We start from the raw sequence: 56896 nt of genomic DNA on the forward strand, positions 1-56896 counted from the left end.
ATTCGCTCCAAGCGGTCGCAGGCTTTGTGGGAGGGCATTCTGTCAGGGCCGCTCGACGGCAAACCGGTCTCGCGTGTTGTACTGACACATCACCATCCGGATCATATCGGTATGGCTGGCATGCTGATGGAGCGGTTCGGGGCCGAACTTGTCATGACTCGCACGGCCTATCTGATGGCGCGCATGCTGATTCTGGATGTTGAGGAACGCCCGACGCCGCAGGCGCTACAATTCTGGCGGCGCTCCGGGATGGACCCGGAAATCTATGAGGCGCGCAAGAATGACAGGCCGTATAATTTTGGCGATATCTGTGCACCTCTTCCGGTGGGGTATACGCGCGTCACACAGGGCGATGTCCTTCGTATGGGCGGACGCGGCTGGGAGGTGCATATCGGCAATGGGCATGCGCCCGAGCATCTAACGCTCTGGAGCCGTGATGATCATCTAGTGGTAGCCGGAGATCAGATCATTTCCTCGATAAGCCCCAATATCGGCGTCTATCCGACCGAGCCGGACGCAGATCCGGTGGCGGATTGGCTTGAGGCTTGCGGGCGGCTGGCGGCGCTCGCGCGAGAGGATCATGTGGTTTTGTCGGGGCATAAACTGCCTTTCACCGGCCTGCCCACGCGGATGCGCCAGTTGATCGACAACCATCACGGCGCGCTTGATCGTCTGAGAACACATCTGGACACGCCAAAGACCGCCGCTGAATGCTTTGCGCCCTTGTTCAAACGAAAAATTGATCCTGGCACTTATGGATTGGCCCTTGTCGAAGCGGTTGCGCATCTCAATCATCTGCATCAGGCTGGAGACATAAGCCGCCACCTGCGAGAGGATGGCGCGTGGATTTGGCACAGTGAGGGGTGAGCATTATGGACGATAAAATCGAAACATCCGCAGAAGCAGCCGAGGCTGCGGCTTTGCCGCGGTGTCATGAGGTTCATACGGACCCAAGCAAGCCGCACACGGATGTGCCCGACGCCGTTGCCAAAAGCCCCGTGGAACAAAAAAGCCCGGCACAATGGGCCTATGAGCGGTTGATCCTCTACATCCAGAATTTTGAGAAAACGCTCGACAATGAGCATGAGATTGCGATGGGTTTCACCGGCGGTCAGGCCGGTGTGCTGCGGATTGAGGGCATGGGGTATTTTGACCCGGATATCGTGACCTTCTATGGCAGCGACCCGGCAGGAACAAAAACCCAATTGATTCAACATGTCAGCCAGTTGAGCGTGCTCCTGCGCGCCCTTCCCAAGCAGGAAGAACAGAAAGAAGCCAACCGGATCGGATTTCGTCTGGCGGAGGACCTTGAAAAAGGCTGAGACCTGCGACGTTCAGGGGCGTGACAGTGCTGTGGAAATCCAGTATCCACGCGATCGACAGTTTTACTTTGCACATGAGGGACGGGATCATGTCGGATCACAAACACGGCGATATGGACATCAAAGTTCAGGAAAAGACCTTTAACGGGTTTATCAAAGCCTCGACCTGGGTTGCGGGGATTTCCATCGCGCTGTTGCTGTTCATTGCCATGATTAACGGCTGACCGTTTTCCAAAAACGATAAGGTGTATTGTGATGCGCACTCTGGCGCTTGTGATCGCGTCCGCTTTTTTCTGGTTGGATGCGCCGCGCCATCGGTCTGGGCACCAGATGACGCCGTTGCCAAAGCCGCGTATCGTCATGACGGTCCGACACGGCTGACGCTGTTTACGATGGTGAACAACCGCAACGGCAATGGCGGGCACACATCTTTGATGATCAACGGCTCCCAGCGGGTCATCTTTGACCCTGCCGGGTCGTTCAAGCACGAGACCATCCCAGAGCGGAACGACGTGATTTTTGGGATCACGCCGCAGGTTGCGGATGTGTATACGCGGTTTCATGCGCGCAAGACGTGGCATGTGCGCATTCAGCAAATTGATGTCAGCCCTGAAAAAGCCGAGCAGGTTATGCGTCTGGCGCAAGGGTATGGGGCTGTGCCCGGTGCGTTTTGTGCGCGCGCCACGTCGGAAATTCTGGCTGAGGCCTTTCCCGGGCAGGTCAGCCAGACGTTTTACCCTGTGAAGCTCGCCGATCAGTTTGCCAAGGTGCCTGGTGTCACCGAGCAGCGCTTGCACGAATATGACAGCGACGACAATTCCAAGGTGCTGCGCGAATGGAACCCGGATGCTGTCGCACGGGCTGCGACGCTGAACTGACCTCACACAATTTGGTGCATTGCGTCGCCGGACCAAAGCCTTAGACTAACTTCGTTTTGTGCGGGCTGCGGCTTGGATTATGGGGAGGACCCTTCGTGGCGGTCGAAGACATACTGTCGGATTATCTCATTGCGCCTGATCCAAAGGCCGCGCGGCTGACGCGTGCGGTGATGGGGCATGACCACGAGGGGCAGTCGGTTGAGATTTCTGTGGTGGAAGAGCGTCCACTCACCATTTTTCTCAACGGCCAGGAAATCGTCACCGCCATGACGATTGGCGACTATCCCGATTACCTGGCGCTGGGCTTTCTGCGCAATCAGGGCATGCTGCGGGATGGCGAGACCGTCACAGGGGTGGATTATGACGAAGATCTTGAAACCGTCGTTGTGCGCACGGATGGACAGACTACCTACGAAGAAAAGCTGAAGAAAAAGACGCGCACCAGTGGCTGTGCGGTGGGGACGGTCTTTGGCGACATGATGGAGGGGCTTGAGGGCATGGTGCTGCCGCAAGTGTCGGTGCGGACCTCAGACCTTTATCAGCTTGCTTCCAAGATCAACCGCACCCCGTCGCTTTACCTTGAGGCAGGCGCGATTCACGGCACGGTGCTCTGTCAGGGCGCGCGACCGCTGGTCTATATGGAGGATGTGGGGCGGCATAATGCGGTGGACAAGATTGCCGGGTGGATGCTGTCTGAGGGTGTGAGTGCAGAAGATAAGCTGCTCTACACCACCGGGCGGCTGACCTCGGAGATGGTGATCAAGACGGCGTTGATGGGCATTCCCGTGCTGGCCTCCCGATCAGGCTTTACCGCCTGGGGCGTGGAGATAGCCCGCGAGGTGGGTCTCACGCTGATTGGGCGGATGCGGGGCAAGCGGTTTGTGTGTTTGTCAGGAGAGGAGCGGCTGGACCGGGATGTGAATCCTGCAGACGTGCCTGATGAGGATAAGAAGCATCGCCGGAAATCTGCAGGTGGTGGCACGTGAGACGGCGCGTCATTTTCTTGCAAGAAAATGGGCAAGACTATTGCAATAGTCTTGGATCGGTTGCGGTATGACATGTGCCGTCGGCATCATCCTCGCAGGCGGGCTGGCCACGCGGATGGGTGGCGGGGACAAATGTCTTTTGTCGCTGGGTGATGGGACGCTTCTGGATCAGGTGATGGACCGGCTGCGGCCACAGGTCGGGGCCTTGGCGCTCAATGCCAATGGGGATCCGGCGCGGTTTGATGGCTTTGACCTCCCGGTTGTGCCGGACTCCATTGCCGAATACCCCGGGCCTTTGGCGGGGGTGCTGGCCGGGCTGGATTGGGCGGCGGATCAGGGGGCGGATTTGGTTATCAGCGTGGCGGCGGATACGCCTTTTTTTCCCACAAACCTGGTTGAGACGCTTCTTGCGGAGGCAGAGGGCATGGCACATCCGCTGGTGCTTGCAGCGACGCCGCGCGGCGAGACAGAGACCAAATCCATGAGCCGCTCGGGTCTTATTCGCCATCCCACATTTGGGCTATGGCCCGTGGCGCTGCGCGATGATCTGCGCGCCGCTCTTGAGGGTGGGTTGCGCAAGGTGGTGCTCTGGACGGAACAGCACGGCGGGCGCGAGGCGGTGTTTTCCGGTGGCGGCGATCCGTTTTTCAATGTGAACACGCCTGAGGATCTGAGGCGGGCGCAGGCAATGCTGGGGGAGCAGGTATGAAGGTTTACGGCGTTGTGGGCTGGAAGAATGCGGGCAAGACCGGGCTGATGGAACGGCTTGTGGCCGAGATCACCGGGCGGGGCTATTCGGTGTCGACAGTCAAGCACGCGCATCATTCCTTTGACGTGGACCACGCCGGCAAGGACAGTCACCGCCACCGTGTGGCGGGGGCAACCGAGGTGCTCTTGGCGTCGCGCAACCGTTTTGCGTTGATGCATGAATTGCGAGACGAGGATGAGCCGACGCTTGAGATGTTGCTGGCCAAGATCGCGCCGGTCGATTTGATCCTGATCGAAGGGTATAAGCGCGACGCTCACCCCAAGGTGGAAGCGCATCGTCAGGAGCCGGGCAATCCGTTGATTGCGCCGGATGACCCAACCATTCGGGCGGTGGCCAGTGATGTTGACCTTGATCTGGATCGCCCGGTTTTCGATCTGGATGACACACGCGCCATTGCGGATTTCATTCTGCGCGATGTGGGTCTGGATGCGAGTGGGCCGTGACACGGTTTGATGGCGTTGCGATTGTGGATTGGTCTGGTGGGAACGACACCGGACCTCGGCCCAAGAAAGACGCGATCTGGATGGGGTGCGCGCGCGATGGGGTGTGCGAGCCACCAACATACTTGCGCAATCGGGCCGAAGCAGAAGAGGCGATTGCTGATCTTATTGAGAGCGCTTTGATAGCTGGTGACCGGCTTTGCATCGGGTTTGATTTTCCGTTTGGGTATCCCAAGGGGTTCGCCGAAGCCCTGACCGGCGAGGTGGATGTCTTTGCCCTTTGGGATTGGCTGGAGGCGCATGTAGAAGACACGCCCAAGGCCAATAATCGGTTCGATGTGGCGGGGCAGATTAACGAGATGTTTCCAGGTGTCGGGCCATTTTGGTTCAATGGCGTGAAGCGCGATGTTCCGCATCTGCCGCGCAAGGACACGCGCGACGGTCACGGCATGACGGAATGGCGGCGGGCCGAGGGTTTGGCCAAGGGGGCCTTTACCTGTTGGCAGGTGGGCGGCGCGGGGGCTGTGGGTGGTCAGGTGCTGACCGGGCTGCCGGTGCTGAACCGTTTGCGGCGGCGCTTTGACGGACAGGTTGCCGTCTGGCCGTTTGAGCCGCTCAATCGTCCCATCAGCTTTATCGAGACTTGGCCCGGTCTGATCAATCCGGTGGTCAAGGAGGCCGAAGCCAAGGGCGGCATTCGTGATGCAGCGCAGGTGCGCCTGCTGGCGCGCGCTGTGTCGCGCTTGTCAGCAGACAATCTCGACGCCATGCTGAATGTAGATGCCCCTGAGGAAGGATGGATCATGGGTCTGGGTCACGAGGACAAGTTGATTGCGGCGGCGCAAGGCGCTTTGCAACCGCCTCCGCTCAAAGATGATTGCTTTGCGCTGCCTGCGGGCGTGGACTGGACTCCTGTGGACAAGGCTCTTGAGATGTTGCGTCAGCGCCTGCATCCGGTTGTCGGGACGCGGCATGTTCCCTTGCAGGACGGGCTGGGTCTGGGGCTGGCCGAAGATGTGGTGGCCCGGCGCTCTAATCCGCCTGAGGCCAACACCGCAGTTGATGGGTATGGGTTTGCGTTTGACCCCCTTGGCCCAGGGGATCAGGTTCTGCCCCTCGTCGAGGGACGCTCGGCGGCAGGCGTGCCTTTCGATGGGACCGTGCCAGAGGGTTTTGCCCTTCGCGTGCTGACCGGGGCTGCGCTGCCCGATGGTGTGGACACGGTGATTTTGGAAGAAGACGTCACGCTAGGCACCGGGGAAATTGCGTTTAGAGAAGGTATCAAGCGCGGCGCAAATACGCGCAATGCCGGGGAAGATGTGCGTGCTGGTGCGGTCATCCTGTCGCAAGGTCGCGGCCTGACGCCAGCGGATTTGGCACTGGCTTCGGCGACGGGGATTGCAGACTTGTCGGTCTATGAACCGCTCAAGGTGGCGGTGATTTCCACCGGGGATGAGCTTGTGGACCCCGGCGAGACGGCCAGGAATGGTCAGATTTACGACGCCAACAGGCCCATGCTTTTGGGGCTGGCAAAGCGGTTTGGGTATCAGACAGTTGATCTTGGACGCATTGCGGATGATCGTGATGCCTTGAGCACCGCGTTGGACCAAGCGGCGCGTGAGGCAGATGTGATCCTGACCTCCGGCGGAGCATCAGCAGGGGATGAAGACCACGTGTCGGCCCTGCTCAATGAGGCAGGCGCGATGGCGCAGTGGCGGATTGCGCTGAAACCCGGGCGGCCCCTGGCCCTGGGGATGTGGGACGGCACGCCGGTCTTTGGCCTGCCGGGCAATCCGGTCGCTGCACTTGTCTGCACGCTGATTTTTGCGCGCCCGGCGATGCGGGTTCTGGCGGGGCAGGCGTGGGAAGATCCGCAGGGGTTTGACCTGCCAGCGGCGTTTGAGAAAACCAAGAAGCCGGGGCGGCGGGAGTACCTGCGGGCGCGGGTGCGCGATGGCAAAGTTGAGGTGTTCAAATCCGAAGGGTCGGGGCGCATCAGTGGGTTAAGCTGGGCCGATGGTTTGGTCGAATTGCCAGATGGCGCGGTGACGATCACGCCGGGCACACCGGTGCGCTACATTCCGTTCGGCAGTTTCGACTGAACCGGCTACTTTTCGTCATAGCCCTTTTTCTGGGCTTGATAGAGTTGTGCGTAGAGGCCCTTTTGCGCGAGCAAGTCCTCGTGCTTGCCCTGTTCCACAAGCTGGCCGCTTTCGAGCACAAAAATGCTGTCCGCATGAGCGATGGAACTTAGCCTATGGGCCACAACGATAGTGGTCTTGTCCTTGGTCAGACGGTCGAGCGCTTTCTTGATGCGTTCCTCAGTTGCCTGATCTAGGGCGGATGTGGCCTCATCCAAGAGCAGGATCGGCGCATCTCGCAGGAAAGCGCGGGCGATGGCGATACGTTGCTTTTGACCGCCTGACAGTTGAGCGCCCTTGGGGCCGACAGGCGTATCGCCGCGGCGGCGGACAAGGTCGGCAATCTCGGCATTCTCGGCGGCCTGCCAGATATCCTCATCCGTGGCGTCTGGGTTCACATATCGGATGTTATCCCAGATCGAGGCGTTGAAGATCACGATGTCTTGCGCGACCACCGAAAACGCGCCGCGCAGGCGGGCGACCTGCAGATCGCGCACCGGTGTGTCGCCAAAGGTGATTTCGCCGGATTGCACGTCATAAAGGCGGGACAGCAGCGACAGGATGGTGGTTTTGCCCGACCCGGTCGCCCCCACGATGGCCGACACATGCCCGCCCTTGAAGGACATGTTCAGCCCGTCGAAAAGCGGCTGTTCGGGATCGTAGGAAAAGGTGATGTTCCTCAGGGTGATGTCGCCTTTGGTGTCAAATTCGGCTTTGGCCTCGGGCGCGTCATTGATGCTGGGCGTTTCCGCGTAGAGGGCGCGCACGCGGTCCAGCAGCACTAGGTTCGATTGCAGCGCGCCAAAGAACTGCGCCAGAAGGCGGGCGGGATCAAAGACCATGACCATGCCCAAGAGGAAGGTGATGATGGCGGCCCCATCGACATCGAAATTGGGGCTCAGCACCATGTAACCGCCCCCGCCGATCACCAGCACATAGACAAAGGCAGAGCTGAGGTCGATGGAGGGCAGGACAAGCGCCTGGGTGATCTGCACGCGGTTCATCAGGTGGCGCAGGGATTTCGTGCCCGTGAACAGGCGCTCCTTCTCAACTTCTTCCTGGCTGGCAATTTTGACGGTGCGCATGCCGTTCACCGTCTCCTCAATCCCGTTCATGTAATTGCCAAGGGCCTGCTCGGCCTCGGCCTGGCCTTTCTTGACGCGGTCAGAGACGAAATTCATCACCACGATGATGAAGGGCAGAACAACGACTGCCGAGGCAAAGAGGAGGGGGTTTTTCCAGATCAGATAGCCCGAAACGACGATCACCGTGACGGCATCGCGAATGGCGTTGGCGACACCGAGGCCGACAAAGACGCCGATTTGCTGGGTTTGGGTGACGAGTTTCTGGATGATTTCGCCGGACTTGGTGCGCTCAAAATAGGCAAGATCGAGGGACATCAAGTGTCCGATCAGATCGCGGCGCATCTCATAGATGGCCTGGTTCGAGATTTTTACGGTGATCATCGGGGCCAGAAACGACACGATGCCGCGCACGGTGAAGAGCAGGAACACAACGATGCAGACCATGATCAGGTCGCGCATGGCACCAGCCTCAAAGATCACGCGCAGGCCGCTTTCGGTCATGGCGAGGAATTGTTGATAAACAAGCCCCTGAACGAGGATAAGCCCCAGAACAATCAGGAGTTTGCCTGAGTGCTTGCGCAGGTAATTTCGCCAGAACCAGCGCAGATTGTCCTTGTCCGCGTCTGAATAGAGCGGCTGGCGCTTGGTGGGTTTGGGCTCGCTCATAAAGGCGTGTTCCGGTTCTTGGCCACGGTAATGCAGCCTATAGAGGGTTCTGCAACAAAGGTCAGCCCATGACGTGACACTTCGCTACCGCAAACCGTCCTCGCCTTGGACTTCCTCCACGGTCAGGCCACCCATCCGGTCATGGATGCGCCCGCCGCGGCTCATGGCGAGGATAAAGAGCAGTTCATCGGAACGAGGACCATCGGGCAGGCCCACTTCCATACCGTCAAAGTGACTGCGCACATAGGCCGCGTTGATATGGCCCAGGGGCACGTCGATGCGCGTGCCCGGCCCGCCCTGTTTCATGGATGAGGGCACGATGGCCTTGGCCTCTCCCAATCGCGCGCGCATGGCATAGCCGCCGGGCACGTGCCAGAGGGCTGTATGCTCCAACTCTCCGGCCTCGCCTGCCATGGCGGCTTTGCCGTAGCCGTCAATGCCAGTCAGCCCGCCCATGGCATCGATGAGGCGGTCGGTCATGCTCAGGCCAAGGGGTTTGAGATCGTCCATGGCAGATTGCAGGTCGTCCACATAGGTGCCCGCGAATGGATTCTTCACCAAGGCGGCGAGCGCGGCCCGACGGCGCGGTTTGTCGGCTATGGCACCGCCATCGTGGTGGATGTCCTCGACGAAAAGCGCGGTTTTGCGCAGGGTGAAGTCAGGCATGTTCGGGAACTTTCTGTTGGCTCAAAGAGAGATGACCCACAACGCGTGTTGCGCCTTGCAGGGAGATGTAGGCCGCGTGAATGAGGCCGCGATCGCAAAGGGTTTGTGCATAGCTCGCTCCGGCGGCGAGGGCCGCGGCGATGTCGCTTGGGTCAAGTGGTCCGACGGCGGTTGTGACCAGTCGCGCGCCGAGGTCGCTGTCGGGGGCATGATCCGTGGCGGGCACGCGCGTGATGGCGGCGTGGTCTGGCAGGTCCACCTTATTTGCGATGAGCGTTGCCGCCGCATCGGCCGCGGCCGCATTGCGGGCCAGGACGGTGACGCTATCGGCGATGCCAAGCGAATGGCTTCGCCCGCGCCAGCCGGAGGTGGCTATGCCGCGTGTGGCGTCATGTGCCACGACGGTGACTGTGGCGGGGGGATAGGCGGCCACTGCGGCGGTGACGGTTTGCTTACCCGTGAGGTGAAAGGCGATGTCGCCGCCATTGTTCACATAGGCTTTGGTGACGCCTTCGCCATCGCAAATCGCTTCTAGAATTGTGTCGGCCCCTGCCCCGGCGACAGCGGCCATCGGGGTGATGAATGTCGGGGCAAAGGGTGCTGTGGCGGTCACCATGCGACGCGCGGGGGGTGTCGCTGGCATGTCGCCATTTGGTTGGCGCAGGCGAGGCAGGTCGCGGACCAGCTCGTCCAGCACGGTTTCAAACCGCGTGGCGGCGCGTCTCAGGGCAATGGCGCGTCCGGGGCCTGTGACATCGACAATCATGTCAATGGGGCCGTGATGCAGGTGCATCCGACGCCCATCGGGCAGAAATCCGATTTGCGGGCCTTGCATCACGCGTCTCCGGTCTTGGGGGCGACGACGCGCACGGCACTGCCATATTCGCCGCCCGTCTCAAGGATATCGCTCAAGCTTCTTATCGCGGCGTCATGGCCGCCGAGTGTGCGGTAATCGTCCCGGCTGAGTGTGAATTCCAGAGGGGCAACCAAAGCCGGTGTGGGCACATATCCAAAGGAGCCATCCGGCATGTTGAGCACATCAACCATCAGGGTGATCCCGCCGCCGGGCCAGACATAGGCGGGCTCTCCGCCGCAGGTCACGCTAGTGTTTGTGGCCTGAACCGAGCGGGTGAGCTTGACCGGATTTTGCGTCACACCTGAGCGGAGCGAGCCCCCGGCTCCGGCTTGGAACATCACAGTGCAGAGGGCGGGTTCGCAGTTTTCTGCAATGAGATCGACAGAGGGTTGAAGGGCCTTGGGCATCGGCTTGGCCTGTGGTTCGAGATTGTCATCCAACACGTAATAGGCCGCGTGTTCGCCCGTGGTGGATACCATCAGCAATGTAAGCCCCGGTCGCGCGCCCTTCTTTTCCAGCCACGGGTTGAGGATGCTGAGCGGATCGTCGATATCCGTGCCACCCCAGCCCTGACCGGGTTGCGCCACCTTGAAGTAGCGTCCCGGGGTTGAACGATGGCCCTTGATGCGGATGCCGGTGTCGGGCCAGCCAAGCACCTTGCCCGCCTGATGCTCGCTGACGACGCCGGTGATGTGATCGTCGACCACGACAACCTCATCCACCAGCCCCTGCCATTGGGACGCGAACATGCCGATGGTGGCGGAGCCGCAGCCGACGCGCATGCGCGCTTCGGTTTCGCCGTTGACGATGGGAGGGTGGCCCGCCTGCACGATCAAGGTGGCGCCGTCGTCGATGGTCAGCTCGACCGCCTCGCGGTTGCACAGGCGCAAAAGCGCGTCGCAGGTGGCGCGCCCTTCGGATTTGGAGCCGCCTGTGAGGTGATCCACGCCCCCGAGCGAGAGCATCTGAGAGCCATATTCCGATGTGGTCACATGGCCGATTGCCTCGCCCTTTGCGCGCACAACAGCAGTCTCAGGCCCCAGATGCCGGTCTGTGTCGATCTTCACCTTCACGCCGCAATAGGAAAAGATAGCCTCGGTCACGACGGTCACAAAATCCGCGCCATCAACCTCGCGGCTGACGATGAAGGGGGCCGGTTTGTAGTCGGGATAGGTGGTGCCAGACCCGACACCGGAGACAAAGACATCGTCGGTGCCGATGACTTCTCCGTCCCAGTCGGATTTGAGGAAGGGTCGGATTTCGCCTCCGGCCTCAAGGCGATGATCGAGCACAGTCAAGGGGTCACAGCGGATGATTTTACCATTCTCGTTGGCGTAGCGGTCGCACGCGCCGATTTTACCCGGCGCGATGTAGCACATGACCGGACAGGCATCGCAGCGGATCTTGTCCTCTTTGGGCGGGCGTTCGGTCATTAGCCCTGTGCCTCTTTGATCGCCGCCAACACGCGATGCGGCAAGGCAGGTAACTGCGTGACCAGCGCGCCAGTGGCATGGCGGATGGCATTCAGGATCGCTGGAGCCGTTGGGATAAGAACGTGTTCGCCAAGGCCTTTGGCCCCCATTGGGCCTTCGGGATCAGGGACCTCAAGAAAGATCGTCTCGATCTGCGGCATGTCGCCTGTGGTTGGGATCAAATAGTCATGCAGGTTCTCGGTGCGCCCCGGAATGAACTCTTCCATCAGCGCCATGCCCAGACCCTGCGCGATGCCGCCCTGCACCTGCCCTTCGGCAAGGCCGGGGTTGATGACGCGCCCCAGATCATGGGCGGCGGTGATCCTTTTTACCTTGACGATGCCAAGACGGGTGTCCACCGAGAGTTCGGCAATCTGCGCGCCATAGCCGTAAACCGCATAAGGCGCGCCCTGGCCGTTTTCATCGAGGGGCTGTGTGGGCGGATCATAGGTTTCTTCTGCCGAGAGGACATAGCCCTGCGCATCTGCCTCTAGGTCCTGAAGCGCGATCCGGCGCTCGGCCTTGCCATCGCTGACGATCAAAGTGGTGCCTTGCAGCGTCAGGCTTGCCTCTGTGCCCATATTCGTCATCGCCAGAATGCGCGCCCGAAGCGCTTGGCCGGCGCGCAAGGCCGCACTTCCGGTGACATAGGTCTGGCGCGAGCCGGAGGTTTTGCCGCAATCCGGCGTCAGGGCGGTGTCTGCGCCGATGATCTGGAATTGTGCCAGGGGCAGGCCCAACGCGTCCGCGCAGATCTGTGGGATCACGGTATTGGAGCCTTGGCCGATATCCACCGCACCCTGATGCAAGCACAGCGCGCCCTCCGCCGTCAGGCCCACGCGGATGGTGGACGGGTTGGCAATGGCGGTGTTGCCGCAGCCGTACCAGCAGGAGGCCACTCCAACGCCGTGGCGCAGGATGCCGCCCTTGGAGTTTGCAGCCTCGGCACGGGCCAAAGCGACGGTCCACGGGTCTTTTAGGGCCTCCAGACAGGCGGCGATCCCGACACCGTGAAGCGTCTGTCCGCAGACGGTGTCTTGCCCGTCTTGCAAGGCGTTGAGCTGACGAAAGGCGAGCCGGTCCATGCCGAGTTTTGCGGCGAGTTCGTCAAAGATCGTTTCCTGCAGAATCGCGGCCTGGGGCACACCGAAGCCCCGGAATGCGCCGGAAATTGGCTGATACGAATAGTTGGCCCGCGCCTCGGCATGGTAGTTCGGGATGTAATATGGCCCCGAGGCGTGCACCGGCACACGCCCTGAGACGGTCGGGCCCCAGCTTGCATAGGCCCCGGTGTTGAAATCCCCATCAAAGACCATGCCGGTGATGCGGCCTGTTTCGTCACAGCCGATCTTGCCTGTCATCTGCGATGGGTGGCGTTTGGTGGTCGTGGCCATGCTTTCGGAGCGGGAATAAACCATACGCGCCGGACGCCCTGTCTTGAGCGCGACAAGGCCGATGAGCGGTTGCAGCGAGATGTCGAGCTTGGAACCAAAGCCGCCGCCGGTTGCGGCGGGAATGATGCGGACCTGATCCTCTGGCAGGCCAAGGATCAGTGCAGTTTCATCGCGGTCCATGATCGGAGCCTGCGTGCAGGCCTGAATGACAAGCGTGTCCCCGTCTATCCAGGCGATGCCAGCCTCAGGCTCGATATAGGCGTGCTCGACATAGGGCGTTTGCATCGCCCCTTCGGCCACATGCGCGGCGCTGGACAGGGCTTTTTTGGCCTCCCCGCGGCGCACTTTGCCGGTAATCAGGGTGTTCTTCGGGTGCGCGGCATGGACAGGCTCTGTGTCCGGCGTCGCGGTCCATGTGATTGGAAAGCTCTTGAGGTCAAGCTGTTCTATCTGCTCGGGCGGTCCGGCCACCAGCGCGACCGCTTCGCCCTGCAGGCGCACGCGGGTCTCGGCAAGGGCGGGCTGATCGGCAAAGGCGGGGATGACGCCAAACCGGTTTTGTCCGGGAATATCGGCGGCGGTAAAGACGTGGACATTCTGTGCCGCTGCCCACGCAGTTATGTCACCGAAGGCGAAGGTCATGGGGGCCGAGGGCGCGCGCAGGGCACGCACCAAGAGTGCATCTGTCACCATGTGATCTGCGCCAAAGACTTCGGTTCCGGCCACTTTCGGGGCACCATCCAGACGCGGCACATCCGCGCCAACGGCTGCCCCGGCATCGGGCATGTGGGCAGTGTGGGATTGGCCCAGATCGAGGACCGCATCAATGATGCGTGCGTATCCGGTGCAGCGGCAAAGCACGCCGCCAAGCGCCTCTTCCACATCAGCTCGTGTCGGCGCTTTGGCCTCTCGCAGGAAGGCTGTGGCCGTCATCACCATGCCGGGTGTGCAAATCCCGCATTGCGCCGCGCCATGGCGCAGAAAGGCCTCTTGCAATGGTGTGTTGTGAAGCCCCTCAACCGTTTCAACCTGTCGCCCTTCAACCTGCGCCAGTGGTGTGAGACAGGCGCAGACCGGCGCGCCATCAACCAGCACCGTGCACGCCCCGCAATCGCCTGCGTCACAGCCCACCTTGGTGCCGCGCAGGCCTAACCCGTCGCGTAAAACTTCGCTCAATCTGCGGGCCGGGTCGGCGGGAAGGCTGTGCGCCTGACCATTGACCGTCAAGGTCATCGTGTCCACAGGGCGGTTCATACCAGCGCCTCGGTTTGCAGCAGGTCCTCAAGCGCGCGTTTCACCAGTTCTGTTGCGGCCTCCGCGCGATAGGCGGCATCGGCGCGGATGTCGTCGATGGGCGATAACGCCGCAGAGACACGTGCGACCGTCACCTCATCCAGCATATCCGGCGTGGCCTTTTGCCCGACAAGTGTGGTCCCCAAAGCGGTGAGGCGTTGGGCCACCGCACTGCAGGAGCCGACCGCAATTGCTGCCGTTTCGATCTTGCCATCCACGACACCCAAACGCGCGGCGACCATGGCGATGGAAATCACCAAATACTTGCGCGCGCCCAGCTTGCGAAAGCGCGACACACCCGAGCATGCGCTTTGAGGCACATGCAGTGCGACAACCATCTCATCTGGCGCAAGGGCTGTTTGACGCGGCCCGGTGATAAAATCGCTCAGGGCAAGCATCCGGTGCCCTGATGTAGAGGCCAGCTCAACCGTTGCATCCAATGCCAGCAAGCAGGGCACGCCATCGGCGGCGGGGGATGCATTGCACAGATTGCCCGCGACCGTGCCTGCGTTTTGGATTTGAACCGATCCGACCTCTCGCGCGGCCTCTTTGAGCATATCAAACGCCGGGGGCAAATCTGCCTTAATCACATCGCTCCACGTGGTTGCCGCGCCGATCCTGTACCCGCCATCTGCGTCCGAAATCCCTCTCAAACCGGCGATGTTGGTGATATCCACCACAGGCCCTGTGAGCGCCCGTGCTTGGGTTGCCGGGAAGAGGTCCGTGCATCCCGCCGCCACACGCATCTCTGCGCCTTGTAAAAGCGACAGTGCATCATTCAGCGTCTCGGGTCGGTGATAGAGGCTCAAACGGTATCCTTTTTCACATCCATATGCGGATAATCGTGCGGCAGCGGTCTTTGGACTGTCAACCAAGCACATGGCTTTCACTGTTCTCCAAATACTCAATTTCCATCGTCAGACGCCCACATACCGTTCGATAATGGAAGGCTCCGCGCGCAGGGCTTCCACTGACATGGTCTCTCCGTTGCGTCCGTTTTCGATAAATGCAACGCGGTCCGCCACGGACAGAACCGCCTCAATCCGCTGTTCCACCAGGAGGATCGCCACCCCGGCCTCGCGCATTTTGACAACCACCTGACGGATGGCTTCGATCATTGAGGGTTGCAGCCCTTCGGTTGGTTCATCGAGCAACAACACTTTGGGTTCAATGCACAAAGCGCGGGCCGTGGCCAGCATTTGCTGCTCCCCGCCCGAGAGGGTCTGCGCCGGTTGGTCCATACGTTCGCGCAAACGCGGGAAAAGCTCCAGCACCTCGTCCAGCACTGCCTTGCCCGAATTGCGCACCTGAAGCCCGACTTCGAGGTTCTGCGCCACGCTCAACCCTGAGAACAGCCGTCTTCCTTGAGGAATATATCCAATCCCGGCGCGGGGCACCTCATGGGGCGGCAATGTGCCCACATCCTTGCCGTCCAGCAAAATCTCACCGGACATGAGCGGACGCAGCCCCATGATGGTCTGCATCGTGGTGGTTTTGCCCGCCCCGTTACGCCCCATGAGACAGAGGATTTCACCGGGTGCCACCGACAAGGACACATCCCGCAGCACCTGAGCCGCGCCATAGCCGGAGTTGATCTTGCGAAGTTCAAGCATCACCCGGTCCCCAGATAAGCGGCCTGCACGGCGTCATTTTCGTGAATTTCCTGCGGCGTGCCCTCGGCCAGGATTTCGCCGAAGTTGAGCACACTGACCTGATCAGCGGTTTCCATGACCACATTCATGTTGTGTTCAATCAGCAGGATTGTGGTATCGCCTGCCAATTCCCGGATCAGCGCTTTGAAATCGTCAATTTCCCCTTCGGAAAGCCCCTGTGTTGGCTCATCCAGGATCAACAGGCGGGGTGATTGCGCGAGGCCCATGGCAATTTCCAAGAGCCGCTGGTGGCCGTAGCTGAGGTTGCCCGCCTCTTCATGTGCCTCATCAGTCAGCCCCACGCGCGCAAGTGCATTCTCCACAGCGCTGTCCACTGCGCCTCCGGTCAACCTCCGCCGCGCAGCGAGCGCCACGTTTTCGGTGACGGGCAGCCGGGCAAAGACTGATGTGATCTGAAACGTGTAGGCCATGCCACGCATGATCCGGGCATGGGCTGGAAGGCTGGTGATATCCTGACCATCAAACTGAACGCGACCAGACGTGGGTTCAATGCGTCCGCAGATCATGCCAACCAGCGTTGTTTTGCCAGCGCCATTGGGCCCAATCAACGCGCGCACTTCGCCCTGGGGCAGGTCAAAATCGACATTCGTGACGGCCTGAAGCCCATCAAATGATTTGCTCAGCCCGCGCGTCGACAGAAGGGTCATGGCAGATCCTTCCAGATGCGTCGACGCAGTTCCCCGGTGAGGCCTTGCGGCGCGAAAAGCGTCAAGAGTACCAGCGCCAGACCGGCGATCAGCAGATAGGCCGAGGTCACGCCAGAGCTGAGGTCGATGAGGTAGAACATGAAGAGCGTGCCGACAAACGGACCCAGCACTGTGCCAGCCCCTCCCAGGAGCACCCACAGGAGCGGGAAGATCGAATATTGCACCGAGGCAAAGCTGGCCCCCGCATAGCCAAAGAGCAGCCCGTAAAACGCCCCTGCCGCCGCCGATATTGTGCCGGAAATGACCATAGCTGCGAGTTTATGTTTAAAGGTGTCATAGCCCAGCATGCGCACGCGCTCTTCGTTTTCGCGGATGGCGACAAGCGTGCGACCAAAGGGGCTTCGAACCAGCCAGAGCGACACGATGAAGGACACCGAAAAGAGCGCCCAGGCGGCGAAATAGCGATTGGTGGCGTTGCTGAGGTCAATGCCCCAAAGGATGCGCTGTGCCTGTTGGATGACAAAGCCTTCGTCGCCGCGGGTGTATTCGCCGAAGTAGAGCACTGTGAGATAGCCCGCCTGCGCGAACATGAGGGTCACGATCATGAAAGACACGCCCACCGTGCGCAGCGCCAGAAGCGCCAAAGCGCCCGACACCAGAGCACCGGCCAGAATGCCGACGATCAACGCAGGCGCAGGCGTGAAGCCCATATGCTGGATCGTGAGGCCCATGCCATACATACCCGCCGCAAAGAAAAGCGCATGGCCGAGGCTCAGCAGCCCTGTGTAACCAAAGAGGATGTTGTAGCCCACCGCATAGGTGGCCAACACCATGATCCGCGCCAGATTGCCGTGATGATAGGCGGGCAGTATGAATTGCAGCGCAAAGAGCAGCACGAGCAGCCCTAGATGCAGAGCGATGACTCGGCCTGACGCGCTCATGCGGTGCGAGTCCCAAAGAGGCCTTGAGGCCGCCAGACGAGTACGAGCCCGACCAGCAACGTCGCCAGGATTTTGGCCAGTGTGGGCGAGAAGAAGACCGAGATGATGCCGTCCGACAGGCCAATGAACAATGCCGCCAGGACCGTGCCGGGCAGGCTTCCCAATCCACCGATGATCACCACGATAAAGGCCAGCAAGAGCGGGTCGGCGCCCATCAGGTAATGCGCTTGTTGGATGGGCACGATCAGGACCGCACCCAACGCCGCCAGCCCAGCACCGATGCCAAAGACCACCGCATAGACCCGTTCCACCGGGATCCCAAAGGCCAGCGCCATGTCGCGGTCGGCTTGCGTTGCGCGCATCAGGAGGCCGATCTTGGTGCGTGCCATCATCGCCCAGACGCCCAATAGCACTGCGGCCGCGGCACCGATTACCGCAAGTTTATAAGATGTCGTCGACAGGCCCCAGGGGTAGTAAAACTGAAACCCGTCTTCGCCCCATTCAAACCACGGAAGCGCGATACGAGTGTTGAACGGGGCCTCGACCGGGCGCGCCTCGGGGCCGTAGGTCATCAGGGTGAGTTGCTGGATGATATAGAGCAGACCAATCGTGGCCACGATGGTGCGCTCGGGATCATAATCGAGGCGCTTGAGGATGGTGATGTCTGCCAAAACCGCTATTGCCCCGACCAGCAGCGGGGCCAGAACCAGCGCTGCGAAGAACCCCAAGGCCGGGTGCCCGCCCATCATATGCGCCACATACCAGGCGATCACCGCCCCCAGCATGTAGAACTCACCATGGGCGATGTTGACCACGCGCATAACACCGAACACAAGGCTGAGGCCCACCGCCGTCAGTGCCAGAACGGCGGCCGTAACCGCGCCTTCGAGCGTGGCCAGCAAAAGGTGAGGTCCAAATTCCATCGCTAGATCAGCACCAGGCGTCACTCCGCGCGTCGGAACCGATGCCGATGCACCGGTTCGACAAGCGCTTTAGGGGGTCAAAGAGGTTGCGCGGTGTAATCCACTTCATCGGGATAGAGCGTGTCTTCGATAGACGTCGTATGAACCCGCACGAGTTTCCCTTCTTCCACGCGGCTGATATATTGATGCCCAAAGACCTGATGCGTCTTGCCGTTGAATACCTTGGCTCCTTGGGGGTGCGCGCGTCCTTCTGGCATGTCGGACAAAGCCTCCACCGCCTCGATCAGTTTGGCGCGGTCGCCCGGTCCCTGATATCCGGAATTCTCCATGCCATGTTTGATCACGTGCAAAGTCTCCCAACAGCCAAACATATGAGCATAGGTTGACACATCCGTCGGATCGCTCACTGAAGCTCCGTTGTCATCGACACCCACAGCCGCGCGGAAGAATTTATCATGCTCTGTCTGATCGGCCTGCGCATAGCGCGGATTTCCTTCCCAGAAATACGTGCCTTCCAGGAACTCCAGACCCGGGCTGGCGATATCCACGGCCTCCAGGCTGTCGATAAATCCGAAGATTGCCGGACTTGAGGGGCCGAAGAATTCACCCAGTTCCTTCACAAAGGTCAGAACAGCCGGGCCGACCATCACGTGGTAGAGCACCTCGGTTTCGCGCGGTATCTGCGGGAAGTATTTGGTGAAGGAGGTCTCAGTTGGCGGGATGGCGATCTTTTCCAGAACCTCACCGCCCTGCGCTTCAATCGCCGCCGAGAAGAAGTCACGGTGATCATGACCAAAGGCAAAGTCGGGGAAGATCATCGTGACCTTCTTGCCCAAATTTTCCGACACATAGGGGGCCATCGCCTGCACCTGGCTTTTCACATCCGTGATGCCCGGCTGTAGCGTGTAGCGGTTGAGCATGCCTGAGGCGACATGGTGGCCCTCAGAGACCACAAAATAGGGCAGTTTCAGCTCTCCTGCACGTGGCGAAGATCCAATGACGACATGGCTGAAGAGCGTGCCGAAGCCGACATCGCAATTGTGCTGTGTCGCGAATTTCTCGACCACTTCGGCGCCGCGTTTGGGATCGGTGCCATCATCTTCGGCGATCAATTCGATCATGCGTCCGTTGATACCACCGCCCTCATTGATCAGCTTCACCGCCGCTTCCGTGGTCCGCCCGTACCAGCGCCCATAGGCCGCGCCTATGCCGGTGCTGTGCTGTTGAAAGCCGATCTTGATGGGCTCGGAGCTTGAGGCCTGCGCGTAACGTGCCCAAAGCGGCAGAGCCGTTGCGCCCGCCGCGGCCCCGGCCAAGGTCTTGAGCGCCCCGCGGCGCGTTGTTCCATTGATCAACTTGGTCATAACAATGTCTCCCTGGTGCTAATTCGGGGCCGTTCAACGCCCTCTTGGCTTGATCCTGCGAAGCAAAGCCGCGTTTGTCCAGTGTTTTACAGCCCACGTGGTGAGGCCAGGAGCCAAAGGCCGAAGAATGTATAGGCCACCATGAACGCCGCAAGAGGGGCCTGCCCCAACAAGGCGCGTCGCGTATCCACTCCGCTGCGCATGGCCAGCGCATGGGCCAGAAGGATCGCGACAACATGGCCGATGACAACGGCTCCGGCCTGGCTCAGCCAGATGGCCTTGACCGTGCCGGGCGTGTTGAAGAACCCGGTCGTGACATAGAAATCCTCTAGGCCCAGCAATGCCGTGCCATGGCCCAGCGGGTCGTTGACGATTTTGATCACGTATTGGCCGTCTACCATGAAGGAGGTCAGATAGTGAGCGATGTGATAGCCCAGCGCGATCGGCAGGATCGACGGCGCGTAGAGGCAAAACACCTCTCGCAATGGGCGCCGCATACCCGCCAGCCGCTCTCCCAACCAAAGGCAGAGGGCAAAAGCAAGCAGAAGCGCCAGATTGGACAGCACCAACCCGATCAGGTTTTGCGTCACCACGACCGAACGTCCGGGGAATTCCAATGGATTGATGCCCAGTAAGCCCAACCACCAGAAGGTCTCATTCAGCCCGTCAAAGCTGCCAGTGCCCAACAGAACCACCATCAGCACAGCCAATCCAAGCGCCGGTGCGGGTCTTGCAAGAACCTGCCAGCCCCAAAGGCCAAAGGCCAATCGGCCCCTTGCGCGCCCCAACAGCCCCATACGCCCATAGGCGCGCATCAACAGGGTCAGCGCCTCGCCCCGCACCAACCAGGCAGGCCCGAAGAGCACCACGCCCAAGAGCGCTGTGTACCAATAGAACCCTGCGAATGCAGCCAGCCGAGCAGGATCGGCTGGTGCTGGATCGGTCAACAGGAACGCGGCAAACCCGAGGAAAATGACAACCCCCGGCCAATGCCCGAGCTTGCGCGGATAGCGAAACGGTGCCCGCAGCCCGGTTGCCTTCGCCAGCAAAGTCGCAATGCCGGTCCAAGGGTTGGTCCATCGCCAATGGTTGCCGACAAGACCTTGCAAAGATACAAGCCCCACCCACCAGACCGTCCATACGAATAACGGCATCGGGTTCGACAAGGGATCACCCGACCCGGTAAAACCGCGCCAGACCAAGGAGCCCAGAAGTAGCGTTGAGAACAGGCTGGTGACATGCCGCAGGCCCAGCGACGGAACAGGGGCCACCGACAAACAGCGAAACACTGCGTGTCCTGCCTTGGCTGGTAGAAGTGCAAGGACCACAACGGTCAAAGCCACGGTGGCAACACCAGCCATGATGTAAATATCCGTGGGCAACAGAAGCACGAACCCCTGCTCTGATGCATGCGCTGAGGCCAGGGTGGCCAAGGGCACCAACAGCAATGTCAAAAGACCAAGCGCTCTCATTTCTTCTTGCCGAAAATATCCCGGGGGTTTGGGGGCTGGCCCCCATTCACGCAAACCTGTGTGGCGCAGCCACGCCTTTGAGCCGGATCGTTCACACGGGATCGCGGATCAGGCTCTGGCACATGCAATGCACGCCTCCGCCGCCTTGCGTGATCATGCTCAGATCAGGGTCAAAAATCTCAAACCCAAGCGCCTTGAGCTTGTCTTTCAGCGTTTTGGAGCCTTCAGGCAAGAGCACCCGGTCGTCGCCCAGTGCCACGACGTTGCAGCCTAGCGCGATGGTTTCCTGAAACGGCACCTCGACAATCTCGATCTTTTTGGCGCGCAGCCAATCGACCACTTCGGGATCGGTACAATCCGTGCAGACCGCCGCCAGTTTCGGCGCCAGCATCACCACCATCAGATCGATATGCACGTAGAATGGATCGATGTCGGCCAGTTTCACTTCCCAGCCTTCGGCCTCCATCCAGCCTGCGACCTGTTTCGCGCCCTGTTCTTGCGTGCGCCCTTCATCACCTTCCCAGCCGATCAAAACGCAGCCCGGTTCAATGACGTTGAAATCCCCGCCCTCAAACGTGCCGGCTGTGACAAAATCGTATATCGGGATGCCGAGCGACTGGTAGGTTTCAATCGCACGGAAATTCTCTCCGCGTCGCCACCACTGGGCCATGTGCGTGATGATCGCGCCAAAGGGCGTCATAACCGAGCTGTCGCGCGCATAGACCTGATAATGCAGATGGGGATCAGGGGTATGGGTGTGCACCTCGACACCCGCGCTTTGATAGGCGCTGACCATCTCGGCGTGCTGGCGCTTGGCTACGCTTACATCAAACGGGACGCCCCGGCGAAGGGTTTTCTTGGAGACCGATGAGGTTTGCAGCCACTTGTAGTTCTCAATCGGCCCCAAAAGCACCGAGCGCAGGGTTCCGTAGTCGGAATTCGCCCCCCACGCGTTCAGTTGTGGGGTTCCCCCTCCATCTCTGCGCGCCCTGAGCGTAAAGTTATCCGCGGATTGGTCTTTCATGGCAGCTCTCCTTCATGAAAAGGGTGGGCTGGCAAAAGTGCCAAGTCAAGTCGCGTATGACCGAAGCTATTGCGCCTTTACGTGGTCGAGCCAGTTGCCAATTTCCCGTGCGCGAGATGTCACCTCCAAATCCTTCGGAGAACCACCCAGTCGCGCCGCGGCAAGTGCGTCTTGTTCAGCGGCGTCCAAGTCGCGCGTCAGAAGGCTATCTTGATCTTGACCGCCACGCGCCCTCAGGCAATCGGCGATCTCATATGGCTGCAATTCCGGATGATATTGCACCGCCCACACATCAACACCGTCTTGGTCGTAACAGAACGCCTGAACCGGCGAATGAGCATTTCCCGCGAGCAAAACTGCGCCACGTGGGAGGGTTTGCACCTCGTCGCGATGAATGCATGGCACGGAAAATCCAGAGCGACGGCCTGACATCATGGGGTGGCACGCACCCTCCTGGGTCAAATGGACGTTTTGTGCCAGTCCCACTTCAACCCCATTGGGTGAAGCCCCGCATTCCCCGCCCAACATCAAAGCGGCCAATTGCATGCCATTGCAGCTTCCCCAAATCGGACGACCCGCAGTCAAGGCAAGGGACATAGCCTCTCTTTGGCAGGCAACCTGTGGGTCATCCACACGCCAGTCCTCGCCGGATCCCGTAAAGACCACACCGTCGACGCCGTCAAAATCTTCTGCGCGAACTGGTTTCTCGAAGGGCGATTTCACAACACATGTGACGGATGGATCAAAGGTCGTAAAAACACGCCTGAACGCCTCCGCGGCACCCAAACCACGTGCCACGCGCGCTGGTGAATTTCCTTCGAAAATAACGATATGGGTCATGAGTGCCTTGGTCCCTGGTTCTGGCAACAGAGCACACATAAATTACAGGCGCGGCTATCAAACGCGCGACATCTCAGGGATAGGATTGCGGCAACCCCAGCAAATCGTCCAACTGGCGCGCAATCCATCCTCTTGGGATGAAATGCCCTCGCGGATGAATATCAAGTGAAACGCGACCCATTTCACAGTCATTCCAAACCGTTTTGGTGAAAAGATCATGCTTGGTGATGCGCCATTCCCCGGCCTCTTGCCCTTCAGGGCTGCAACCCAGACGCTCCCGCCAGAGCTGCACAGGGTAGGTTGTGTCGCCACCGGGACCGTAGGGAAATTCCAGCACTGTATCCTTCAGGCCATACACCTGGCGCACTTCACCCGGGGCTGTGCTGCAGTCTTCGGATTGGTCGAGCACGCCTGAGATGGCGAGCAAGGCGGTCACGTCTGCGCCATCCTCGCACACAAAGCGCCAGGCCATGTTGCTGCCCCAGCTATAGCCGGAGACATAAACACGGGTTTCATCGATCGGATAGCGCGCTTTGATGTCTTTCAGTACAGACCGGCCAAAATCCACGTCGGGTGTGCCAGGGTGCCAGAAATCCCAGGTCTTGCGCGCGCCATTGGGGGCGACCAAGAGCACGCCACGTTTGCGCGTCGCCGCTGCGATACGTCCGTGCTTGACGATCAGCGTGCCTTGCCGTTGCCAGCCATGGAAATGCAAAAGAACCGGAAGAGGCGTTTTGCCGTCCCATCCGTCCGGTTCCAGCACGTGATAGGATCGGTCGCCCAGTTCACAGGGCACTTGCGCGTGACATGTCTCTGATTGAGTTGCGGCAAAAGCCGGCAGGCCAAGACACAGCAGTAAGGATGCCAGAAGGCGACGCATGGGCAAGCTCCGTAACAGTTTGAGCCGGAAGATAACCACGCCTGTCGCGATGTCATGTCACGAATGCGTAACTCTCTGTTACTTCTTGGGAAAGGAGGTCACGCGCTCTGCGGCCAAACGGTTGAAAAAGCCCAGAACCTCGTCATCCGTGGTCTCATCAATGGCGCCTGCGCGCACGTCGTCCATGCTCCAGACCCAGGATTGTGCGGGGTCATCCAGCATGGCCCACCCCGGAAAGAGCCGGGTCTTGATGCTGCGTTGCACAAGCTTTTTCGGCTCAATATGCCGATCATCCCGGCAAATGCGCGCGTAACAAGCCGTCACATCCTTTTGCGGGCCCTCAAGCAGCTGAAGATACAGATCCCGCCTGACAATCAGCGCACCGGTGATGTCGTCCCGCTCATTGCAGCGCCGCGCATCGAGCAGGATGCCCGCCAGCATTGCCTCGTCAAAGCCAAAGGGCTGCGAGGCGTAGACGAGTTGGATGAGGGGCATGGGGTCTCCTTACCCAGACAGCTTAGCGTAGGGTGGGTTTTTAACCCACCTCTTTCTTGCCAGAGCGTTCCAGTTGCCGCCTTACCGCGACAACCCACCGTGTAGGGTCGGCACATCCAGCGCGGCAAATCCATAATGCCGCAGCCAGCGCAGGTCGCTGTCGAAAAACGCGCGCAGGTCGGGGATGCCGTATTTCAGCATGGCGATGCGGTCGATGCCGACGCCGAAGGCAAAGCCCTGCCATTGCGTTGGGTCAATGTTGCCCGCTTCCAACACTTTGGGGTGGACCATGCCGGATCCCAGTATTTCCAGCCAGTCATCCCCTTCGCCAATCTTGAGCGTGCCGCCTTCCCAGGAACAGCGGATATCGACCTCAGCGGAGGGTTCGGTGAAGGGGAAGTGCGAGGCGCGGAAGCGCAGCTCGACGGCGTCCACTTCGAAGAAGGATTTCACGAACTCTTCCAGCACCCATTTCAGGTTGGCCATGGAAATGTCTTTGTCGATGGCCAGTCCCTCGACCTGATGGAACATGGGCGTGTGGGTCTGGTCATAATCCGCGCGGTAGACGCGACCCGGCGCGATCACCCGAATGGGCGCGCCCTGCGCCTGCATCGCGCGGATTTGCACCGGTGAGGTGTGGGTGCGCAGCACATGTGGCGGGCGATCATCACCCTCGGCGCGGTGGGTATAGAACGTATCCATCTCTGCGCGGGCCGGATGGTGCGAGGGGATATTGAGCGCGTCGAAATTGAACCAGTCGCTTTCGATCTGCGGGCCTTCGGCGACGGAAAAGCCCATGTCGGAGAAAATCGCGGTGACTTCCTCGGTCACCTGGCTGATGGGGTGAATGGTCCCTTGACGTTGCGGGCGTGACGGTAATGTGACATCGAGCCACTCTTCTCGCAGGCGCGCATCGAGCGCGGCATCTTCGAGCGCCACTTTCTTGGCCGCCAGAGCCGAGTTGATCTCATCCTTGAGCGCATTGAGCTTCGGCCCCATGACCTGCCGCTCTTCGGGCGTCATCTTGCCCAGCTCGCGCATCTGAAGCGCAACTTCACCCTTCTTGCCCACGGCCTGCACGCGCAGGTCTTCCAACGCGGCTTCGTCGCCTGCGGCAGCAATGGCAGAAAGGTATTTGTCTCTCAGATCGTCCATGTCATGCACCTGAATTTTGGTGAGGTGGAGTTACCCCGCTTAACGGCTCAGCGCAAGCCAGCGTTGGGTTATCGTCGAAACCAGCCTTTGAGACGATCCGTTAGGGACCGTTGTTCTCCAGTGATGTCCCTGTTGAACTCTGCCCCGAGTTTCTTGGCCTCCCGCGCCATCTCTTCAATCCGCGCAAGCTCTTCTGGGCTTGGCGGCGGCTGTGTTTCTTGCAGCCACTGGGCAAACGGGTCTTCCTCTTCTGGCAAGAGCGTTAGGACATCTGATGCGCGTTTAGGCGTCTCGATCCCAAACTCAGATTTCAGGAAGTTTTGAAACGCCAAAGGCGGATGAGGTTGTCCCAAGTCCCCGGCAATTGGATCCCCACGTTCCAGCTTGGCTGCGAACTCTTTGGCCAGCGTTTCCTTGGAGCGGTGGAAGTCTTCGGGGTCTTCAATGCCTGCGCTCTGTGCTTCGGCCATGATGTGCGCCAGCTCATAAAGGCTGTCGACACCCGCCGTTTCCAAAGTGGCTTCCTGGACGGTTTTGCCATGCATTTCCCGAAACGCAGGCTCGTCATAGCCAATCGTGATCAGCTTTAGGAGGTCCACAGGATCATCAGAGATCACACCCCACCAATCCGAACCGGACCCTGATCCGTAATGCACAATCCACTGTTTGCCGGTCTCATCCAGCCAGAACCCGGCATACGAGCCGTCTCCGCCTGTGCGCAAAAACAGGAACACGCGTTTGTCTTCGTCTGCGACAGGGGGCTGTGTTCCGTTGAGAGAAAAAGGGCCGTAGTATCCAAAAGCCGCGAGGCTTGTGCCCGGCTTGTCCCACTCTGCAACAGGATACAGCGCCACAGATTGCCGTTCGAAATCCAGCGCCTGCCCATCCCATTCCAATTGCCGTCCACCATGGGCCTCTAGCCAATCCATTGTCTGAACCAAGATAGGCGGCATGGTCATGCCGTCTGGCATGTGTGCGATAAGGTCTTCTGAGAACTTCGTGCGATCCGTCAAGTGTTCACCTAGTGCAGACCTTGCACATATTCGCGTGTGAAGGCCGAATAGCCATCCGATGTCACCTTATGGTGCCCCTGCATGTGGTTATGAAGGTCCGGCAGCTTGTGAAATGGCACCTGCGGCAGGCTGTGATGCTCAATATGGTAAGGCATATTCCAGGCCAAAAACCGGATGAAGCGGTTCGTGTAGGTCGTTCGCGTGTTCTGGAACATATCCGCCACGAAGGCGCAGCGGCCATGTTCGGCCAGAAGGTAAAGCCTTAGGAAGGGCTGGCCCAGCAGACAGGGCAGGATCCAGATCCAAAAGAGCAGCGGCGTGAAAAACAGGCTGACGCCCGCCACAGCATAGATCGCCAGCATCCAGCGCGCTTCGCGCATAATGCGCGGTTTGGCGCGGTCTGGAATGTAAGAGCCGGAACCGTGGCCGGTGGCATTCTTTATGGTCTGTCCCGCCATGGCCCACCAAAACGGCAAACCACTCACATGCCTCAGATAGGCCTGCCACGTTTCTGGCTTGGCCCCGGACAAAAGCTCGGGGTCTTTTTCAGGATCATTGGTGTATTTGTGATGCGCCAGGTGGAAATATCGGAACCACTCGAAGGGCTGCAGGATCAGGAGGCCAGACATGCGTCCAACCCATTCGTTCATCCAAGGCGTGGCGAAGGGGGTCTTGTGTGTGCACTCGTGCTGGAGCGTGAACAGAAAGCAGATGGCAATCCCAAGTGGGACGATCATCACCCACCAAAGGGGCCAGCCCAGTGCAATCCAAAGGGCAAGGAAAAGGATCAGCCCAAAATGCACAGAAAGATGACGCAACCCTGCGCTATCATCCAGCTGGTTCAGCTGTGCCAGGACGTCGCCCGACATGTGATTTACAAATTCTTTGTGATCCATCCTGGCGAAACGTTAGGGCAATGTTTGCCCTGGCACCAGTGCGGAAGCGATCCTTAGGCGTTGGCAGGCGCAGCGTCTTGTTTCTGGCGATTTTCGACCTCTCGGTCATGTGCTGCCAAAAGGCGCAGGGCCTTTTCACTCAGCTTGCCCTCGTCGCGGTCAGTTTGAACGGTTGTCCGAACCATTGTCTCACACCCATTTTCTTGCTCGACGTCCTGTTTTCCGGACGCGAGTTAACCATTGGCACGCAAATGCGATGAAAATGGGGCAGCATTTTGAATTCTGTGAACTGGGTCAAAACCCGAAAAAGCAAAGACGCCGTCGGCGGTAACCAACGGCGTCTTCATTGTCCCTCGTGCGACCGGCGTCTATTGGGTCAGAGCACCTTTTGCCTGATCTACGATCGCGGCGAACGCGGCCGGCTCATGTACGGCCAGATCGGCCAGAACCTTGCGGTCCACTTCAACACCAGCGAGTGTCAGGCCATTGATAAAGCGCGAATAGGTCAGCGCTTCGTCATGGGCGCGCACAGCAGCGTTGATCCGCTGGATCCACAATGCGCGGAAGTTCCGCTTGCGGTTCTTGCGGTCGCGTGTCGCATATTGATTGGCTTTGTCGACGGCCTGGCGCGCCACCTTGAAGGTGTTCTTGCGACGGCCGTAATAGCCTTTGGCGGCCTTGACGACTTTCTTGTGACGGGCGTGGGTGACGGTTCCACCTTTAACTCTCGACATGTCTCAAACTCCTCAGCGCGAATAGGGCATCATGGGCTTGATGATCTTGGCGTCTGCCTCGCTCATCACTGTGGTGCCCCGTGCGTTACGGATAAACTTGTTGCTGCGTTTGATCATGCCGTGGCGTTTGCCCGCTTGCGCGGTCTTGATCTTGCCATTGGCTGTCACCTTGAACCGCTTTTTGCAGCTCGACTTGGTCTTCATCTTGGGCATTTCCGGCTCCTTCAAAGGTCGGTCATCATTTACGCGACTCGGCATGCCACATTGGCCGGACGCGCGACTGAGCGTGCCGTATAGGCCGCAAGGCCAGACATGGCAAGAGGGATTCGGGCATGACATGAGGACGAAGGCCAACCTTGGCTTCGAGTGCACCAGATCATGTGAGGTATTTCGCCACCACCTCCACAAAAACATCCGGAATGCCGCCAAGGGAATAACGCCCCGGATTCTCACGCACCGCCCAAAGCACCATCATTCCAGCGACAATTACCGTGAAAGCCGCCACACGCGGTGCGCGTCTTTCGGAAAAGGCTGACAGCATAGCAGGAAGGGAAAACACCCCCAGGACAATACCAATCGTGAATATCAGGTCGGGATCCATTTTGCTGAACCTCCTTATCTACTCGATAAGGTAGTATAGCGCAGTTTACTCAGGGTCAGATGAATAAATTAAGCTTTCTTCACAAGGGGCTACGCGCAAGATGTTTGTTGTCCCCGGTACGTTGAAAGGCACACCCGCCGTCACGACGATCTGATCGTTTTCTTCCGCATAGCCCAGATTGCGCGCGGCTTTGGCCGCATTAACCACCGCCATTTTGAACCGCGTGAGTTGTGGGGTCATGACGCAATTCACGCCCCAGGTCAGTGCGAGACGACGCGCCGTGTCACGCATATTGGTCATGCCGATGATCGGCACGCGCGGACGTTCTCGGGCAGTCAGAAGTGCAGTTGTCCCGGATTGGGTGAAACAGCAGATTACCTTGATATCGGTTGTCTCCGCAATCTCACGAGCTGCGGCGACAATGCCATCCGCGACAGACATGCGTTCGGCCCGGCGCGAGGCTTCGATCACTTCGCGATAGGTCGGATCGCTTTCAACCTCACGTGCCACGTTGTCCATCGTTGTGACGGCCTCAACCGGATAGTCACCGGCGGCTGATTCCGCCGAAAGCATGATCGCATCGGCGCCTTCGTAGATCGCCGTTGCCACATCCGAGACCTCGGCACGCGTCGGCATTGGGCTTTCGATCATGGATTCCAGCATTTGCGTCGCAACGATCACGGGCTTGGCCGCCGCACGACACTTGCGCACCATGCGCTTTTGCAAAGGCGGGACGTTCTGAACAGGCAGTTCAACACCCAGGTCGCCGCGCGCGACCATGATGCCGTCGACTTCTTCGAGAATGGCGTCAAAATCTGTGACCGCCGCTGGCTTTTCAATCTTCACCATGATGGCCGCCCGGTCACGCACCAGCGCGCTGGCCTCGATCACATCCCGCGGCCGCTGTACAAAACTGAGCGCGAGCCAATCGACACCCAAGGAACAGGCAAATTCCAGGTCTTCGCGATCCTTGTCTGTCAAAGCGGCCAGAGGCAGGACCACATCAGGCACATTGACGCCCTTGCGGTTAGAAATCGTGCCGCCCGTGATCACCTCGGTATCTGCAAATTCGGGTCCACAGGATTTGACCTTTAACCGGATTTTACCGTCGTTCACCAGTAACGTAGCACCAGGTTCCAGCGCTTGAAAAATCTCGGGATGCGGCAGGTTTACGCGGTCAACCGTGCCGGGTTTGTCATCCAGATCCATGCGGAACGACGCGCCTTCGACCAACTCTTCTTCGCCATTGGCAAACTCGCCCACGCGCAGCTTTGGCCCTTGAAGATCCGCAAGAATGGCAATCGGACTGTCCAGATCGGCCTCCAGCTTGCGGATGATCTCATGCTTTTCGCGGATCGAGTCATGTGTGCCATGGCTCATATTAAGCCGAAACACATCTGCGCCGGCTTCATGCAGTGCCTTGATGGTCTCATAGGTTTCCGAGGCTGGCCCCAGCGTGGCCACGATTTTCACGTTACGGTGGCGTCTCATGTTTGTCCTGTCCCAGTGCGCGGGTCTCTATATGTCGTTATCGCTAACAATGTCACGTGATTTTTGTGCAATTCCCTTTCCTTCGCTTCTGGTCTAGAGCGTCGGTCAGAGGCACAACACCACGATGACGTATCACCCATATTACATCACCGGAGCAGAGCGCGCATCGCGTTGGCTTGTGACCTGCGATCATGCCACCAACACCGTACCCAGCTTTGTTGGCGGTGGCACACTGGGTCTCTCGGCCGTGGATATGGGTCGCCATATTGCCTTTGACCCCGGTGCCGCTGGCGTGTCGCTTGCGCTGGCCGAGGCGCTTGGCGCGCCTTGCATCACGTCGAATTTCTCGCGTCTGGTCATTGATCCCAACCGGGGCGAAGACGATCCAACCTTGGTGATGAAGCTTTATGATGGCACGATTATCCCAGGCAACCGGCATATCGACGAAGCCGAATTGAACCAGCGGCTCAATCGGTGTTATCGGCCCTATCATACAGCTTTGGCCGAGCTGGCAGCACGTCAGGACGACACGATCATCGTCGCTGTTCATAGCTTCACCCGTCAGCTTCGTGGCCAACACCCCCGACCCTGGCATGTGGGCGTGCTCTATGCTGCTGACACGCGTCTCACTGATCCTCTGATCGCCCGGCTGGAGGCAGAGGCGGACATCTGTGTCGGGGCCAATGAACCCTATTCCGGCCATCTGCCCGGCGATGCGATTGCCCGGCACGCGATTGCATTTCAGCGGCCCAACGCGCTTCTGGAGTTGCGTAATGATCTTATCGAAAGCCCCGAGGATCAGGTCGCCTGGGCCAACCGGCTTGCGCCGATGCTGGAAGCGGCGGCGGAATGTGCCGGGCTTTAGTCAGGCAGCGCAAGCAGATTTCGGTTGCGTCCAGAGGTGGGTTTGCCCCTAATCGCGCGAGGAGAATACACTATGCCACATATCATTATTGAACATTCCAAGGGGCTGGAAGACAGCCATGATCTTCAGGCGCTTTGCGATGACTTGTGGGACAAGTTCGCGGCGCATCCTGCGATTACTGCCCCCGATACCGTGCGCACCCGCACGATTGCGGCCAACGCAAGCCGTATCGGGGTTGAACCGCAAAGCTTTGCCCATGCCACGCTTTTACTCTTGCCCGGGCGCAGCGATGAGATGCGCATGGAGTTGGCACAGCTTATTCTGAGCACGCTGGAGGCGCATCTGGCGGATGTCGGAAGCCTGACGGTGCGTTTGGATGACATTCAGCAGCCCTATATCAAGCGTATGCTTTAGGTGAAGGAGATGACCGATATGGACGACCAGACCCGCATTGAACTTGAGGCAGCTGCCTTTCGCACCTTGCGCGAACATCTTATGGAAAAGCGCACCGATGTGCAGAACATTGACATGATGAACCTGGCCGGGTTCTGCCGGAATTGCCTGAGCCGCTGGTATCAGGAGGCCGCGAATGATCGTGGCATTGAGATGTCGAAAGACGAGGCGCGTGAGACCTTTTACGGCATGACCATGGATGAGTGGAAAACCAATTATCAGACCGAAGCGACGGATGATCAGAAGAAGGCGTTTGATAAATCCTTTGCCGAGAATGTGGGTAAGAAGGACTAGTGCATGACCCTCAATATCACCCGCCTGCGCGCCGACACGCCCACTTGTGAGACTGTGCTGCATTTCAACAATGCAGGTGCAGGGCTGATGCCAAAGCCTGTGCAAGATGCGCTCATTGGGCATCTGGAGCTTGAGGCGCGGATTGGGGGGTATGAGGCGCATGATGCCGCGAAAGAGGCGTGTGCTGCGTTTTATGCGCAGATGGCGGGTCTGCTGAATGCCAAACCGGGTGAGATAGCCTTCATCGAGAACGCCACGCGCGCCTGGGACATGGCGTTTTTCAGCCTGCCGTTGGAACCCGGCGACCGCATTCTGACGCACGCATCGGAATATGTGTCGAATTATCTGGGTCTCATGCTGCAGGCCAAGCGGCGGGGGCTTGAGATTGACCTTATCCCGTCGGATGCCAGTGGTCAGGTGGATGTGGATGCGATTGCGGGGCTTATTGGACCCAAGACGCGGCTTATTGCGCTGACGCATGTGCCGACGCAGGGCGGGTTGGTGAACCCGGCTGCGGAGGTGGGCAAGGTTGCGAAAGAACATGGGCTTTTCTACCTGCTCGATGCGTGTCAGTCGGCAGGGCAGATTGACCTGGATGTGGACAAGCTGGGCTGTGACATGCTCTCGGGCACGGGGCGGAAATACCTGCGCGGGCCGCGCGGGACAGGGTTTCTTTATGTGCGTCAGGGGCTGATTGCGGAGCTTGAGCCGCCCTTCATTGATCTCTTCTCGGCCACGTGGACCAGTGCGGACACCTATGAGCTGGCCCCTGACGCGCTGCGCTTTGAAAACTGGGAACGGTTTGTGGCCGGGCAGATTGGGCTCGGTGCGGCGGTGGGATATGCGCGCGCTGTCGGCCTGCCTGCGATTGAGGCGCGGGTGGAGGAACTTGGCGCGACGCTGCGCGCAGCACTTGGTGATGTGTCGGGTGTGACGGTGCAGGACCTCGGCACCCGCAAATGCGGGATCGTGACCTTCACCAAGGAGGGCGTGACGCCACAGGAGATTACCGCCCAGCTGCACGCGCAGGGCATGAATATCTCTGTCTCAAACCGCACCAGCGCGCAGCTTGATCTGGGTCCGCGCGGGATTGACTATCTTGCCCGGGCGTCGGTGCATTACTATAACACCGAGGATGAGATTGCGCGGTTTGTGGAGGCTGTGGCGGGGGTTGAGAGCGTAGCAAAATGCGCCCAAGAACGTGCGAGGCCAGACTGCGGGGTGGCGAGCCATCGGTGGTTCAAGGCACTTTATGCCAGCCCAGTCTGTACACTTTTTGATTGCTTTGCTTACGTCAACCAATCGCCAGCCCGATGTGGCGGTCTGGCGATTGCGCTGCGGGCCTTCGGCCCTTGATTCCGCGCGGAGGAGTGAAAAGTCCGGTTAAATTTTTTGCGGTAGAGCGGGGTTCCACCCGCCAATCGATGAGTTGGATATGCCGGGATGAAATCCCGGCCTACGCCTCCAACTTCTTCACAAACTCCACGATATGCCGCGCGACCACGTCCCCGGCTTCCAGCAACAGCGAATGTTTGTACCCCTCCAGAATCACCAGCTCTGACGTCGGCAGGGCCGCGTCGATCAGCCGGTTCAGGCGCGGGTTGCAGCCGCCGTCGTTTTCGCCGGTCAGCACCAGTGAGGGCGCTGTGACTTCGTGCAGCCAGGGGGACATCTCGGTGCCTGCGTAGATGCGAAAGACGTTGAGGAACACCTCTGCATCCGTGCCAATCACCTGCGCCAGACGGCGCTCCACCACATCGCCATGCTCGGCGATGAACGCATCAGTGAACCAGCGGTCCGTCAGGGTGCCCAGAACCTGCGGGATGCCTTTATCCTCCATGGCCTTGACCACGGCCCAGACCTTGGTGCTGTCTTCCTCGGTGCGGAAGGCGGCGGTCGAGAGCAAGCCCAGCGACAAGACCCTGTCGGGGAACCGCCGCGCATAGGCCGGGCCGATCATGCCACCCAGCGAGTGGCCCGCGAAATGCGCCTGCTCAAACCCGGTGCGTTCGCGGACGCGTTCAAGGTCATTCACCAGCTCATCAAGACCAAATTCGCCATCTGGCATAGGTGACGCGCCATGTCCGCGCAGATCATAGGTCACCACGGTGAAATGCGGCGTGAGAACGGGAAGCGCCTTGCGCCAGGTATCGCGTGCGGCCCCGATGCCGTGGATGAGAAAGAGCGGCGGGCCGCTGCCTTCAACTGTGTATGCGCAGTCAATTGCGTTGTTCATTGTGCGGCTACCTGTGCTTCAAAGGCGGGCATGACCTCTTCAGCAAACATCTGGATCGTGTCCAATGTATCCTGTGCTGCCAGCCCGAAATTCACGTTGAGGATCACCCGGTCCACACCCAGTTCGGCATAGGGGGCGAGCTTGTCGATCATCTCTTGCGGAGTGCAGATGAGAAGGCTCTCGCCCAGCTCGTCCATCGGCGTGGCGCAGGGCAGTTCCTCGATCATGCCGTTTTGCACCGTGCCCGGGCCGGTGAAGACATTGTCGAACCGGCCATAGTAGGTATGCGCCGCCTTAATCTTGCGCTGCTTCTCGGCCTCATTCCGTGCCAGATGCGCGACGCGAGAGAGGCTAAGCGTCAGCCCAGTACCAGCCGCCCCCATCTCCTCCTTAGCGCGGGTGAAGGCGCTCACTTGATCGATCAAAAGCTGATGATTGCCCGAGAGCGGCGTGGTCTGAATGTGAAAGCCACGTTTGGTGCAGTGATAGATGCCCTCGGGATTCATAACGGCCATCATCATCTGAATGGGGCGCACCGGGCGGGGCATGATGGTGAGTGGTGGGAATTGGTAATACTGCCCGTCCCAGCTCACCTCTTCCTTGGTCAAAAGCGCCTGTAGCACGTCGAGCGATTCATCGAACCGGGCGCGGGTTTCGTCCATCGGCACGCCCAAACGCTCCATCTCATATTTGAACGCGCCCCGGCCAACGCCAAGCATCAGCCGCCCTTCGGTAAAGATGTCGGCCACGACCACCTCACCAGCATAGGACCGCATGTCATGCAGGGGCAAAACCACGACCGAGGTCATGATCCGGATTTGTTGGGTTTGCCCGGCGATATGCACCGCAAACTGCAAGGGAGCGGGCATCATCAGGCAATTCATCAGGTGATGTTCAGTCAGCGAGACCGCATCAAAACCCAGCCTGTCGGCCAGCCGCGCCTGATCGAGCATGTCGGCATAGACCCGGTCCCCGCCATAGGTTTTATCCGGGTAATCCGCCGACAACTGAATACTGAACTTCATCGCACCTCTCCCCTTGCGGCGTTCACTCTGCCACAAGGGATATTTCTGGCAACAGTTTTCAGATCGCGACTTTCAGGCTTTCTTCCAGATAAATTTCGCGCAGGCGCGGAACCAGAGCGCCCGGCGAGCCGGTCCCAATGGACGCGCCATCAATCTCGACCACGGGCATGACAAAGGCGCTGGCCGATGTGACAAAGGCCTCGTCGGCCTCTTTCGCCTCATCAATCGTAAAATTGCGCTCTTCCACCTGCATCTGCGCCTCTTTGGCAAAGCGCAGCACGGCGGCACGGGTGATCCCATGCAGAATATCATTGGACAGCGCGCGCGTGATGATCTTGTTGCCCTTGACGATGTAGGCGTTGTTTGAGGTGCCTTCGGTCACATGCCCGTCCTGCACCATCCAGGCGTCATCGCAGCCGGCTTTCTTGGCCATCATCTTGCCCATAGACGGATAAAGAAGCTGCGTTGTCTTGATGTCGCGACGGCCCCAGCGGAGGTCTTCGATGCTGACGATCTTGAGGCCCTGCTTGGCGGCTGGGCTGTCGGCCAGGCCTGGCTTGTTTTGGGTGAACAGAACCACCGTTGGCGGCGTGTCGCGATCCGGGAAGGCAAAGTCCCGGTCGCCCGGCGCGCCGCGGGTGATCTGCAGGTAAACCAGACCGTCGGTGATCTCATTTGCGCGCACAAGTTCGCGGTGGATGTCCAAAAGATCGTCCATCACTGAGGGATGCGGCATGTCCAGTTCATCCAGAGAGCGTTCCAAACGCGCGCGGTGACCGTCAAAGTCAATCAACTTGCCGCCCAGAACGGACGTCACCTCATAGACGCCATCGCCCATAAGAAAGGCGCGGTCAAAGATCGACACCTTCGCTTCATCCTCGGGCAGGTAGTCTCCATTCACGTAAACGGTTCTCATGCGCTTAACCCCATAGCTTTGCCGATGGCGGGTGCACCCCGGCGGTGTCGAAAATCAAAGGCGTCTCCCGGTCTTCGGCCAGAAGCAGCGGGCCGTCAAGGTCAGTGACCATCGCCCCTTGTGCCACCAGGGTGGCGGGGGCCATGGCTAGGCTTGAGCCAACCATGCAGCCGACCATGACCTCATAGCCTTCGGCGCGTGCTGCATCTCTCAACGCCAGTGCCTCGGTCAGGCCACCGGTTTTGTCGAGCTTGATGTTCACCACGTCATACTTGCCCTTCAGCATGGGCAGGCTGGCGCGGTCATGGCAGCTCTCGTCCGCGCAGACCGGCACGGGACGTTTCATACCAATGAGCGCGTCGTCCTCTCCGGCAGGCAAAGGTTGTTCCACGAGATCAACGCCCAGACGCACCAGATGCGGCGCAAGATCGGCATAAACCGCAGCACTCCAACCTTCATTGGCATCCACGATAATGCGCGCCTTGGGGGCACCGGCGCGCACGGCCTCCAGCCGGGGCATGTCATCAGGTGTGCCCAGCTTGATCTTCAGCAAAGGGCGATGCGCGTGCTCTGCCGCCTGCGCCTGCATCTTTTCGGGTGTATCGAGCGAGAGCGTGTAGGCGGTGATTTCTGGTCCAGGCTTTGGCAGACCGGCCAGTTCCCAGACGCGACGACCTGACGCCTTGGCCTCCAGATCCCACAGCGCGCAGTCCACAGCATTGCGCGCAGCTCCAGCTGGCAGCAAATCATAGAGACCGGCACGGTCAAACTCCGCAGGCAGGCCTTCGATCTCTGCTGTCACGCTCTCCAGCGTTTCATCATACCGCGCATAGGGCACGCATTCGCCCAATCCCGCAACGCCGTCTTTTTCGATCCGTACGGTAAGCACCTTGGCCTCCGTGCGTGAGCCGCGTGAGATGGTAAAAACCTGCGCCAATTTGAACACGTCGCGTGTCACGGAAACCTGCACGGCTCTGCCCTTTCTTTTTGCTCAAAATATCCCCGCCGGAGGCATCCGACAGGGATCACATGCACGCGGCAAGTTACATCGCGGCCAGCGCATCCACCAGCTTGTCAGACCCAAAGCGATAGGGATCAGTGGCCGGAAGACCAAGGTTGGCTTCAACCTCGGTCAGATAGGCCTTGGCATCCGCTTCGCTCATATGCTGAGTGTTGACCGAAACGCCAACCACCTGACAGGCCGGGTTGGCCACCTGCGCGAGCGGGAGCGCGGTATCACGCAGGCGTTCCAGGCTCGGCAGGGTGTAATCCGGCAGGCCCCGCATATGCGCGCGGGTTGGCTCGTGACAGAGGATCAGCGCATCAGGCTGACCTCCATGGATCAAGGCCATGGTCACGCCGGAATAGGAGACGTGGAAAAGGCTCCCCTGTCCTTCGATCAGATCCCAATGGTCGTCTTCATTGTCTGGAGTCAGGTATTCGATAGACCCCGCCATGAAGTCCGCCACCACCGCATCCAAAGGAACGCCATGTCCGGTAATGAGGATGCCCGTCTGACCGGTCGCCCTGAACGTGGCCTTCATACCGCGCGCAACCATGTCGCGTTCCATCGCCATGGCGGTGTACATTTTGCCGACAGAGCAATCGGTGCCCACGGCGAGACAGCGTTTGCCGCTGCGCTTGACCCCATTGGCAATGGGATAACCCACGGTTGGCACCCGCACATCATGCAGCGTGCCGCCATAGGTCTGTGCAGCCGCCACCAGATCGCCCTCGTCCCGCAACAGGTTATGCAGTCCAGAAGCCAGGTCGTACCCCATCTCAAGCGCCTCGATGAGCACCTCTTTCCAGGCCTGACTGATCACGCCACCGCGGTTGGCCACACCAATGACCAGCGTTTTCGCACCTGCAGCCTGGGCTTCGGCCAATGTGAGGTCCTTCAATCCAAGATCGGCACCGCATCCGGGCAGCCGAATTTGCCCAAGGGCGTGATCCGGACGCCAATCGCGAATGCCAATGGCCACTTTGGCTGCCAGCATGTCAGGGGCGTCCCCAAGGAACAAAAGATACGGTGTTTCAATCATGGCGCGTCTCCTACCCAGGAATCAATTTTGCGGCAGTTTGCTTCGAAAGCCATGCGATTTCATCGTGAATATACGGCGGCATGTCGTTTATTTCGAAAATTTATTCGAATTTTTCATCAAATATGCGGATAAAATTCGAAGGATTAATCCCAAACTGATGGAAAGCGCCAAATGTCCACAGCGTCTTGCGCGCCTGCACGCAATTTTATAGCTGTCGCGCAGCGCCTTTCGGCAAGATTGAAACAAAGAGGTCTCAAAATGAGTTTTCGTCCACAACCGCCTGCACCGGCCCGCCCCAACCGCTGTCAGCTATTTGGCCCGGCATCCAACCCTGCCCTGTTTGAGAAAATGGCAGCGTCCAAAGCAGACGTGATCAACCTGGACCTCGAAGATGCGGTTGCGCCTTCGGACAAGGATATCGCCCGCAAAAATGCCATTGAAGCGATCAATGACATTGACTGGGGCAACAAGACGCTCAGCGTGCGCATCAACGGCCTCGACACTCAATATTGGTATAAAGACGTTGTTGATCTGCTGGAACAGACCAACGGCCGTCTGGACATGATCATGATCCCCAAGGCTGGATCGGGTGATGACATCTATGCCGTTGACGCTCTGGTCAGCTCGATTGAGATCGCGATGGGTCACAAGAAGCGGCTCGCCTTTGAGTGCATCATTGAGACGGCCATGGGCATCGCGCATGTTGAGGACATCGCCAAGGGCAGCCCGCGCATGCAGGCGATGAGCCTCGGTGCGGCGGATTTCGCGGCCTATATGGGGATGCAGACGACCGGCATCGGCGGCACGCAGGAAAACTACTACATGCACCGCAATGGTGAGAACTACTGGGGCGACCCATGGCACTGGGCCACGGCCAATATCGTGGCGGCCTGCCGGACACATGGTCTTTTGCCGGTGGACGGCCCGTTTGGGGACTTCTCAGACCCCGAAGGCTTCAAAGCGCAGGCTCTGCGTTCGCTGACGCTGGGTATGGTGGGCAAATGGGCCATTCATCCAAATCAGGTAGACGCGTGTAATGCGATCTTCACGCCATCCGAGGAATCGGTCAACGAGGCGCGTGAAATTCTCGCCGCCATGGAGGACGCCAAAGCCAAGGGTCTTGGGGCCACAACGTACAAAGGCCGCCTGATTGACATTGCCTCGATTAAGCAAGCTGAGGTCATCGTGAAATCGGCGGAGATGATCGCCAAGGGCTAATCGACCCCGGCAAACCAAAAAAAGGCCCCAATTTGGGGCCTTTTTTCGTTTCGCATGGGCGATTGAGCGCCATACAACGAAATGTGACCTCAACAGGTGGCTAAATCACGTAATAGACCTCAAACACATGTTCCGGGGGACCACTATGCTTTCCAAATTGATGATGTCATGTCTGCTTGTCATGCTTTTTGCCGGGCGCGCGCTTGCTGCAGATATGTCAGCGCAAACCGGGTTCGAGGTATTTCCGACGTCCAAGGCTTATGGCGATCTGGTGAGCGACACACGCGCGGCTGTGAAGTCCAATGGGCTTATCGTCGTCACGCAGGCGGGGCCAACCAAAGCTGCTGCCAGCCGTGGCATCAAAATCCCCGGCAATCTGGTCATCGGGGCGTTTAACAACGATTTCGCGGTCAAGGTTCTCGCGACATCGACCGCTGCGATGATCGAAGCCCCTATCCGGCTTTATGTCACGGAGAACGAAGATGGCACCGCGACCCTCTCTTACAAGCGGCCCGGCTTTGTTTTTGCCCCCTATCTCGAAGACGGTGGCGACACTCTGACACTTCTTGCGACTGAGCTGGACGCAATCTTTGCCAGTATTGCGGCTGAGGCTACACAATAGAGCTACTTGCGGATAACAGTGGCGTGAAGAGACTTGCCTCTAACCACATTCCCAGCAATGTCGGGACAAACAGACTGTCCGAGGACTTTGCATGACCACGAAGACCAAACGCGCCGCCGATGTCTTGGCCGAGCGGCTCTACGATGCGGGCTGTCGCCACGCGTTCGGGATGCCGGGCGGTGAAGTGCTGACGTTGGTGGATGCGCTGGAAAAGGCAGGCATCGCCTTCCACCTGATCAAACACGAAAACGCCGGTGGCTTTATGGCCGAGGGCGTCCATCACCGCGACGGAGCCCCGGCCATCCTGGTGGCCACGGTCGGCCCCGGAGCAATGAACGGCGTCAACGTTATCGCGAATGCCGAGCAGGACCGCGTGCCGATGATCGTGTTGACGGGCTGTGTCGATGCAGATGAAGCGTTGACCTATACGCATCAGGTGCTGGACCACCAACAGGTGCTGCGCCCGATCACCAAGGAGAGCTTTCGCCTCACCGCCGCAGGGGCTGGCATCATCGCTGACAAGGCTGTGGCGATTGCGACCGAACCGCGCTGTGGTCCGGTGCATATCGATGTTCCGATCAGCGTGGCAGATGCGCCCGCGCCAAACGATATCGCACGTCCTTACCGTCCTACGGCCAGCAGAGTTGCGCCGAGCGGCGGCGGTGCTGCCAAAGCACGTGAGGCATTGGCCAAAACCAACCGCCCGGTCGCGATTGTTGGACTGGATGTTCTCTATGACGATGCCCAAACGGTGCTGCGTGCCTTTTTGGAGCAATTCAACATCCCATTCATCACCACCTACAAGGCCAAAGGCATTCTTCCAGAGGATCATCCGCTTTGTTTGGGTGGTGCGGGGCTTTCGCCATTGGCTGACAAGCATCTTCTTCCGCTCGTGGCACAGGCCGATCTGGTGTTGTGTATCGGGTACGACCCGATCGAAATGCGCGTAGGATGGCGTGACGCGTTTGATCCTTCCCGGCAGATGGTGATCGACATCGCGGCGGCACCCAACACCCACTACATGCATCAGGCAACGCTGAACTTTATCGCCGATACCTGCGAAACACTGGAAATGCTGGCCAACACGACGCCAACCCGCGCGACCTGGCCGGGCGGCGAACCGCAGGCCGTTCAAAACGCTCTTTCCGAAGCCTTTCGAAAAGACGAAGACTGGGGTCCCGCCGGCATCATCGCCGAGGCCCGCGCCGTTCTGCCAAAGACGACGCTGGCCACGGCCGATAGTGGTGCGCATCGCATCCTTCTAAGCCAGATGTGGCGCTGCGACGAACCACGTGGCCTCATCCAATCCTCAGCGCTCTGCACCATGGGCTGTGCAGTCCCGATGGCCATGGGACTCAAACTCGCAGAACCGGGTCGCCCGGTCATCAGCTTTTCGGGTGATGCGGGGTTCCTCATGGTGGCTGGTGAACTTGCCACCGCGGCGGAAATGGGCGTGAACCCGATCTTTCTGGTGTTTGTGGATGCCAGCCTTGCGCTGATCGAATTGAAACAACGCCAAAGGCAGCTTGCCAACAAGGGCGTGGATTTTGCGCGGCATGATTTTGCGGCTATGGGTCGGGCTTTTGGAGGATACGGGCATACAGTGACGACGCGCACAGAACTGCGGTCGGCCCTAAAAGACGCGATGGCCGCAGACCGTTTCACAGTCATTGCCGCAGAGATCGAACCGGGTGCATATGACGGTCGCCTGTAGAGTTGGCTTTCGTAAGTTGATTAAAATTTAAGCGCAGCGCTGGAATTTAAGCACCTGCACTTGGGCAGATTCTAAGCCATTTCTCCGAATCGCATGTTGCAGTGCAGCATTTTTTACCATAGCAAATCGCACCCGATATCCGGCAAACTGTTGAAGTTTCTCACGCTTTCTACCTAAACGCGTGCGTTTTTCGGCAATATTTCGCGACTATGATAACGAAACCTCACACATGACTTCACCAATTCGTTAGACGCACCGATACCGGTATGCGCTCACCCTATGTCTTTGTTAATCACAGACAGCGGACCTGACCGCGACAGAAATGGAAGTAAAGATGCAGTTTGATGTTTTCGGTCAACCGACCACTTTGACAAGCCCGCGCGCACTGGACGCCTGGAACGACACGTTGTTGGCCTTTCTGGCGCATGCCGCTGTGACGCCGAAACATCTTGGCGATGTGCTTGAGGCCGAACCAGGGTTTGCTTTGGGTCACGCCGTCAAGGGTATGTTCTACATTCTGCTGGGTCGCCGCGAAGTGCTGCAGACTGCTCATGACGCATATGCAGAGGCAAAATCCGCCGCCGCCGAGGGGCACATCAGCCCACGCGAGCAACGTTATGTCGAGGCGCTTGGCGTCTGGCTGGATGGCCAACCCAGCGGTGCAATTGCTAAACTTGAAGACATCTTGCGCGACCACCCCGAAGACGCGCTTGCCATGAAGCTGAGCCATGCGATCCGCTTTGTGTTGGGCGATGCCACGGGGATGCGGGAGTCTATTGAGCGCGTCATGCCAGCCTACGGCCCAGACCACAAAGGACGCGGTTATCTGCTTGGATGCCATTCTTTCGCTCTTGAGGAAACCGGGGAGTACGAAAAGGCAGAAATCGCTGGGCGTCAGGCGCTTTGGATGGCGCCCGATGATGCCTGGGGCCTGCATGCCGTTGCGCATGTGCATGACATGACAGCCAATGCCCGCAAGGGTCTGGAATGGTTGTCGGGCCGTGAAAGTGCCTGGGCGCATTGCAACAATTTCCGCTATCACGTCTGGTGGCACAAAGCGCTCATGCATCTCGACCTGGGCCAAATGGACCAAGTCCTTGACCTGTACGACACCGAAATTCGCAAGGATCAGACCGACGACTACCGCGACATTTCCAACGCCACGTCGCTCTTGATGCGGTTAGAACTCGACGGCGTGGATGTCGGACGTCGCTGGGATGAGCTGGCTGAATTGAGTGCTGCGCGCACCGAAGATGGCTGTTTGATCTTTGCCGACCTGCACTACATGCTGGCGCTGACGGGTGACCGCAAACCGGATGCCACAGCCAAAATGCTTCAGCGTATTGCACGTGACGCCAAATCGAACTGCGAAATGGGTAGCCGGATGAGCGATCCGGGTGTGGCCGCCGCCGAAGGGCTCGAAGCCTTTGGCGAAGCGCGCTACACCGAGGCTTTTCACAAACTGGCGCAAGCCCGAGGCGGGATGCAGCTCGCCGGTGGCAGTCACGCTCAGCGCGATGTGTTCGAACGCATGACAATCGACGCCGGAATTCGCGCTGGCCTCTTGGATCAGGCCGAAGCCATCCTGGATGAACGCCAGACCAAACGCGCCGGTCGTGAGGATGGATACACCGCCGCCCGCCGTACTCTGATCGCCACGGGTCGTGGAGACTACAGCGCCGCTTCTGTTCCCGCCGAGTAACGCCTAAAACGCCTGCCTGCTGAAAAGAAAGACTAAGCCCATGGCGACAATTTCGCCATCATCAGATTATGGACCGACCACGGCACGTACGGAAGCCCCGGCGTTGCCCAAGGCGACGGTGCGCGATCCGCGCCTTGATTTCTTTCGTGGCATCGCGATGTTCATCATTCTGCTGGCGCACACGCCCGGCAATCTCTGGACACGCTGGATCCCGGCACGCTGGGGTTTTTCGGATGCCACAGAGATGTTCGTCTTTTGCTCGGGCATGGCGTCGGCCATCGCCTTTGGCAAACTATTCCAAACACAGGGCCTGGGCATGGGGTCAGCGCGCATCGCCTTCCGCACCTGGCAGGTCTACTGGGCGCATATCGGGCTTTTCATCATCACAACGGCCACGCTGCTGGCGCTGCCGCATCTTGGATTTGAGCTTCGGGATTACACCGGACAGCTCAACCTCAAGCCGTTTCTGAACAATATCGAAGGCAACCTGGTTGGTCTGATGACCCTGACCTATGTGCCGAACTACTTCGACATTCTGCCCATGTACATGGTGATCCTGCTCATGATCCCCGTAGTCATGGCGCTGGCGAAGATTCATCCCTATGTGGCACTGGGTGCCTGTTTGGTGCTTTGGGGCTTTGCCAACATGGAGATTGGCGAGCTGTTCACCGACGAAGACATCACACCTCTGCAACTGCCGGCGCAGTACTGGTTCGCCGAGGGTCAGAACACCCGGCCATGGTTCTTCAACCCGTTTGGCTGGCAGCTTTGTTTCTTTACAGGCTTTGCGCTCATGATTGGTTGGATCCCTCGTCCTCCGGTCAACAAATGGCTTGTGGGTCTCGCGCTGGCCTTTGTGCTCTTTTCGTTTGTGTTCTCAGCCGTGGGCGTGCGCAGTTTCAGCTGGCAGTCGGAATGGTGGGACGACAATATCCGCAGCTGGCAGCGCCAGACATTCCGGGATATGGCCCCACTGCGCGGCAAGACAGATTTCGGCATCTTCCGCTATCTCCACATGCTGTCGCTCGGCTATCTGGCCTGGGCACTGGTGGGTGAAGGCGGCAAGTATCTCAAGGTGGGACGTGTCTGGAATTGGCTGGTCAAGAACATCATCATGAAAGTCGGCCAGCAATCGCTGGCGGTCTTCGTCTTTTCCATGCTGCTGGCGCGCTTACTGGGGGTCTGGCTTGATGAGACGTCAACGCTTGTGAATGACCGGTTCGTACGGGATCCGTGGATCAACACGTTTGTGAACCTCGTGGGCTTTGCGCTTTTGGTGCTCTGCGCCTACGTGGCGGGCTGGTTCAAGTCCTCACCGTGGAAGCCCAAGCGCGGTGCAGGGGGTCAGGCATGAGCCGATTGACCAACTCTGCGACTGTGACACGCCGCGCGTTGCTTGGCGGTGCAGCGGCATCGGCGCTGATTCCGGGTCTGCTGCCCCTGCCATCGCGCGCCGCCACGGGTTCAGCCGAATTTTCACGCGATGCGGTGATCGATATGGCCCGTGATCTGGCCACACGCGATTATACACCCCGCGACATGGTGCCGGAAGATTGGCAAAACCTGACATATGACCAGTATCGCGACATTCGGTTTCCGCGTAAAAACGCACTTTGGGCCGGTACGGATCGCTCATATGAGGTCGATTTCTTTGCACCCGGCCTCTATTTCCCGCGTGCCACGAAGGTTTACTCGGTTGAAAACAACGTAGCCGCGGCAGTGCCGTTCACACTCGACAACTTCAACAAAGGCAAACTGGTTCCCGACCTGATCAAAACCGCAGAGACACTCGGCTATTCCGGTCTGCGCCTGCGGACAAATTTAGGCCATCCGGAATACAAAACCGAATTCTGTGTCTTCCAGGGCGCCAGTTATTTCCGGGCGATCGGCATTGGACAGACTTATGGCCTCTCGGGGCGCGGACTGGCCCTTCGCACCGGCGCACCGGAAGGTGAAGAGTTCCCCGATTTCGTTAAGTTCTGGTTAGAGGCGCCAGGATCAGACCAAAAGAACATGGTCGTGCATGCGCTCATGGACAGCCCGAGCGTGACAGGCGCCTATCGGTTTGACATCACACCCGGAGCCGATTGTGTGATGGAGGTCGAGGCAACGCTCTTTCCGCGCGTTGAGCTTGACAATGTGGGCCTTGGGCCGCTGACCTCGATGTTCCTTTTCGACCAGACCAATCGCAACCGGTTTGATGATTTCCGCCCTGCCGTGCATGACAATGACGGGTTAATGATGTGGAACGGCAATGGCGAGGTCATCTGGCGCCCTCTGGCCAACCCCACACAGCTTCAGATTTCGAGCTTTGTGGACACCAATCCACGCGGTTTTGGCCTGATGCAACGGGCGCGCGAGCTTGAGGATTTTGCCGATCTCGAGGCGCTCTATCACAACCGTCCGGGTCTTTGGGTGGAACCCAAGGGCGATTGGGGCAAGGGAACTGTGACACTGGTCGAGATTCCTACCGATGAAGAGATCTATGACAACATCGTCGCCTACTGGCGCCCAGCCGAACCGATGCCTGCCGGTCAACAGGTGGACCTCTCTTACAAGCTCACATGGAGCGCAGATGCCCCGATCGAGCCAAGGCTACCAAAGGTGATCAACACCTCTATGGGACGCCGTTTGTTTGGCCCCGGTCGTCTTGTGGTTATTGATTTTGAAGATAGCCCGCTCTTTGATGACGGGCCAGAGGCGCTTACGGTTCATACCTATTCGCCCCATGTCGAGACCAGCGAAGGCGTCTTGCAACGCAACCCGGCCACGGGTGGTCTACGCCTTGCCTTCAACTTTGATCCCGGTGAGCGACGGCATATCGAGTTGCGAGCGCAGTTGCTTAAAGATGGTCAGATGGCCTCTGAGGTGTGGCTGTATCGGTGGACGGTGTGAGAATGAGCCACAATCTACATATCATGCCGCCCGAAGCCCCGCTGGACATGCCAGCGCAGAATTTCGATGTTTTCTACGAAGATCCCAAGGCACCGGCACAGCTTTCGGAAAACACCGTGGTGTTGTGGCGTGCCATCGTCTTCATTCCTGCTATTTTGGCGACGTTCGGTTTCGGCTGGTTTATGTGGAGCTGGTTTGGCTTGGATGGCCTCAATACCGTTGAGGGCATCCTGTTGACGTTGATGGCGTTCAACTTCTTCTGGCTGTGCCTGACAGTGAGCACTGTGGGTCTCGGACTTGGCTCGCTGACACGCACCATACCGCGCACCCAGACAAGCGAGCGCCTGAAAGTTGCGCTCCTGATGCCGATCTATAATGAAGTGCCCTGGTATGTGCTGGGCAACGCGCGCTCAATGCTGGAAGAACTGCGCGCCTATGGGGGGCGGCATGAGTATGCCATGTTCATTCTCAGCGACACGCAAGACCCTGAGATTGCACAGGCCGAACAGGACAGCGTACTTGCGTTGCAGGCCACATTGTCGCCGGGTCTGCAAATCTACTACCGCCGCCGCGAGATGAATACAGGTCGCAAGGTGGGCAACATTGCAGATTGGGTCACACGCTGGGGCGCGGACTGGCCTGCGATGCTGGTTCTTGATGCAGACAGCCTGATGACCGGACGCGCCATCGCGCGTCTCTCAGATGCCATGGCAAGCGATCCCGGCGCGGGCCTTATTCAAAGCTGTCCTCAGCTTATCGGCGCACAGACCGTGTTCTCGCGGATGCAACAGTTTGCCAATGGTGTCTACGGCGCAGCGCTTTCTGAGGGTCTTGCCCGCTGGACTGGTCAAGAGGGCAACTACTGGGGCCACAATGCGATCATCCGCACCCGTGCTTTTGCCTCATCAGCGGGCCTGCCCCTGATGCGGTCGCTTTCTGGACGCGAAGGCAAACTCATCATGAGCCATGATTTTGTCGAAGCAGGTCTTCTGCGTCGCGCTGGGTGGAGTGTTCGCGTCCTCCCCGCATCCGCGGGTCCTACGAGGAAACCCCGCCAACACTCATCGACCATATCCTGCGCGACCGCCGTTGGTGCCAGGGCAATCTGCAACACCTGCGCTTGCTGTCCACACGCGGCCTGCGCCCGGCCTCACGCTTTCACATGTTCCATGGAGCGATGAGCTATCTGGCGTCGCCTATCTGGTTTGCCCTGCTGGTGATGTGGGCGCTGATGGGTCAGGGCGGTGATGCCTCAGTGCTCACCTATTTCTCACCGGACAACCCGCTGATGCCCACCTGGCCAGAGATGACCGAAGGGCGACATGTGCTGATAATCGCGCTGATGTACTCGCTGCTGCTTGCCCCAAAACTCATGGGCATCATCGCCATTCCGCTCACCCGTACGCGATTTGCCGATTATGGCGGGCCGGGCCGCTTCGTGCTGTCGTTTTTCTCGGAATTGATCCTGTCCGTAGCTTATGCCCCGATCCTAATGGTGCAACAGATGATCGCCGTCTTTCGCACCATGTTTGGCATTCAGAAAGGTTGGACACCGCAGCTTCGCGATGGCGGGCGCTACGGTCTGCGAACACTCATCATCTGCCACGCGCTTGAAACGGTTAGTGGCATCGCTCTGATTGCTGGCATGGCGGCGGGGCTTGTGTCGCTGTGGCTTCTGCCCATCGCCGTAAGCCTGGCATTGGCCGTTCCACTTTCAGCACTCAGTGGCGTGTCCCTTCGCGGCCTTGTCTCCAAGCTGATGGGCACGCGCGAGATGTGGCGCGAACCGCAAGTGACACGTGCGGCCCGGCACTACCGCAAAGAACTGAAATCCACTCTGGATGGTGACGCCCAGCCTACCGCGGCTGAATAAGGTTTAGTTCAACCCTTCGAACCAATCGAGCGCCAGATCAGCCCATCCTTCGGGCACCGTGTGCCCTCCGGGGAAAAGCGCCATTTCCAGCGCGCCTCCATCGGCACAGTTGCCCCAAACACGGCGCATGAAATTGCCGGTTTTGCCAAAACCTGTAGGCTTTTCATCGCTGCATTCATTCGCCGCACGCCAAATCTCTAGCCCGGCGAAGATATCGCCCTGCTGGAACCGCCCACCAGCCAGCTTGCGCCCTTCCAACGGCACCGTGCCATCCGCCCAGCCATGGGTATGCAAGAGCTTGACGGGGCCATTGCACTCCACAGGATGCGGACGCCAGAACCCGCCTGAAACGGGTGCATAGGCACTAAAGGTATCCGGAGCGTCGCAGGCCAGGTAGTTCACCATGAAACCACCAGCGGAAAAGCCAGAGAGCAAAACAGTGTCCGCACTCGTGCCAAACCGGTCTGCGGCATCGGACACCACATCTTTAAGAAACGCCCTTTCATCACGCCCCGGCCAACCGGGATAGAATGTCCAGCTCGCCGGACGGCCTTCGGCGCGCGGAACCCCATTGGGGGCAATCACCGCGTAGCCGCGCGCGCGTAGCGGTTCGACCATGATGTCCCGCGATATCGCACCCTGCCCGCTGCCACCGAAGCCATGCAGGAACACCACCACTGGCATGTCATCACCCGGCGTTTCGGGCAGTTTGATGTGATAAGTGCCACTTTGAATTTCGCAGGCCACCGGTTCAGGACCGCACGAGGCGTGGGAAGTGCCCGCCGCCATTGTAAACGCCACGGCTGCGCTCGTTAAAGTTACGCGCACCGGTTTCAGCCTTCGAACTCACGCAAAGGCAAACCGGACTTTATCCATCCGGGGCCCGCAGGTGATCCAAGCATCCCTTCCGGAACATCGATGATGTTGGAGTAACCCGCCTCCGTCAAACGGTTGCTGAGCCGCGCTGATCGCACCCCGCGCGCGCAAATGAGGGCCACAGGAGCGGCCTTGTCGCCGCCCGTCACTTCATCCAGCGCCGCAACGAAATCCTTGCGCCGCATATCAATGGGATGTGCGCCTTCGCCGACACCCGTTTTTTGCCACTCATCCGGTCGCCGGATGTCGATCAAAAAATCTGACCGCCCGTCGCCGACTTGTGCGCCTCGCTTACGCTCAAAGCCTGCCCCGCAAAGCTGGGGCGAGACAGCATCACCCATCCGCCTGCAGCCACGCCGACCGCGCCCAAAGCACCCAAGCCAAGCACGGCACGGCGCGTCATCAACGAAGAACGAGACTGATCGGTCATTGCGCTTTCTCCCAGCGACTGGTTTTCCCAAAAGATAGGCAGTTCAGGACGTTTTGTCAGGGCCGGTCTGAGGGGTAAGCGAACAAAATTTGGTTACTTGTCCGGGCTCATCCAGCCCAGCGAGCCTTCGGTTGGGCCATTCGGACGATACTCCGCCCCCAAAGGCCGCTTCCAGCCAAGCGCATCAATGGCTGCAAAAACGCGCTGGTAATCAAGCCTACCACCTGAGGGATGGCCCCGATCCGGGACAGAGGCAAACTGAATATGGCCAATATGATCAAGACATGCATGGAGCTGCCCGACCACGTCTCCTTCGGTTCGGCCCACATGATAGCAATCAAACATGAGCTTCAGGTTAGGTGCATTGATCTCTTTTATAATCTCACAGGCCTGCTGCGTCGTGTTGAGGAAATACCCCGGCGCATCAAACGCGTTGAGCGGCTCAACCAGCACCATGCGCGCTCCGGCACGTGACACGCTATAGCGCAGATTGCTTACAAAAGCCTGCCGCGCGTCTGCGCCGTCCGCGATACCGGCCATGACATGCACCGCTCCGGCGTTCACGGCATCAGCATAATCAAACGCCTCATCAATCGCCGCACGCGCCTCTGCCTCGCGACCCGGCAAGGCCGCCAATCCGTTGTCACCGGCATCCACATCCCCGCGCCGCGTGTTCAAGCCCAGCAGCGGCAATCCGGTTTCGCGCAAAGCCGCGCAAACATCTCCCGCATCAGTGTCATATGGCCAATGACATTCCACCGCGTCGAACCCGACGCCAGCAGCGGCCCGAATAGCATCGGGCAGCGCAAGCTCAGTCCAGAGAAATCCAAGATTTGCAGAGAAACGCGGCAAGGATCGATCCTTTCAATGTCACCGCCGCTCTTTACAAAATGTAGGTTAGTGCGCCAAGGCCTCAGCCACCGCGCACAAGATCATCTTCGTCATCGACAACGGAGATGCCCAGCTCATCCAGACCGTTTTCCAGATGATCCGACATGTGTGGTGTCCCTAGCATGTAGTCCGCTGTCGGAGTGGACGCCTCTGAAGAGGCTGTCTGCAACGCTTCGCCCAGTTCATCAGGCCCAAAGCTACCTCTACCGATCCACATCACGGCCACAAGACTGATCTGCTCCTCTTCGGTCAGACCCTCGATAAAGGCGCGAAGCTCTCCTTCCGCGCGATCCAACTCGCGCGACATGAGAATGATTTGCGCTATTTTATGTGTACTGATGTCAAGCATGGACGGCCCTCCCGTTCCGCGACTCCTTATAACAGATTCGTCGGAAACGGTGGGCGCGTCTTTGATCTCACGCAAATAGGCGGTAGTAGAGCCAGTTGGGCATGAAACGTGACAAACGGAACACCCAGGAGAAGACGCGGGGGAAATGCCGGTCAAATGCATCCTCATCGAACATCAGTTCGAGCATCTCCTGTGCCGCTTCTTCTGGCGTCATAAGAAACGGCATTTTGAACTCGTTTCTGTCTGTGAGACGCGTTTTGATGAAGCCGGGATTGGCCAGTTGCACACGCACGCCGGTTTTTCGTAAATCCGCGCGCATGCTTTCAGCCAAGGACATCACCCCGGCCTTGGAAGCTCCATAGCCAATGGCCCCGGGCAACCCGCGAAAGCCAGAGAGGGACCCGGTGATCACGATGTGGCCTGCGTCTTTTTCCACCATCTGCGGCACGACGTGACCTAGCACGCGAATGAACCCCGTGAAATTGATGTCCGCCATTTTGACGGCGTCTTCCGGCTTCCATTCCGTTGCTGGCATGGGCCAGTACACACCGGCCAAAAGAACCACACCGTCAATGTCGCCCACGGCCTTGGCCGCCTCTGCGACACTGGCATCATCGGCGATATCCACCGGCACAATATCGGCTGGGCGTGGCAGACCTGCGGCCACTTCGGCCAGACGCTCGGCATTTCGGGCCGACAGAACAACGTCTGCCCCCACTGCACTCAGTTTCGCAGCCAACGCAGCGCCAAGACCCTCACTTGCCCCGACCAGCCAATACCGTTTGCCGCTTAACTCTGTCACGCCGCGTCTAACCTTTGCATTGTCGCCACCAGCTCTGCGACCTTGATGCCGAATTTACGGAACTGACTGCGGTTCACAATTGTGCCGCCTGGCGTCAGATACATCCAGTCTACCACATTCAGAACGTGACCACCTGCCTCTTTCGGCAGGCGGATGTTGTAGTTGAGCTTTACGCTTGAGCCGGACTGCTGACCTGTGCCCTCACCCACCAAGTCATCGGCATCCGCCTTGATAGATCCGTCATTGCCAAGCTCAAGCCGCCATTCGCGGTCTTGCGTGTTGCCACTGTCATAGCGGAAATGCTCTTGCATCACGCCCTTGTTGCCGTTCCAGTTGGCATGAAAATCCGCTGAAAAGCGTGACGTCACCCGACCCAGCGGGCCATAGATGATACCCTCACAGCGGATTGGACCATTCAGATGTGTGCGCAGGTCCATCTCAGGACCGGTTCCCTCATAATCATCCAGTTTTTGCGCAGAGAAACTGGCAAATCGTTTCTTAAAGTAGACTAGGATTAGGATCAGACTGGCACCGATCCCGATATACAGTGCAGACATCACGTAAGCCTCCTTTTGTTCAAGGGGGTTGAAGGGGTTTGAATTGCGGCAGAAGGCGTGCTCACCAACAGCGCAATCGCGACGAGTTTCAAAACACAGGGCACCGCCCCGTAGAGAAGTGACAACGTCCAGAGCGCTGCCTGATCGTTGACTTGCCCTGGCACGTAGCCGGATGTTTCCAGAAGCGGTAAAAGCGCGACAGCCGCGATAGCCAAAGTCATCTTGCTGACAAAGGACCAAAGGCTGAACCCTTCAGCGGCCCCTGGCGAAATCTCTTCCATGCGCTTTGCGAAGAGCGCGGGAAGCAGCGTCATATCTGCACCCAACGCGATGCCCGACGCCGCGCAGATCACAGCAAATGGCACCAAGTCACCAGTTCCCAGCATCAGTGCATAGGCGAAGGCTGCAATCGACAGGATCATGCCAAAGATCAGAACGGGCCGTGTGCCGAAACGCTCTGCGGCTCTGCTCCAGAATGGAGCAGCAAAAGCGGCAAAGAGGAAGAAGAGCAAAAGGAATGGTCCTTCCCAACCTGGCAGACCCAACCGGTCTTCAACGAAGAACAGGAAAAGCGTTGAACTTACCGCTACGGGCGCAGAATTGGCCAAAGCCACCAGAAGCAGCCGACGTGCTACCGGGTCGCTCAGCACAACGCCAAGCCCGGATTGTGGTACATCAGCACCCTGCCATTCGCGACCCATAGCCCAGATAGCTGTGATCGCAAGAATAACGAAGGCGAGGGCAAATCCGGTGTAGCCACCCAGTAAAACCGGCGAAGCGGCGGCGGCGCAAATCCCGAGAAGCGCACCGGTTTCACGCCAGCGCGCGAGCTTCAGGTGGCCTTGCTCTCCAATGCCAGAGGCCACCGCCACACCCTGCGCATAAAAGCAAATGGTCAGGTAACTGAACGCGGTGAACACCAGTGTGAGCATGATCGCGAACCACCAAAGCGGCGCAATCGGCGCTGTGACGGCGAACATCCCAACCATGCCAATCGCCATAGTCCCAACAGCCAAGGCAACCGAAGTGCCGCGGTGCGCGCGCAGTTTCGCAGCCAGCTTGCCCAAGAGCGGATCCTGCACCACGTCAAAGAGCCTCAGCCCGAACAGCACCGCACCCAAGGCGGCAAGGGACACGCCATACTGGTCCACGAAAAACTTCGGCGCATGCATGTAAAGCGGCAGCCCTGCAACTGCCAGCATTGCTCCGAACAGAGCAAAGGCCGGAAGGCGTGGTGAGGGTGCAAGTGTCATCTGCTGACCTCTTGCGTCGGCGGCTCAGGGCGATTGCGGAAGCGCGCGCCTTTCCACCACAGCTTCAGCGCCTGCCAGTGAATAAGCGCCAGCACCCGCCGCGACCCAAACGGACGACGCAGGAGCGCGCGCAAGACACCTGGCGTGCCAAGAGGTTTGCGGTTGCCCACCAGCGTGGCCGTCACCCCGCCATTGCCAGCGGTATGGTCAATGAAGATGCCCAACCGGTCAGGCCGAATATCGAATCGGAACTGATAGCCGCCCGAGATTTCCTGAAACGGAGAGACGTGAAAAATCTTGGCCGCGGTCAGCCGATCCTCAGGCCCGATGGGGCCATGATCGTCGCGCAGGCAGAGGTATGAATGCCGGTCGCCATAGGTGTTGCTGACTTCTGCAATCACCACGCGCAGCGCGTCCTGAGCATCATAACAAAGCCAGAACGAGACCGGGTTAAAGATATGCCCCATCACACGGGGTTGGGCGAGAATCTCAATACGTGCCGGGCTGTCCAAATCATGTGCTGCGAGTACGTCGCGCACCCATGCCGCACCGCGGCCCTCTTTCGGCGCACCGCCGTGGTCGCAATCCCGCAAAGAGAATAGCCCCGAACTGTTGCGCCCAAAGGCCCAGGTCGAGCGCACAGGTGCCTCTGCATCCAGCAGCACATAATCAATGCTGTAGCGAAAGGCGTTCTCAATCCCGCCTTTGCGCCCATGCCAGGTATGGCCCGCGATATGGTCGACCCTGCTCATTCAGCGGCCACCACCATTGTGTCTTGCGCCAAGATAGCATCGGCAACCTCCAGACCTGTGGCCAGCCCATCCTCATGAAATCCATTGCGCATCCAGGCCCCGCAGAACCATGTGTTTTGCGCGCCGTTGAAGGCCCGAACTTTATCCTGCGCCTGCAACATCTCCAGGTCGTAGACCGGATGGCGCAGCACTGTTTGGTCATAGATCAGCTCTTCGCGGATTGGACGCTCTGAGTTCAGCGTGACAAAATGCAGATCATCCATTGGAATGGGCTGCAGGCTGTTCATCCAATACGTGATATCAATCTGCCCCGCGCGCCGCGCCGGAGCCTCGGCGTAGTTCCAAGACGACCAGACCGCACGCCGCTTGGGCATAACAGATGTATCGCAATGCAGCACCACATCGTTGGCCTGATACTTCACCGCACCCAAGGCTGCTTGTTCTTGCGGTGACGCATCGGAGAGCATCTTCAGGGAATCATCACCATGCGTGGCAAAAATCACATGATCGTAGAGCTCCCATTCTGCCCCTTCGGCACGAAGCTCTACGCAGGTTGTCTTGCGACGCACACCTGAAATTGGCGCTCCGAGCCGCAGACGGACACCGCGCCCAAGGAGTGCCGCCTCCAAACGGTCTACATAAGAGCGGGATCCTCCGGCTACAGTGTACCACTGATGCTGGCCGGAGTAGTTGAGAAGCGCATGGTTCTCCATGAACCGGATCATTGCATGCGCAGGGAAGTCGAGGATCTTTTCGGTAGGCGTTGACCAGATCGCGCCGGTGAGCGGCAAAAGATAGTAGTTTCGAAACCACACCCCCATACCCAAACGGTCCAGGAATTCACCTATGGTAAGATCCTCGTTGGCGGCAGCCAGTTGCGTGGCCTTGGCATTGAACCGAAAGATATCTCGCAGCATACCCCAGAACTTCGGACTTACAGCGTTGCGCTTTTGAGCGAAGAAAGCGGGCGCGCCGTCAAGACCGTATTCCATCCTGCCGCCGCGTACTGAAGCGCCAAAACTCATTGTTGACTTGGCCACCGGCACGTCAAGCTCTTCAAAGAGCTGCGCCAAGTTAGGATAATTGGCGTAGTTGAACACGATGAAGCCGGTATCCACTGGCTGATCACCGTTCTTACCGGCCATAATGGTACGCGCATGCCCGCCCAATCGTGGCTCGGCTTCGTAGAGCGTAACATCATGAACATCCGAAAGGCGCCATGCAGCCCCAAGCCCGGTGATCCCCGCACCGATTATAGCAATTTTCTTACGCGCAGGCGCTGTATTTTCGAATGGCATTCTGTCTTCAACCTGTGTTTTCTTGTGTCTAGGCTGGTTTACGCACAAAAACCCAAAACGGATGACAAAGAAATTTAGCAAAAATCTGATCCGAGCCAGAATGTGGCACGTATGCTCTGCATGTTCAGTGATGTTCAAACTGTTGAAGCCATTCCTGCCCGACGCGCGGCAAGTGATCGCACGGTCCTTAAATCTAAGGAACGAACCGAGCCAAAAGCGCGTGGGCGTAGGGGTGCAAAGACGGTGACGCAACAGAGCAATCAGGATGGTACCGATTGGTCGATCAACATCGCCAAGGTGCGCGACAATCAGGATAGGGCTGCGTTCAAAGCGCTCTTTGATCACTTCGCGCCTCGGGTCAAAGCATTCTTGATGCGCTCTGGAGCCGATCCATCGCTGGCGGAGGAGTGTACGCAAGAGGTCATGGCCACTTTGTGGAACAAGGCCCATCTTTTTGATCCAACCCGCGCAAGTGCGGCGACCTGGATTTTTACGATAGCGCGGAATCGTAAGATTGACGCGCTTCGCAAACAGCGGCGTCCCGAGCCCGAGGACTTGCCATGGGGACCTAGCGAGGAACCCGACCAGGCAGACGCTCTGGCGCTGCAGCAGGAGAGTGAAAAGTTGGGAGAGGCGATTGCATCGCTCCCGGCAAAACAAAAGGAGCTGATCGAAAAAGCCTATTTCGGCGACCTGAGTCACAGCGAGATCGCGGAACAGACAGGTTTGCCTCTGGGTACGATCAAATCGAGAATTCGGCTGGCGCTTGATCGGTTGCGCCACGCCATGACTTGAGAGTTTGGTGAACGATATGATTAAACATCATTTGAGCGACGCTTTGCTGATGGCCTATTCGGCGGGAACACTTCCCGAGGCATTCAGCCTGACCGTAGCTGCGCATATCTCCATGTGTGATGAATGCCGCGCTCGTCTTGGTGCGTTTGACACAGTCGGTGGCGCATTGATGGAGGCAGACACGGACGTGAGTTTGGCTGACGACAGTTTTGAGGCCACACTTGCCAAAATCCAGTCTGCTCCGATGCAAGCGGCGTCAAAATCTGTCATTCGCGCGAAAGGTGTGTTGCCTAAGCCTATTCAGGACTATGTTGGTGGCGATCTTGAAGCTGTGAAATGGCGGTCCGTGGGAATGGGCGTAAAGCAAGCCATCCTGCCGACTTCCAAGGATGCGACAGCACGTTTGCTATTCATCCCTGCAGGTGCGGCAGTGCCGGATCACGGTCACCGAGGAACAGAGCTAACACTTGTTCTGCAAGGTGCTTTTTCTGACGAAGTGGATCACTTCGGTGCAGGTGATATTGAAATTGCCAATGAAGAGGTGGATCACACACCGATTGCGGATATCAGCCAGGATTGCATTTGTCTGGCTGCGACCGATGCGCCCCTTCGCTTCCGCAGTCTGATCCCGCGCATCGCGCAACCCTTCCTGCGGATCTGAGGCCAAGCTGCTCAGACGTTTTTCAAGCGGCCCGCTTCAATGCGGGCCGTTTTGTTATTTGTGTAACTCTAAGCCGCAAGTTCACGCCACTGATTGCACGGCGTTCCGAGAGGGCATCTATGCTTTGGATTTCGCTTGTTGGCTCAATACCTCGTGCGCCGCTCTTTGACCGCTTTTGAAGGCGCCGTGCACAGTGGCATAGGCATCCGAAGCCGTTGCTTCGCCCGCAAAGAACAGTTTGTTGTCCACGGGCTCCG

The 56896-nt window shown here is 58.9% G+C and carries 60 protein-coding genes and 1 pseudogene (2 of these 61 cut by a window edge); 21 read left to right on the forward strand and 40 right to left on the reverse strand.

Annotated features, from left to right (window positions below; genetic code table 11):
* The 8 genes from RZS32_RS05520 to glp all read left to right on the forward strand — a co-directional run.
* Window positions 1–867 carry the 3' portion of an MBL fold metallo-hydrolase gene (locus RZS32_RS05520; RefSeq protein ID WP_317056025.1) on the forward strand. 177 nt of this gene lie to the left of the window's left edge, so only the last 867 of its 1044 coding nucleotides appear in the window; the start codon falls outside the window, past its left edge; the stop codon is at window positions 865–867.
* 5 nt (window positions 868–872) lie between these two features.
* On the forward strand, window positions 873–1322 hold the full coding sequence (locus RZS32_RS05525; RefSeq protein ID WP_317056026.1) for a DUF6173 family protein: 450 nt from the start codon (window positions 873–875) through the stop codon (window positions 1320–1322).
* 89 nt (window positions 1323–1411) lie between these two features.
* Window positions 1412–1546, forward strand: a complete 135-nt coding sequence (locus tag RZS32_RS05530) for an aa3-type cytochrome c oxidase subunit IV (protein ID WP_317056027.1) — start codon at window positions 1412–1414, stop codon at window positions 1544–1546.
* 21 nt (window positions 1547–1567) lie between these two features.
* Entirely contained in the window at window positions 1568–2200 is a 633-nt protein-coding gene (locus RZS32_RS05535) for a hypothetical protein (protein ID WP_317056028.1), read from the forward strand.
* A 95-nt stretch (window positions 2201–2295) separates the two neighbouring features.
* A complete protein-coding gene (fdhD, locus tag RZS32_RS05540; protein ID WP_317056029.1) occupies window positions 2296–3186 on the forward strand; it encodes a formate dehydrogenase accessory sulfurtransferase FdhD in 891 nt (296 codons plus the stop codon).
* A gap of 67 nt (window positions 3187–3253) precedes the next feature.
* Complete coding sequence (gene mobA, locus RZS32_RS05545) at window positions 3254–3895, forward strand: molybdenum cofactor guanylyltransferase MobA (RefSeq protein WP_339106834.1); 642 nt, start codon at window positions 3254–3256, stop codon at window positions 3893–3895.
* Complete coding sequence (mobB, locus tag RZS32_RS05550) at window positions 3892–4398, forward strand: molybdopterin-guanine dinucleotide biosynthesis protein B (RefSeq protein WP_317056030.1); 507 nt, start codon at window positions 3892–3894, stop codon at window positions 4396–4398. The genes mobA and mobB overlap by 4 nt, the downstream gene beginning before the upstream one ends.
* Window positions 4395–6497, forward strand: a complete 2103-nt coding sequence (gene glp, locus RZS32_RS05555; RefSeq protein ID WP_317056031.1) for a gephyrin-like molybdotransferase Glp — start codon at window positions 4395–4397, stop codon at window positions 6495–6497. Before mobB ends, glp begins: the two co-directional genes overlap by 4 nt.
* Window positions 6498–6502: 5 nt before the next feature.
* Here glp and RZS32_RS05560 read toward each other — a convergent pair whose 3' ends face one another.
* From RZS32_RS05560 to pyk, 24 genes are all read right to left on the reverse strand, one after another.
* Entirely contained in the window at window positions 6503–8287 is a 1785-nt protein-coding gene (locus tag RZS32_RS05560; RefSeq protein ID WP_317056032.1) for an ABC transporter ATP-binding protein, read from the reverse strand.
* 84 nt (window positions 8288–8371) lie between these two features.
* Entirely contained in the window at window positions 8372–8953 is a 582-nt protein-coding gene (locus tag RZS32_RS05565) for an amino acid synthesis family protein (protein WP_317056033.1), read from the reverse strand.
* Window positions 8946–9788 carry a UPF0280 family protein gene (locus RZS32_RS05570; protein WP_317056034.1) on the reverse strand — a complete coding sequence of 281 codons (843 nt, stop codon included), beginning with the start codon at window positions 9786–9788 and terminating at the stop codon, window positions 8946–8948. The genes RZS32_RS05565 and RZS32_RS05570 overlap by 8 nt, the downstream gene beginning before the upstream one ends.
* Window positions 9788–11242, reverse strand: coding sequence for a 6-hydroxynicotinate reductase (locus RZS32_RS05575; protein ID WP_339106835.1), 1455 nt, complete (start codon window positions 11240–11242; stop codon window positions 9788–9790). The genes RZS32_RS05570 and RZS32_RS05575 overlap by 1 nt, the downstream gene beginning before the upstream one ends.
* Window positions 11242–13929: a molybdopterin-dependent oxidoreductase gene (locus tag RZS32_RS05580; RefSeq protein ID WP_317056035.1), complete on the reverse strand. Its 2688-nt coding sequence runs from the start codon at window positions 13927–13929 to the stop codon at window positions 11242–11244. The genes RZS32_RS05575 and RZS32_RS05580 overlap by 1 nt, the downstream gene beginning before the upstream one ends.
* Complete coding sequence (locus RZS32_RS05585; RefSeq protein WP_317056036.1) at window positions 13926–14777, reverse strand: FAD binding domain-containing protein; 852 nt, start codon at window positions 14775–14777, stop codon at window positions 13926–13928. Before RZS32_RS05585 ends, RZS32_RS05580 begins: the two co-directional genes overlap by 4 nt.
* 108 nt (window positions 14778–14885) lie before the next feature.
* The gene (locus RZS32_RS05590; protein WP_317056037.1) at window positions 14886–15581 is read right to left on the reverse strand and encodes an ABC transporter ATP-binding protein; all 696 of its coding nucleotides are present in this window, start codon (window positions 15579–15581) and stop codon (window positions 14886–14888) included.
* A complete protein-coding gene (locus RZS32_RS05595; RefSeq protein WP_317056038.1) occupies window positions 15581–16288 on the reverse strand; it encodes an ABC transporter ATP-binding protein in 708 nt (235 codons plus the stop codon). The genes RZS32_RS05590 and RZS32_RS05595 overlap by 1 nt, the downstream gene beginning before the upstream one ends.
* Window positions 16285–17229, reverse strand: coding sequence for a branched-chain amino acid ABC transporter permease (locus tag RZS32_RS05600; protein ID WP_317056039.1), 945 nt, complete (start codon window positions 17227–17229; stop codon window positions 16285–16287). The genes RZS32_RS05595 and RZS32_RS05600 overlap by 4 nt, the downstream gene beginning before the upstream one ends.
* Entirely contained in the window at window positions 17226–18152 is a 927-nt protein-coding gene (locus RZS32_RS05605; protein ID WP_317056040.1) for a branched-chain amino acid ABC transporter permease, read from the reverse strand. The genes RZS32_RS05600 and RZS32_RS05605 overlap by 4 nt, the downstream gene beginning before the upstream one ends.
* Window positions 18153–18229: 77 nt before the next feature.
* Window positions 18230–19516 (reverse strand): ABC transporter substrate-binding protein, encoded by a 1287-nt coding sequence (locus tag RZS32_RS05610; protein WP_317056041.1) that lies wholly within the window; start codon window positions 19514–19516, stop codon window positions 18230–18232.
* 86 nt (window positions 19517–19602) lie between these two features.
* Complete coding sequence (locus tag RZS32_RS05615; protein ID WP_317056042.1) at window positions 19603–20988, reverse strand: hypothetical protein; 1386 nt, start codon at window positions 20986–20988, stop codon at window positions 19603–19605.
* Between the two features lie 91 nt (window positions 20989–21079).
* Complete coding sequence (locus RZS32_RS05620; RefSeq protein WP_317056043.1) at window positions 21080–22012, reverse strand: dimethylarginine dimethylaminohydrolase family protein; 933 nt, start codon at window positions 22010–22012, stop codon at window positions 21080–21082.
* Window positions 22013–22078: 66 nt separating this feature from the next.
* The gene (locus RZS32_RS05625; protein WP_317056044.1) at window positions 22079–22852 is read right to left on the reverse strand and encodes a type 1 glutamine amidotransferase; all 774 of its coding nucleotides are present in this window, start codon (window positions 22850–22852) and stop codon (window positions 22079–22081) included.
* A 73-nt stretch (window positions 22853–22925) separates the two neighbouring features.
* Window positions 22926–23732: an alpha/beta hydrolase family esterase gene (locus tag RZS32_RS05630; protein ID WP_317056045.1), complete on the reverse strand. Its 807-nt coding sequence runs from the start codon at window positions 23730–23732 to the stop codon at window positions 22926–22928.
* A 78-nt stretch (window positions 23733–23810) separates the two neighbouring features.
* Window positions 23811–24227, reverse strand: coding sequence for a BLUF domain-containing protein (locus RZS32_RS05635; protein WP_317056046.1), 417 nt, complete (start codon window positions 24225–24227; stop codon window positions 23811–23813).
* 81 nt (window positions 24228–24308) lie between these two features.
* Window positions 24309–25382 (reverse strand): phenylalanine--tRNA ligase subunit alpha, encoded by a 1074-nt coding sequence (pheS, locus tag RZS32_RS05640; RefSeq protein ID WP_317056047.1) that lies wholly within the window; start codon window positions 25380–25382, stop codon window positions 24309–24311.
* 68 nt (window positions 25383–25450) lie between these two features.
* Entirely contained in the window at window positions 25451–26395 is a 945-nt protein-coding gene (locus RZS32_RS05645) for a hypothetical protein (protein WP_317056048.1), read from the reverse strand.
* An 8-nt stretch (window positions 26396–26403) separates the two neighbouring features.
* The gene (locus tag RZS32_RS05650) at window positions 26404–27264 is read right to left on the reverse strand and encodes a fatty acid desaturase (protein WP_339106836.1); all 861 of its coding nucleotides are present in this window, start codon (window positions 27262–27264) and stop codon (window positions 26404–26406) included.
* 80 nt (window positions 27265–27344) lie between these two features.
* Window positions 27345–27476, reverse strand: coding sequence for a hypothetical protein (locus RZS32_RS05655; protein WP_317056050.1), 132 nt, complete (start codon window positions 27474–27476; stop codon window positions 27345–27347).
* A gap of 183 nt (window positions 27477–27659) precedes the next feature.
* Window positions 27660–28025, reverse strand: coding sequence for a 50S ribosomal protein L20 (rplT, locus tag RZS32_RS05660; protein WP_317056051.1), 366 nt, complete (start codon window positions 28023–28025; stop codon window positions 27660–27662).
* A gap of 12 nt (window positions 28026–28037) precedes the next feature.
* Entirely contained in the window at window positions 28038–28238 is a 201-nt protein-coding gene (gene rpmI, locus RZS32_RS05665; RefSeq protein ID WP_317056052.1) for a 50S ribosomal protein L35, read from the reverse strand.
* 163 nt (window positions 28239–28401) lie between these two features.
* Complete coding sequence (locus tag RZS32_RS05670; protein WP_317056053.1) at window positions 28402–28626, reverse strand: hypothetical protein; 225 nt, start codon at window positions 28624–28626, stop codon at window positions 28402–28404.
* Between the two features lie 45 nt (window positions 28627–28671).
* Window positions 28672–30117, reverse strand: coding sequence for a pyruvate kinase (pyk, locus tag RZS32_RS05675; protein WP_317056054.1), 1446 nt, complete (start codon window positions 30115–30117; stop codon window positions 28672–28674).
* Between the two features lie 124 nt (window positions 30118–30241).
* Between pyk and RZS32_RS05680 the strand changes: the two genes are divergently transcribed.
* From RZS32_RS05680 to RZS32_RS05695, 4 genes are all read left to right on the forward strand, one after another.
* Complete coding sequence (locus tag RZS32_RS05680; RefSeq protein ID WP_317056055.1) at window positions 30242–30982, forward strand: N-formylglutamate amidohydrolase; 741 nt, start codon at window positions 30242–30244, stop codon at window positions 30980–30982.
* A gap of 72 nt (window positions 30983–31054) precedes the next feature.
* Entirely contained in the window at window positions 31055–31396 is a 342-nt protein-coding gene (locus RZS32_RS05685; RefSeq protein WP_317056056.1) for a 5-carboxymethyl-2-hydroxymuconate isomerase, read from the forward strand.
* Between the two features lie 18 nt (window positions 31397–31414).
* Window positions 31415–31729: a DUF1244 domain-containing protein gene (locus RZS32_RS05690; protein WP_317056057.1), complete on the forward strand. Its 315-nt coding sequence runs from the start codon at window positions 31415–31417 to the stop codon at window positions 31727–31729.
* Between the two features lie 3 nt (window positions 31730–31732).
* Window positions 31733–33085, forward strand: coding sequence for an aminotransferase class V-fold PLP-dependent enzyme (locus RZS32_RS05695; RefSeq protein WP_317056058.1), 1353 nt, complete (start codon window positions 31733–31735; stop codon window positions 33083–33085).
* 100 nt (window positions 33086–33185) lie between these two features.
* Here RZS32_RS05695 and RZS32_RS05700 read toward each other — a convergent pair whose 3' ends face one another.
* The 5 genes from RZS32_RS05700 to dgcN all read right to left on the reverse strand — a co-directional run bounded on the left by RZS32_RS05700 (window position 33186) and on the right by dgcN (window position 37951).
* Window positions 33186–33965, reverse strand: a complete 780-nt coding sequence (locus RZS32_RS05700) for an alpha/beta fold hydrolase (RefSeq protein ID WP_317056059.1) — start codon at window positions 33963–33965, stop codon at window positions 33186–33188.
* Window positions 33962–34990, reverse strand: a complete 1029-nt coding sequence (locus RZS32_RS05705) for an LLM class flavin-dependent oxidoreductase (protein ID WP_317056060.1) — start codon at window positions 34988–34990, stop codon at window positions 33962–33964. Before RZS32_RS05705 ends, RZS32_RS05700 begins: the two co-directional genes overlap by 4 nt.
* Before the next feature lie 58 nt (window positions 34991–35048).
* Window positions 35049–35906 (reverse strand): D-amino-acid transaminase, encoded by an 858-nt coding sequence (locus RZS32_RS05710; protein WP_317056061.1) that lies wholly within the window; start codon window positions 35904–35906, stop codon window positions 35049–35051.
* Between the two features lie 4 nt (window positions 35907–35910).
* Window positions 35911–36876 (reverse strand): N-acetyl-D-Glu racemase DgcA, encoded by a 966-nt coding sequence (gene dgcA, locus RZS32_RS05715; protein WP_317056062.1) that lies wholly within the window; start codon window positions 36874–36876, stop codon window positions 35911–35913.
* Window positions 36877–36949: 73 nt separating this feature from the next.
* Window positions 36950–37951 (reverse strand): N-acetyltransferase DgcN, encoded by a 1002-nt coding sequence (gene dgcN, locus RZS32_RS05720; RefSeq protein WP_317056063.1) that lies wholly within the window; start codon window positions 37949–37951, stop codon window positions 36950–36952.
* 258 nt (window positions 37952–38209) lie between these two features.
* On the opposite strand from dgcN, the gene RZS32_RS05725 reads away from it, so the two are divergent.
* The 7 genes and pseudogenes from RZS32_RS05725 (at window position 38210) to mdoH (ending at window position 47975) form a co-directional block, all read left to right on the forward strand.
* Complete coding sequence (locus RZS32_RS05725) at window positions 38210–39169, forward strand: HpcH/HpaI aldolase/citrate lyase family protein (protein ID WP_317056064.1); 960 nt, start codon at window positions 38210–38212, stop codon at window positions 39167–39169.
* A gap of 145 nt (window positions 39170–39314) precedes the next feature.
* Window positions 39315–39791, forward strand: coding sequence for a DUF302 domain-containing protein (locus RZS32_RS05730; protein ID WP_317056065.1), 477 nt, complete (start codon window positions 39315–39317; stop codon window positions 39789–39791).
* A gap of 91 nt (window positions 39792–39882) precedes the next feature.
* Window positions 39883–41505 carry a thiamine pyrophosphate-binding protein gene (locus RZS32_RS05735; protein WP_317056066.1) on the forward strand — a complete coding sequence of 541 codons (1623 nt, stop codon included), beginning with the start codon at window positions 39883–39885 and terminating at the stop codon, window positions 41503–41505.
* 334 nt (window positions 41506–41839) lie between these two features.
* A complete protein-coding gene (locus tag RZS32_RS05740) occupies window positions 41840–43207 on the forward strand; it encodes a tetratricopeptide repeat protein (RefSeq protein ID WP_317056067.1) in 1368 nt (455 codons plus the stop codon).
* Window positions 43208–43247: 40 nt separating this feature from the next.
* Window positions 43248–44561, forward strand: coding sequence for an OpgC family protein (locus RZS32_RS05745; RefSeq protein WP_317056068.1), 1314 nt, complete (start codon window positions 43248–43250; stop codon window positions 44559–44561).
* Window positions 44558–46102, forward strand: coding sequence for a glucan biosynthesis protein (locus tag RZS32_RS05750; RefSeq protein ID WP_317056069.1), 1545 nt, complete (start codon window positions 44558–44560; stop codon window positions 46100–46102). The genes RZS32_RS05745 and RZS32_RS05750 overlap by 4 nt, the downstream gene beginning before the upstream one ends.
* Window positions 46103–46104: 2 nt before the next feature.
* Window positions 46105–47975: pseudogene (gene mdoH, locus RZS32_RS05755) on the forward strand (glucans biosynthesis glucosyltransferase MdoH).
* 3 nt (window positions 47976–47978) lie between these two features.
* Here mdoH and RZS32_RS05760 read toward each other — a convergent pair.
* From RZS32_RS05760 to RZS32_RS05805, 10 genes are all read right to left on the reverse strand, one after another.
* A complete protein-coding gene (locus tag RZS32_RS05760) occupies window positions 47979–48776 on the reverse strand; it encodes an alpha/beta hydrolase family esterase (protein WP_317056071.1) in 798 nt (265 codons plus the stop codon).
* A gap of 32 nt (window positions 48777–48808) precedes the next feature.
* Complete coding sequence (locus RZS32_RS05765; protein WP_339106837.1) at window positions 48809–49105, reverse strand: rhodanese-like domain-containing protein; 297 nt, start codon at window positions 49103–49105, stop codon at window positions 48809–48811.
* Entirely contained in the window at window positions 49102–49281 is a 180-nt protein-coding gene (locus RZS32_RS05770; protein ID WP_339106838.1) for a hypothetical protein, read from the reverse strand. Before RZS32_RS05770 ends, RZS32_RS05765 begins: the two co-directional genes overlap by 4 nt.
* 93 nt (window positions 49282–49374) lie before the next feature.
* Complete coding sequence (locus tag RZS32_RS05775) at window positions 49375–50133, reverse strand: hydroxypyruvate isomerase family protein (RefSeq protein WP_317056073.1); 759 nt, start codon at window positions 50131–50133, stop codon at window positions 49375–49377.
* A gap of 61 nt (window positions 50134–50194) precedes the next feature.
* Entirely contained in the window at window positions 50195–50521 is a 327-nt protein-coding gene (locus RZS32_RS05780; protein WP_317056074.1) for a DUF3775 domain-containing protein, read from the reverse strand.
* 67 nt (window positions 50522–50588) lie between these two features.
* Window positions 50589–51323: an SDR family NAD(P)-dependent oxidoreductase gene (locus RZS32_RS05785; protein ID WP_317056075.1), complete on the reverse strand. Its 735-nt coding sequence runs from the start codon at window positions 51321–51323 to the stop codon at window positions 50589–50591.
* On the reverse strand, window positions 51320–51880 hold the full coding sequence (locus RZS32_RS05790; protein ID WP_317056076.1) for a DUF3833 domain-containing protein: 561 nt from the start codon (window positions 51878–51880) through the stop codon (window positions 51320–51322). The genes RZS32_RS05785 and RZS32_RS05790 overlap by 4 nt, the downstream gene beginning before the upstream one ends.
* Window positions 51880–53133 (reverse strand): MFS transporter, encoded by a 1254-nt coding sequence (locus tag RZS32_RS05795; RefSeq protein WP_317056077.1) that lies wholly within the window; start codon window positions 53131–53133, stop codon window positions 51880–51882. The genes RZS32_RS05790 and RZS32_RS05795 overlap by 1 nt, the downstream gene beginning before the upstream one ends.
* Window positions 53130–53885, reverse strand: a complete 756-nt coding sequence (locus tag RZS32_RS05800; RefSeq protein ID WP_317056078.1) for a DUF1365 domain-containing protein — start codon at window positions 53883–53885, stop codon at window positions 53130–53132. The genes RZS32_RS05795 and RZS32_RS05800 overlap by 4 nt, the downstream gene beginning before the upstream one ends.
* Window positions 53882–55183, reverse strand: a complete 1302-nt coding sequence (locus RZS32_RS05805; protein ID WP_317056079.1) for an NAD(P)/FAD-dependent oxidoreductase — start codon at window positions 55181–55183, stop codon at window positions 53882–53884. Before RZS32_RS05805 ends, RZS32_RS05800 begins: the two co-directional genes overlap by 4 nt.
* A 243-nt stretch (window positions 55184–55426) precedes the next feature.
* Here RZS32_RS05805 and RZS32_RS05810 point away from each other — a divergent pair, with 243 nt between their 5' ends.
* Entirely contained in the window at window positions 55427–55978 is a 552-nt protein-coding gene (locus RZS32_RS05810; protein WP_317057848.1) for a sigma-70 family RNA polymerase sigma factor, read from the forward strand.
* Between the two features lie 16 nt (window positions 55979–55994).
* Window positions 55995–56639 (forward strand): ChrR family anti-sigma-E factor, encoded by a 645-nt coding sequence (locus tag RZS32_RS05815; protein ID WP_317056080.1) that lies wholly within the window; start codon window positions 55995–55997, stop codon window positions 56637–56639.
* A gap of 117 nt (window positions 56640–56756) precedes the next feature.
* Here RZS32_RS05815 and RZS32_RS05820 read toward each other — a convergent pair whose 3' ends face one another.
* Window positions 56757–56896: the 3' portion of a flavin monoamine oxidase family protein gene (locus RZS32_RS05820; RefSeq protein WP_317056081.1), read on the reverse strand. Its footprint extends 1120 nt past the window's final position; 140 of the gene's 1260 nt are visible here — the last part of the coding sequence; the start codon falls outside the window, past its right edge; the stop codon is at window positions 56757–56759.

Source organism: Roseovarius sp. W115, assembly GCF_032842945.2.
In the GTDB taxonomy this organism is placed as follows: Bacteria; Pseudomonadota; Alphaproteobacteria; order Rhodobacterales; family Rhodobacteraceae; genus Roseovarius; species Roseovarius rhodophyticola.

Coding starts and splice junctions, on each gene's coding strand:
- RZS32_RS05525 (WP_317056026.1), top strand. CDS start 873: ATGGACGATAAAATCGAAACATCCGCAGAAGCAGCCGAGGCTGCGGCT.
- RZS32_RS05530 (WP_317056027.1), top strand. CDS start 1,412: ATGTCGGATCACAAACACGGCGATATGGACATCAAAGTTCAGGAAAAG.
- mobA (WP_339106834.1), top strand. CDS start 3,254: ATGACATGTGCCGTCGGCATCATCCTCGCAGGCGGGCTGGCCACGCGG.
- mobB (WP_317056030.1), top strand. CDS start 3,892: ATGAAGGTTTACGGCGTTGTGGGCTGGAAGAATGCGGGCAAGACCGGG.
- RZS32_RS05560 (WP_317056032.1), bottom strand. CDS start 8,287: ATGAGCGAGCCCAAACCCACCAAGCGCCAGCCGCTCTATTCAGACGCG.
- RZS32_RS05565 (WP_317056033.1), bottom strand. CDS start 8,953: ATGCCTGACTTCACCCTGCGCAAAACCGCGCTTTTCGTCGAGGACATC.
- RZS32_RS05570 (WP_317056034.1), bottom strand. CDS start 9,788: ATGCAAGGCCCGCAAATCGGATTTCTGCCCGATGGGCGTCGGATGCAC.
- RZS32_RS05575 (WP_339106835.1), bottom strand. CDS start 11,242: ATGACCGAACGCCCGCCCAAAGAGGACAAGATCCGCTGCGATGCCTGT.
- RZS32_RS05580 (WP_317056035.1), bottom strand. CDS start 13,929: ATGAACCGCCCTGTGGACACGATGACCTTGACGGTCAATGGTCAGGCG.
- RZS32_RS05590 (WP_317056037.1), bottom strand. CDS start 15,581: ATGCTTGAACTTCGCAAGATCAACTCCGGCTATGGCGCGGCTCAGGTG.
- RZS32_RS05595 (WP_317056038.1), bottom strand. CDS start 16,288: ATGACCCTTCTGTCGACGCGCGGGCTGAGCAAATCATTTGATGGGCTT.
- RZS32_RS05600 (WP_317056039.1), bottom strand. CDS start 17,229: ATGAGCGCGTCAGGCCGAGTCATCGCTCTGCATCTAGGGCTGCTCGTG.
- RZS32_RS05605 (WP_317056040.1), bottom strand. CDS start 18,152: ATGGAATTTGGACCTCACCTTTTGCTGGCCACGCTCGAAGGCGCGGTT.
- RZS32_RS05610 (WP_317056041.1), bottom strand. CDS start 19,516: ATGACCAAGTTGATCAATGGAACAACGCGCCGCGGGGCGCTCAAGACC.
- RZS32_RS05615 (WP_317056042.1), bottom strand. CDS start 20,988: ATGAGAGCGCTTGGTCTTTTGACATTGCTGTTGGTGCCCTTGGCCACC.
- RZS32_RS05620 (WP_317056043.1), bottom strand. CDS start 22,012: ATGAAAGACCAATCCGCGGATAACTTTACGCTCAGGGCGCGCAGAGAT.
- RZS32_RS05625 (WP_317056044.1), bottom strand. CDS start 22,852: ATGACCCATATCGTTATTTTCGAAGGAAATTCACCAGCGCGCGTGGCA.
- RZS32_RS05630 (WP_317056045.1), bottom strand. CDS start 23,732: ATGCGTCGCCTTCTGGCATCCTTACTGCTGTGTCTTGGCCTGCCGGCT.
- RZS32_RS05635 (WP_317056046.1), bottom strand. CDS start 24,227: ATGCCCCTCATCCAACTCGTCTACGCCTCGCAGCCCTTTGGCTTTGAC.
- pheS (WP_317056047.1), bottom strand. CDS start 25,382: ATGGACGATCTGAGAGACAAATACCTTTCTGCCATTGCTGCCGCAGGC.
- RZS32_RS05650 (WP_339106836.1), bottom strand. CDS start 27,264: ATGTCGGGCGACGTCCTGGCACAGCTGAACCAGCTGGATGATAGCGCA.
- RZS32_RS05655 (WP_317056050.1), bottom strand. CDS start 27,476: ATGGTTCGGACAACCGTTCAAACTGACCGCGACGAGGGCAAGCTGAGT.
- rplT (WP_317056051.1), bottom strand. CDS start 28,025: ATGTCGAGAGTTAAAGGTGGAACCGTCACCCACGCCCGTCACAAGAAA.
- rpmI (WP_317056052.1), bottom strand. CDS start 28,238: ATGCCCAAGATGAAGACCAAGTCGAGCTGCAAAAAGCGGTTCAAGGTG.
- RZS32_RS05670 (WP_317056053.1), bottom strand. CDS start 28,626: ATGGATCCCGACCTGATATTCACGATTGGTATTGTCCTGGGGGTGTTT.
- pyk (WP_317056054.1), bottom strand. CDS start 30,117: ATGAGACGCCACCGTAACGTGAAAATCGTGGCCACGCTGGGGCCAGCC.
- RZS32_RS05680 (WP_317056055.1), top strand. CDS start 30,242: ATGACGTATCACCCATATTACATCACCGGAGCAGAGCGCGCATCGCGT.
- RZS32_RS05685 (WP_317056056.1), top strand. CDS start 31,055: ATGCCACATATCATTATTGAACATTCCAAGGGGCTGGAAGACAGCCAT.
- RZS32_RS05690 (WP_317056057.1), top strand. CDS start 31,415: ATGGACGACCAGACCCGCATTGAACTTGAGGCAGCTGCCTTTCGCACC.
- RZS32_RS05695 (WP_317056058.1), top strand. CDS start 31,733: ATGACCCTCAATATCACCCGCCTGCGCGCCGACACGCCCACTTGTGAG.
- RZS32_RS05700 (WP_317056059.1), bottom strand. CDS start 33,965: ATGAACAACGCAATTGACTGCGCATACACAGTTGAAGGCAGCGGCCCG.
- RZS32_RS05705 (WP_317056060.1), bottom strand. CDS start 34,990: ATGAAGTTCAGTATTCAGTTGTCGGCGGATTACCCGGATAAAACCTAT.
- RZS32_RS05710 (WP_317056061.1), bottom strand. CDS start 35,906: ATGAGAACCGTTTACGTGAATGGAGACTACCTGCCCGAGGATGAAGCG.
- dgcN (WP_317056063.1), bottom strand. CDS start 37,951: ATGATTGAAACACCGTATCTTTTGTTCCTTGGGGACGCCCCTGACATG.
- RZS32_RS05725 (WP_317056064.1), top strand. CDS start 38,210: ATGAGTTTTCGTCCACAACCGCCTGCACCGGCCCGCCCCAACCGCTGT.
- RZS32_RS05730 (WP_317056065.1), top strand. CDS start 39,315: ATGCTTTCCAAATTGATGATGTCATGTCTGCTTGTCATGCTTTTTGCC.
- RZS32_RS05735 (WP_317056066.1), top strand. CDS start 39,883: ATGACCACGAAGACCAAACGCGCCGCCGATGTCTTGGCCGAGCGGCTC.
- RZS32_RS05740 (WP_317056067.1), top strand. CDS start 41,840: ATGCAGTTTGATGTTTTCGGTCAACCGACCACTTTGACAAGCCCGCGC.
- RZS32_RS05745 (WP_317056068.1), top strand. CDS start 43,248: ATGGCGACAATTTCGCCATCATCAGATTATGGACCGACCACGGCACGT.
- RZS32_RS05750 (WP_317056069.1), top strand. CDS start 44,558: ATGAGCCGATTGACCAACTCTGCGACTGTGACACGCCGCGCGTTGCTT.
- RZS32_RS05770 (WP_339106838.1), bottom strand. CDS start 49,281: ATGACCGATCAGTCTCGTTCTTCGTTGATGACGCGCCGTGCCGTGCTT.
- RZS32_RS05780 (WP_317056074.1), bottom strand. CDS start 50,521: ATGCTTGACATCAGTACACATAAAATAGCGCAAATCATTCTCATGTCG.
- RZS32_RS05790 (WP_317056076.1), bottom strand. CDS start 51,880: ATGTCTGCACTGTATATCGGGATCGGTGCCAGTCTGATCCTAATCCTA.
- RZS32_RS05795 (WP_317056077.1), bottom strand. CDS start 53,133: ATGACACTTGCACCCTCACCACGCCTTCCGGCCTTTGCTCTGTTCGGA.
- RZS32_RS05800 (WP_317056078.1), bottom strand. CDS start 53,885: ATGAGCAGGGTCGACCATATCGCGGGCCATACCTGGCATGGGCGCAAA.
- RZS32_RS05805 (WP_317056079.1), bottom strand. CDS start 55,183: ATGCCATTCGAAAATACAGCGCCTGCGCGTAAGAAAATTGCTATAATC.
- RZS32_RS05815 (WP_317056080.1), top strand. CDS start 55,995: ATGATTAAACATCATTTGAGCGACGCTTTGCTGATGGCCTATTCGGCG.